44 protein-coding genes and 1 riboswitch (1 of these 45 running past the window's edge) are annotated in these 57,671 nt (G+C 35.1%); of the genes, 19 read left to right on the top strand and 25 right to left on the bottom strand.

Annotation, left to right across the window (positions count from 1 at the left end; all coding sequences use genetic code 11):
• The 12 genes in view from BUB89_RS16100 to BUB89_RS16045 are tightly spaced (at most 42 nt apart) and all read right to left on the bottom strand, a layout consistent with a single transcriptional unit that may run on beyond the window.
• Window positions 1-2,109, bottom strand: partial view of a GH92 family glycosyl hydrolase gene (locus tag BUB89_RS16100; RefSeq protein WP_073246926.1) — the 5' portion only. It extends 144 nt beyond the left edge of the window; 2,109 of the gene's 2,253 nt are visible here — the first part of the coding sequence; it begins with the start codon at window positions 2,107-2,109; its stop codon lies off the left edge, out of view.
• 15 nt (window positions 2,110-2,124) lie between these two features.
• Window positions 2,125-3,609 (bottom strand): alpha-L-fucosidase, encoded by a 1,485-nt coding sequence (locus tag BUB89_RS16095; protein ID WP_073246924.1) that lies wholly within the window; start codon window positions 3,607-3,609, stop codon window positions 2,125-2,127.
• Window positions 3,610-3,651: 42 nt separating this feature from the next.
• Window positions 3,652-5,973 (bottom strand): glycoside hydrolase family 20 protein, encoded by a 2,322-nt coding sequence (locus tag BUB89_RS16090; protein WP_073246922.1) that lies wholly within the window; start codon window positions 5,971-5,973, stop codon window positions 3,652-3,654.
• Window positions 5,974-9,246: a beta-galactosidase, LacZ type gene (locus BUB89_RS16085; protein WP_234982664.1), complete on the bottom strand. Its 3,273-nt coding sequence runs from the start codon at window positions 9,244-9,246 to the stop codon at window positions 5,974-5,976.
• Complete coding sequence (locus BUB89_RS16080; protein ID WP_083552881.1) at window positions 9,137-10,150, bottom strand: isoaspartyl peptidase/L-asparaginase family protein; 1,014 nt, start codon at window positions 10,148-10,150, stop codon at window positions 9,137-9,139. Before BUB89_RS16080 ends, BUB89_RS16085 begins: the two co-directional genes overlap by 110 nt.
• Before the next feature lie 5 nt (window positions 10,151-10,155).
• Window positions 10,156-12,399: a GH92 family glycosyl hydrolase gene (locus BUB89_RS16075; RefSeq protein ID WP_073246917.1), complete on the bottom strand. Its 2,244-nt coding sequence runs from the start codon at window positions 12,397-12,399 to the stop codon at window positions 10,156-10,158.
• A gap of 6 nt (window positions 12,400-12,405) precedes the next feature.
• On the bottom strand, window positions 12,406-13,518 hold the full coding sequence (locus BUB89_RS16070; RefSeq protein WP_073246915.1) for a family 10 glycosylhydrolase: 1,113 nt from the start codon (window positions 13,516-13,518) through the stop codon (window positions 12,406-12,408).
• Window positions 13,519-13,533: 15 nt separating this feature from the next.
• Window positions 13,534-14,694: a glycoside hydrolase family 18 protein gene (locus tag BUB89_RS16065; RefSeq protein WP_073246913.1), complete on the bottom strand. Its 1,161-nt coding sequence runs from the start codon at window positions 14,692-14,694 to the stop codon at window positions 13,534-13,536.
• Between the two features lie 31 nt (window positions 14,695-14,725).
• Window positions 14,726-15,799, bottom strand: a complete 1,074-nt coding sequence (locus BUB89_RS16060; protein ID WP_073246965.1) for a carbohydrate-binding family 9-like protein — start codon at window positions 15,797-15,799, stop codon at window positions 14,726-14,728.
• 6 nt (window positions 15,800-15,805) lie between these two features.
• A complete protein-coding gene (locus BUB89_RS16055; protein ID WP_073246911.1) occupies window positions 15,806-16,771 on the bottom strand; it encodes a glycoside hydrolase family 130 protein in 966 nt (321 codons plus the stop codon).
• A 41-nt stretch (window positions 16,772-16,812) separates the two neighbouring features.
• A complete protein-coding gene (locus tag BUB89_RS16050; protein WP_073246909.1) occupies window positions 16,813-18,690 on the bottom strand; it encodes a sodium:solute symporter family protein in 1,878 nt (625 codons plus the stop codon).
• A gap of 2 nt (window positions 18,691-18,692) precedes the next feature.
• Window positions 18,693-20,948 carry a GH92 family glycosyl hydrolase gene (locus BUB89_RS16045; RefSeq protein ID WP_073246907.1) on the bottom strand — a complete coding sequence of 752 codons (2,256 nt, stop codon included), beginning with the start codon at window positions 20,946-20,948 and terminating at the stop codon, window positions 18,693-18,695.
• 123 nt (window positions 20,949-21,071) lie between these two features.
• Between BUB89_RS16045 and BUB89_RS16040 the strand changes: the two genes are divergently transcribed.
• The gene (locus tag BUB89_RS16040; RefSeq protein ID WP_073246906.1) at window positions 21,072-22,139 is read left to right on the top strand and encodes a sensor histidine kinase; all 1,068 of its coding nucleotides are present in this window, start codon (window positions 21,072-21,074) and stop codon (window positions 22,137-22,139) included.
• Between the two features lie 56 nt (window positions 22,140-22,195).
• Window positions 22,196-22,909: a LytR/AlgR family response regulator transcription factor gene (locus tag BUB89_RS16035; RefSeq protein WP_073246904.1), complete on the top strand. Its 714-nt coding sequence runs from the start codon at window positions 22,196-22,198 to the stop codon at window positions 22,907-22,909.
• Between the two features lie 119 nt (window positions 22,910-23,028).
• Here the strand turns inward: BUB89_RS16035 and nagB are convergent, their stop codons facing one another.
• On the bottom strand, window positions 23,029-24,942 hold the full coding sequence (gene nagB / locus BUB89_RS16030; RefSeq protein WP_073246901.1) for a glucosamine-6-phosphate deaminase: 1,914 nt from the start codon (window positions 24,940-24,942) through the stop codon (window positions 23,029-23,031).
• 131 nt (window positions 24,943-25,073) lie between these two features.
• Window positions 25,074-27,170, bottom strand: a complete 2,097-nt coding sequence (locus BUB89_RS16025; RefSeq protein ID WP_073246899.1) for an alpha-L-fucosidase — start codon at window positions 27,168-27,170, stop codon at window positions 25,074-25,076.
• A 174-nt stretch (window positions 27,171-27,344) separates the two neighbouring features.
• Between BUB89_RS16025 and BUB89_RS16020 the strand changes: the two genes are divergently transcribed.
• Window positions 27,345-27,845, top strand: a complete 501-nt coding sequence (locus BUB89_RS16020; RefSeq protein ID WP_073246897.1) for a tetratricopeptide repeat protein — start codon at window positions 27,345-27,347, stop codon at window positions 27,843-27,845.
• 59 nt (window positions 27,846-27,904) lie between these two features.
• On the opposite strand, the gene BUB89_RS16015 is transcribed toward BUB89_RS16020, so the two are convergent.
• The gene (locus BUB89_RS16015) at window positions 27,905-28,426 is read right to left on the bottom strand and encodes a DUF4252 domain-containing protein (RefSeq protein WP_073246895.1); all 522 of its coding nucleotides are present in this window, start codon (window positions 28,424-28,426) and stop codon (window positions 27,905-27,907) included.
• Window positions 28,427-28,655: 229 nt separating this feature from the next.
• Here BUB89_RS16015 and BUB89_RS16010 point away from each other — a divergent pair, with 229 nt between their 5' ends.
• Window positions 28,656-30,083: a S41 family peptidase gene (locus tag BUB89_RS16010; protein ID WP_234982662.1), complete on the top strand. Its 1,428-nt coding sequence runs from the start codon at window positions 28,656-28,658 to the stop codon at window positions 30,081-30,083.
• A gap of 54 nt (window positions 30,084-30,137) precedes the next feature.
• The gene (locus BUB89_RS16005) at window positions 30,138-30,758 is read left to right on the top strand and encodes an N-acetylmuramoyl-L-alanine amidase (protein WP_083552874.1); all 621 of its coding nucleotides are present in this window, start codon (window positions 30,138-30,140) and stop codon (window positions 30,756-30,758) included.
• A gap of 77 nt (window positions 30,759-30,835) precedes the next feature.
• On the opposite strand, the gene BUB89_RS16000 is transcribed toward BUB89_RS16005, so the two are convergent.
• The 7 genes from BUB89_RS16000 to BUB89_RS15970 all read right to left on the bottom strand — a co-directional run bounded on the left by BUB89_RS16000 (window position 30,836) and on the right by BUB89_RS15970 (window position 38,280).
• Window positions 30,836-32,767: a TonB-dependent receptor plug domain-containing protein gene (locus BUB89_RS16000; RefSeq protein WP_073246889.1), complete on the bottom strand. Its 1,932-nt coding sequence runs from the start codon at window positions 32,765-32,767 to the stop codon at window positions 30,836-30,838.
• Window positions 32,768-32,867: 100 nt separating this feature from the next.
• Window positions 32,868-33,127: riboswitch (cobalamin riboswitch) on the bottom strand.
• A gap of 96 nt (window positions 33,128-33,223) precedes the next feature.
• A complete protein-coding gene (gene cobC, locus BUB89_RS15995; protein WP_073246887.1) occupies window positions 33,224-33,745 on the bottom strand; it encodes an alpha-ribazole phosphatase in 522 nt (173 codons plus the stop codon).
• On the bottom strand, window positions 33,730-34,521 hold the full coding sequence (locus BUB89_RS15990; protein ID WP_073246885.1) for an adenosylcobinamide-GDP ribazoletransferase: 792 nt from the start codon (window positions 34,519-34,521) through the stop codon (window positions 33,730-33,732). The genes cobC and BUB89_RS15990 overlap by 16 nt, the downstream gene beginning before the upstream one ends.
• 146 nt (window positions 34,522-34,667) lie before the next feature.
• The gene (gene cobT / locus BUB89_RS15985) at window positions 34,668-36,350 is read right to left on the bottom strand and encodes a nicotinate-nucleotide--dimethylbenzimidazole phosphoribosyltransferase (protein WP_073246883.1); all 1,683 of its coding nucleotides are present in this window, start codon (window positions 36,348-36,350) and stop codon (window positions 34,668-34,670) included.
• Window positions 36,351-36,458: 108 nt separating this feature from the next.
• A complete protein-coding gene (locus BUB89_RS15980) occupies window positions 36,459-37,106 on the bottom strand; it encodes a Dph6-related ATP pyrophosphatase (protein WP_073246881.1) in 648 nt (215 codons plus the stop codon).
• Window positions 37,103-37,618 carry a bifunctional adenosylcobinamide kinase/adenosylcobinamide-phosphate guanylyltransferase gene (locus BUB89_RS15975; RefSeq protein ID WP_073246879.1) on the bottom strand — a complete coding sequence of 172 codons (516 nt, stop codon included), beginning with the start codon at window positions 37,616-37,618 and terminating at the stop codon, window positions 37,103-37,105. Before BUB89_RS15975 ends, BUB89_RS15980 begins: the two co-directional genes overlap by 4 nt.
• A 272-nt stretch (window positions 37,619-37,890) precedes the next feature.
• Window positions 37,891-38,280 (bottom strand): C1orf53 family protein, encoded by a 390-nt coding sequence (locus BUB89_RS15970; RefSeq protein WP_307723328.1) that lies wholly within the window; start codon window positions 38,278-38,280, stop codon window positions 37,891-37,893.
• A gap of 71 nt (window positions 38,281-38,351) precedes the next feature.
• On the opposite strand from BUB89_RS15970, the gene BUB89_RS15965 reads away from it, so the two are divergent.
• The 7 genes from BUB89_RS15965 (at window position 38,352) to BUB89_RS15935 (ending at window position 44,773) form a co-directional block, all read left to right on the top strand.
• Window positions 38,352-39,494 carry an ABC transporter substrate-binding protein gene (locus BUB89_RS15965; RefSeq protein WP_073246874.1) on the top strand — a complete coding sequence of 381 codons (1,143 nt, stop codon included), beginning with the start codon at window positions 38,352-38,354 and terminating at the stop codon, window positions 39,492-39,494.
• 6 nt (window positions 39,495-39,500) lie between these two features.
• Window positions 39,501-40,532, top strand: coding sequence for an iron ABC transporter permease (locus BUB89_RS15960; protein ID WP_073246872.1), 1,032 nt, complete (start codon window positions 39,501-39,503; stop codon window positions 40,530-40,532).
• A 404-nt stretch (window positions 40,533-40,936) separates the two neighbouring features.
• A complete protein-coding gene (gene lpdA / locus BUB89_RS15955) occupies window positions 40,937-42,325 on the top strand; it encodes a dihydrolipoyl dehydrogenase (protein WP_073246869.1) in 1,389 nt (462 codons plus the stop codon).
• Window positions 42,326-42,559: 234 nt separating this feature from the next.
• Entirely contained in the window at window positions 42,560-43,204 is a 645-nt protein-coding gene (locus BUB89_RS15950; RefSeq protein ID WP_073246866.1) for an Imm26 family immunity protein, read from the top strand.
• A gap of 153 nt (window positions 43,205-43,357) precedes the next feature.
• A complete protein-coding gene (locus tag BUB89_RS15945; RefSeq protein ID WP_073246864.1) occupies window positions 43,358-43,687 on the top strand; it encodes a hypothetical protein in 330 nt (109 codons plus the stop codon).
• A gap of 161 nt (window positions 43,688-43,848) precedes the next feature.
• Window positions 43,849-44,382 carry a hypothetical protein gene (locus tag BUB89_RS15940; protein WP_073246862.1) on the top strand — a complete coding sequence of 178 codons (534 nt, stop codon included), beginning with the start codon at window positions 43,849-43,851 and terminating at the stop codon, window positions 44,380-44,382.
• The gene (locus BUB89_RS15935) at window positions 44,372-44,773 is read left to right on the top strand and encodes a ribosomal maturation YjgA family protein (protein ID WP_083552870.1); all 402 of its coding nucleotides are present in this window, start codon (window positions 44,372-44,374) and stop codon (window positions 44,771-44,773) included. Before BUB89_RS15940 ends, BUB89_RS15935 begins: the two co-directional genes overlap by 11 nt.
• Window positions 44,774-44,837: 64 nt before the next feature.
• Here the strand turns inward: BUB89_RS15935 and BUB89_RS15930 are convergent, their stop codons facing one another.
• Window positions 44,838-45,047, bottom strand: a complete 210-nt coding sequence (locus tag BUB89_RS15930; RefSeq protein ID WP_073246860.1) for a hypothetical protein — start codon at window positions 45,045-45,047, stop codon at window positions 44,838-44,840.
• Between the two features lie 218 nt (window positions 45,048-45,265).
• Here BUB89_RS15930 and BUB89_RS15925 point away from each other — a divergent pair, with 218 nt between their 5' ends.
• From BUB89_RS15925 to BUB89_RS15905, 5 genes are all read left to right on the top strand, one after another.
• Window positions 45,266-48,070, top strand: coding sequence for an MG2 domain-containing protein (locus tag BUB89_RS15925; RefSeq protein WP_073246858.1), 2,805 nt, complete (start codon window positions 45,266-45,268; stop codon window positions 48,068-48,070).
• A 32-nt stretch (window positions 48,071-48,102) separates the two neighbouring features.
• Entirely contained in the window at window positions 48,103-48,417 is a 315-nt protein-coding gene (locus BUB89_RS15920; protein WP_073246848.1) for a hypothetical protein, read from the top strand.
• Between the two features lie 97 nt (window positions 48,418-48,514).
• Window positions 48,515-49,324 (top strand): DUF1961 family protein, encoded by an 810-nt coding sequence (locus tag BUB89_RS15915; protein ID WP_073246846.1) that lies wholly within the window; start codon window positions 48,515-48,517, stop codon window positions 49,322-49,324.
• A gap of 491 nt (window positions 49,325-49,815) precedes the next feature.
• Window positions 49,816-51,900 carry a beta-galactosidase gene (locus BUB89_RS15910; RefSeq protein ID WP_073246844.1) on the top strand — a complete coding sequence of 695 codons (2,085 nt, stop codon included), beginning with the start codon at window positions 49,816-49,818 and terminating at the stop codon, window positions 51,898-51,900.
• Window positions 51,901-52,200: 300 nt separating this feature from the next.
• Window positions 52,201-52,638: a hypothetical protein gene (locus BUB89_RS15905; protein WP_073246842.1), complete on the top strand. Its 438-nt coding sequence runs from the start codon at window positions 52,201-52,203 to the stop codon at window positions 52,636-52,638.
• Between the two features lie 350 nt (window positions 52,639-52,988).
• Here BUB89_RS15905 and BUB89_RS15900 read toward each other — a convergent pair whose 3' ends face one another.
• Window positions 52,989-53,834: an NAD(P)H-hydrate dehydratase gene (locus BUB89_RS15900; protein ID WP_073246840.1), complete on the bottom strand. Its 846-nt coding sequence runs from the start codon at window positions 53,832-53,834 to the stop codon at window positions 52,989-52,991.
• 180 nt (window positions 53,835-54,014) lie between these two features.
• Here BUB89_RS15900 and gcvT point away from each other — a divergent pair, with 180 nt between their 5' ends.
• Together gcvT and BUB89_RS15890 are read left to right on the top strand one after the other, a co-directional pair.
• Window positions 54,015-55,097 (top strand): glycine cleavage system aminomethyltransferase GcvT, encoded by a 1,083-nt coding sequence (gene gcvT / locus BUB89_RS15895; protein ID WP_073246838.1) that lies wholly within the window; start codon window positions 54,015-54,017, stop codon window positions 55,095-55,097.
• A gap of 55 nt (window positions 55,098-55,152) precedes the next feature.
• Window positions 55,153-55,875: a YebC/PmpR family DNA-binding transcriptional regulator gene (locus BUB89_RS15890; protein WP_073246836.1), complete on the top strand. Its 723-nt coding sequence runs from the start codon at window positions 55,153-55,155 to the stop codon at window positions 55,873-55,875.
• A gap of 230 nt (window positions 55,876-56,105) precedes the next feature.
• On the opposite strand, the gene BUB89_RS15885 is transcribed toward BUB89_RS15890, so the two are convergent.
• Complete coding sequence (locus tag BUB89_RS15885; protein ID WP_073246834.1) at window positions 56,106-57,443, bottom strand: MATE family efflux transporter; 1,338 nt, start codon at window positions 57,441-57,443, stop codon at window positions 56,106-56,108.
• Window positions 57,444-57,671: the final 228 nt, after the last annotated feature.

Genomic DNA, 57,671 nt, shown 5'->3' with positions numbered 1-57,671 from the left:
TTTATAATACTCAGAGTCTAATTCGATAGTAATGCTATCAAAAACAGGCGTCGTTATGGCATATTTAGGTTCGCCCGGAGCCAGTGGATAAATTCCCATCATCGAGTAAACTAACCATGCCGACATAGTTCCTGTATCATCATTTCCGGGTAATCCATCGGGTTTATTCTGAAAATACTGTTTTATTAGTTTTTGCACTAACTCCTGACTTCTCCATTCCTCTCCTTTTACGTAATTAAACAAATAAGGATAGGCAATATCAGGCTCATTAGCCATATCAAATTGTTTGCTATCAAACACCTTTTGCAACTGATTAGTAAACCCTTTTTCGCCACCCATCAATTTCATCAGGCCTGTAATATCATGCGGAACCATAAATGCATATTGCCAGGCATTCCCTTCAATGAAACCGATATTTTCTTCGAAATTAGCTCCTGACAACGGATCAAAAGGCTCATAAAAACTACCATTTTCAGTTCTTGGTCGCAATAATTTTAAATCTTTGTCATACAATTTTCGGTAGGATAACGAACGGTTTTTAAAACGTTGATAATCCTTTTTATTTCCTAAGGCTTTCGCCAAAAGTGAAATAGCATAATCGGAAGCATTGTATTCCTGCGTAGTCGAAACAGAACCTTTATTTTTTGTTGTCACAAAACCTTTCTCTATATAGTCTTCCAGTCCGGGACGCAATGGATTATTTTCTAATTGGTCCGCACCTTTTAGCATGGCTTTATAGGCTTTTTGAACATCAAAATCCTGAATTCCTTTCAGGTAAGTATCCGCAATAACAATACTTGCAGGATCGCCTACCATGGTAAATGTTTCTGTCGAATTTAATTCCCATTTAGGTAACCAGCCGTTTTCATCGTACATTTCGAGCATACTTTTCACCATATCCGACTGCTGTTTTGGGTAAACCAAAGACATCAACTGATGCAAATTGCGATAGGTATCCCAAAGCGAAAAAACCGTATATCGGGTTCCTGTAGTTTTACCAATTTTACCCGTTTTGATTTCCGGAAATTCTCCGTTGTAATCATTCAGCGTACCGGGATGAATCAAAGTATGGTACAAAGCCGTATAAAAAACCGTTTTATCTGCTGCTGTACCGCCTTCTACTTTTATCTTAGAAAGCAATTCATTCCATTCGTTATAGGTTTCTTTATAAACCGCATCAAAGGATTTATTCCCAGTTTCTTTTTGAAGATTTTCTCTGGCATTTGCAATACTTACATACGAAACCCCAATTTTAACTTCTACTGTTTCTTCTTTGTCAAACTGATACGTAAAATAAGTCCCAATGCTGTCACCTACAACCATTTTAGTAGTGTTGTCCATCATTCGGGTTTTACCATTATAGCCCATCCATTGCGCTTCGACGCCATCATATTTTGCCGGCTTTTTCCAGATACCAAATTTAGTTGCCGGTTTAGAAAACTGAGCGACAAAATAAACCGGATAAGCATCTTCCGGGCTGTTGTAACAAAACGAACCTAAGTTTCGCATACCTTCAATCTCAGTTGCCGAAACTACTTGCAACATTCCGCCTTCTTCATTGGTTAAACCAACGCCAAGATTCAACAGAATATTAGATTGCCCTTTGGGAAAAGTAAAGCGACTGACTCCCACACGTTTTGAAGCGGTAAACTCAGCTTTGACATTGTATTTATCAATTTTAGAGCTATAATAGGCTGTTTTTGCAACTTCATTAGAATACACAGAACCATATTTTAAATGATTTGTCTCTACTTTTCCTGTTGTGGGCATTAACAATAAAACACCTAAATCAGGACAACCTACTCCGCTTAAATTCACCTGAGAAAAACCGGTTAAAAAAGTGTTTTCATGAACATAAGGAGTAGACAACCACTGACTGTCTTTTTCCAAAGGTTTGTTTTGAGGTCCGGCAACATTAAACGGACTAATACTTGCCATTCCTCTGGGTGCAATAGGTCCCGGATAGGTAGCTCCATAATTAGAAGTTCCAATAAATGGATTTACAAAATCTGCCGGCTGTTGCTGTGCATAAAAAACAGAACAGCACATCAATGCCACCGCTATAAATAGGAACTTTACTGATACTCCGGTTTTTTGTTTCAAAAGCATATCGATTGATTGTTACTATCTGTTTATTTTTTCAATTTTTAAAGTCCAAGCCTCTTTTGAAGGTAAATTATTTCTCAAATTTTCAGGAATAGTCACTTTAAAACCTTCGGTAACTTTTTCCCATTTTAATTTGGTTTTAGACCCAAGCATCGTGATTGCAGTTCCTTTTTTTGGACTAATTGATTTTACAATTACTTCAGCAGGAATTTTGTTTTCACCTTCTTTAGCCATATAAAACAAGAATACATTTCCGGCTTTATTTTGAGTCATACAAATATTATTTTCTTTAAAAGGAGCAATTGGTTTGGTGTTATAAATTCCGCTTCCGTTTACTTTTAACCAGGCACCATATTCTGCTAATAAATCATAAGCACCTTGTTGCCATTCTCCATCAGGTCCGGGAGCAACATTTAAAAGTAAATTTCCGCCTTTAGCCACAATATCAATCAGCATGTGAATTCCTTGTCTTCCTGTTAAATATTTAGCATCAGGAGTGTAAGACCATCCACCACCTGAAGTAATACAGGATTCCCATGGATAAGGTAAGGTTTTTTCAGGAACACGGTTTTCCGGAGTTAAATAATTTTGATTTTTACTGTGTACCGCTCTGTCTACAACAATTAAACCCGGTTGTTTTTCACGCGCTTTATCAACTAATTCATCCATTTTAATGTCTTGATCTACTACTCTGTGCTTAATAAATCCATTTCCTGATTCGTTCTCAGCAAATTTTGCCTCATATCCTTTTTTAATTTCCTCTTTAGCTAATTTCTGAACCCATCCGCCATCTAACCATAAAATATCTATTTTACCATAATCAGATAATAATTCTAAGATTTGATTGTGTGTGAAATCAGTATATTTTTTCCATTTTTCAGGATAAGCAGCCGGATCATAGTTTACATTTCTGTCGAATGGAGGAAAATAAGGATCCCAGTAATTCTCATTATGCCAATCCGGTTTAGAGAAATAAGCGCCAATCCACATATTTTCTTTTCTAAAAGCATCAAAAACTTCTTTAGCAATATTTGCTTTTGGATTAGTACTAAAAGGCACCTCTTTGTTAGTCACCTTATAATTCGAATATTTTGTATCAAACATATTAAATCCGTCATGGTGTTTTGTAGTGAATACCATGTATTTGATTCCGGCATTTTTAGCAGCTTTTGCCCATTTTTCAGGATTAAATTTTACCGGATTAAATGTTTTTCTCAAATCCTCATACTCTTTTACATAATCATTATAATTAGACGGATTGCTTCCTTTTTTACGTTCGCACCATCCATAATCTTCCGGACAAATAGACCAGGATTCCACAATTCCCCACTGAGAATAAGTTCCCCAGTGCATTAACAAACCAAATTTCTGATCCTGCCATTGTTCTATTTTTGCTAAAACCAAAGGATCTGTTTCGGGAATATAACGTTCGTCTTCATAAATGGCTTGTGAAAACAGCTGTACCGAAAATAACAGGGCTATTATTGCTATTCTTTTTTTCATTCTTTCTTTATTTTAATTTGTATCTATTAATCTTTTTCTTAATTAATTCAGCTGAATTTCATCTGCAAACAACCAGGAACTGCCTCCGGAAGCGGTCTTTTTTAAATTAGTCGCCACTACTTTTATAAAGCGGGTGGTTGTTTTATCAAAACCAACTTTAAAATCAAGCAACTCATCACTTACATTGGGAGCAAAAGCACGGCTTATTTTACCCACTTCTGTATAATTTTTTCCATCTTTAGAAACAGAAACTGTGACTGCTGTTGGGAAATAAATCCCCGATCCCTGACTTTCTAAACTTCCTAAAATCAGCTGCTGAATTTCTTTTTCTTTTCCTAAATCAATCTCTACTTCCATGTCATCTTCCAGCCAGGCCTGCCATTGACCGTCATGAAAGTTTTTAGTTCCCCTGATTATATTCACTAAACTTAAATCGCCATCCCCTTTATAATTTTTATTAAATGGCGTTTTAAAAGTCAGTTTACTGGCAACCGCTTTATGAAATTTAATTGTGTCTATATATGTTTTCCCAACCGGTTTATCATCTTTAAACAACGAAGCTTTTATCAAAGTTGTTTCTTTTATTTCTATTGGATTCGTATATGGGACTGGATTATCATTAATATCTTTATCTGCTGTTACGTAACGAATATCCGGATTAGGAAATTCGTTTTTCAGACTCAGAAATACTTTTTTAGTCGTCATGTCTACAGTGCTGCTTGTAGTAATCAAATAAGAACTTTTAGCATAATTAATTCCTAAAGCATCATAACGCTTGAACATTGTTCCTAATCTTGCTGAAAAATCTTCCCAGTTACGCGATTCTTTTGTACTCCATAAAACCTCAGATAAAGCAGCTAATCTCGGAAAAAGCATGTATTCTGAAAGTGCGTCCGAATCAATATATTCTGCCCATAAATTAGCATGTGCTCCTAAAATATGTTTCGCCACATCCGGACTCATGGCATCGGCAACAGGATCAAATTCATATACTTTACTCAAAGGTAAATAAGCATTAAAAGCTACCGGCTCCTCATTTTGTGGTCCCTGATAAAAGTTAAAATAGCAATGAGATTCAGGAGTCATAATAACATCATGTCCCTGTTCAGCCGCTTCGATTCCGCCTTTTGTCCCGCGCCAACTCATAACAGTCGCTTCGGGAGCTAAACCACCTTCGATTATTTCGTCCCAGCCAATCATTTTTTTCCCTTTCGAATTGATGTATTTCTCTATTCTTTTCACAAAATAACTCTGCAATTCGTTAACATCTTTTAAACCTTCTTCCTTAATTCTTTTTTGGCAATGAGGACATATTTTCCAATGATCTTTGGTTGCTTCATCCCCGCCAACATGAATGTATTGAGACGGAAAAACAGCAATCACCTCATCAATTACATTTTCCAGAAATTCGAAAGTAGTTTCTTTTCCTGCACAAAAAATATCGGTAATGGGCCAGACTCCGCCGGAAGGCACGCCAATAGGTGTTCCAAAACAAGATAATTCCGGATAAGCAGCAATGGCAGAACTCACATGTGCCGGCATTTCAATTTCCGGAATAATATCTACATTTTTATTTTTTGCATAAGCAACAATTTCTTTTAATTCTTCTTGGGTTAAAAAACCTCCGTAAGTCCCTTTTTCATTAGGATCATTAACCGCTCTGGCATTCCAGGCTTTATCTTCCTGATTGACTCTCCGGGCTCCAACATCAGTTAATTTTGGATATTTTTTAATCTCCATTCTCCAGCCCTGATCATCCACCATGTGCAAACGCAATACATTCATTTTATGCATTACCAGACGATCAATTGTTTTTAAAATATAATCCTTACCAAAAAAATGACGCGATAAATCCAGCATCAATCCGCGTTGCTGATAGCGTGGTTTGTCTTTTATAACTAACGCCGGAATTTCCCATTTTACAGCAGCAACAGGAGTTTTACTTTCTATCGCAACAGGCAATAATTGTCTGATTGTTACTAATCCGTATAAAAAACCGGCATCCCCTTGAGCGGTAATAATGATGTTATTTTTAGACACTTTTAACTCATAAGCTTCATTTTCTAAACCCGTATTTACTTTGAACTGAATAAAATTAGTCTTGGGAGCTTTTGCAACAATCACTATTTTATTTCCGGAAGCTTTTTCTAATTTATTAATAAATGTAGAAGCAATTTCTCTTTGAGAAGTGGTAGTTGCAACAAACTTTGTTTTAGCTGTAAATTCAAACATTCCTTCTGAAAGTACTAATTCAGTCGGTTTTGGGATAATCTGAATGTCTTTTTCTGTAAAAACTTTTTGAGCCATCGTCAGGTTACAAATGGCTAACAGAAGTACAACAATGCTTTTATTTTCTCTTTTCATTTACTTATTTTTTAAAGATGGTGTAATTTTAAATTGGTACTGATAGTTTTTTGCTTTAAGCAAATATTTCTCCATCGGCCAGGCTCCCCAGCTGTCAATACCGCCCACTCCCATTTGTTTACTATCAATTTTTAAACTTGTTAAATCTCTTTCTTTGATATCAGCTGCATTTCGCTGGTCTTTCTCTAATCCGTCATCTAGATCCGCTGTCAGAAAATGCAAAGCTGTCATACTGAATAATTCATCCGATTGAATGCGCAGTTTTGTAGTTGCATTAGATAATTCCAGCCATCTCAAATCGGTTTTATTGCCCGTTTCCTGAGGTCGGATATACGGATAATATTGCTCCGAAACCGTTTGATTGTACAAACCTACTTTAGTATTGTACTTTCTGTCCGCATAATTCTCCGATGGACCGCGACCATAATAGGCTATTGTTTCAAAACTTCCCGGCAAAATCATTTCCATTCCAAAACGTGGCAACATTGGAGTTTCCTTATCTTTATCAATAGTTAGCGATTGGTTTACCAGCAATTCTCCTTTACTGTTCCATTCATAAGTCAGTACTAAATCAGCATGTACAGGGATGAGTTTATAAATTGCTTTTGCAGTCATTTTATGATTTTTTGCAACAGCATAATCAAAGCTCACCAAATCCGGATTTTCCATAGCTTGTTTCCAGACTAATAGATTTTTTTGAAAATTAGCTCCCATATCATTATCAGTAGGTGCTCTCCAAAAATCAGGTCGCAACTGATAATTCTCTTCAATAATGGCTTCTTTATTAAAAGTATAACGGTTGATAAATCCTGTTTTTTTTTCGAATGTAATTTCGGACTGATCGCTTTTAAAAATAATAGATTCATTGTTTTTAGTCACCGTAATTTTTTCATCACCGACAACAGCAAGATTATTTTCCCAATTTCCTTTTAGATGCAATTGTTCAGAAGCAATTTCGAATCCTTCTGTTAAAAACGGCTCTTTTTCTTTTAGTGTGTAACTAATATTTACAAAAGCCTCTTTGTATTTTTTCCCTTGTAAATCAATCGGCAGTTGCACTGTAATTTCCTGTTGCGGGTTGATATCTAAAACAGCAATTGTTCCGCTTTGATTTTCGACTCCATCCAATACTAATTGCCAGTGCAGGCTGACATTACTTAAATTTTTAAAGAAAAACTCATTGAAAATTTTTATCGAAAAGCGGTCTTTATCTTCCCATGAAGTCAATATGTTTTGCAATACATTCTTAGCTTCAAAGGCATGCGGATTGGGTTTTCTTTCGGGATTAAAAACGCCGTTGTTTAAAAAATTATTAGCACTGGGTACTTCTTTAGGTCCAAAATCACCGCCATAAGCAAAAACTTTTGTTCCGTCTTCTCTGGTTTTATAAACGGACTGGTCAATCATGTCCCAGATAAATCCGCCCTGAAAGTTTTTTTGCATTCGAAACAAATCCCAATAATCTTTAAAATTCCCCATCGAATTTCCCATTGCATGAGCATATTCGCTTAAAATATAAGGCCTGTCGGGATTAGGGTTTGCAGCGATATATTCCTGCATTCCCTTAGGCGAACTGTATTGCGGATCAATAATATCCGAATTCCATTCGAATTTCATTGTCTTTCCTTCCCAGCCTGAAGTAGAGGCTCTTTCATACTGAACCGGTCTTGATGCATCTCTGTTTTTTAGCCATAAATAAGCCCGATAAAAATTATAACCGTTTCCGGCTTCATTGCCCATACTCCAGATAATTACTGATGGATGATTTTTATCTCTTTCGACCATCCTGCTGATACGCTGCCAGTGTGCGAGTTCCCAGTTGGGTTTATTCCCAAGGGTTTTAGTGATTTCATACCCCATTCCGTGGGATTCTAAATTGGCTTCATCCACCACATAAATCCCGTATTTATCACATAATTCATAAAAATATTCGTCATTAGGATAATGTGACATTCTCACCGCATTGATATTATATTGTTTTAAAACGCTAATATCCTGCTCCATTCTTTCTCTCGAAATGGTTTGCCCCGTAACAGGATCAGTTTCCTGACGGTTAACGCCTTTGATATAAATAGCTTCGCCGTTAACCAAAAGTTGTCCTTGTCTAATTTCTACTTTTCTAAAACCAACATGCTGTGGAATTACCTCAACACTATTTCCCTTTTTATCTTTTAAAATAAAAAAGAGCTGATATAAATGGGGGATTTCGGCACTCCATTTCTTTGGATTTTTTACATCAAAATTAAAAACGGATTTCTCAGTCGCTTCTTCGATTTTGATACTTTTAGAAGCAATTAGGGTTTCCTTGTCTTTTAGTTGAACTTCTAAAGTGTATTTGTCTTTTTTGTTTATTTCAGAAAAAGAAGTCGTTATTTTCAAACTTCCATCCGTATAAGATTCATCCAGTTCAGGAATAATTTCGAAATCAACCAGATGGGAATCATTTCTGGCATACAAATACGTGTCTCTGGTAATTCCGCTCATTCGCCAGAAATCCTGACATTCTAAATAAGAACCATCATTCCACTTCATTACTTTTAAAACAATACTATTCTCACCTTCTTTTAAAAAAGCATTGAGTTTAAATTCCTGAGGTAATTTTCCATCTTCTCCATAACCCACATATTGACCATTAACCCAAACGCTAAGGTTAGATTTTGCTGCACCTACATGCAGCAAAATCGCCTTTTTCAACCAATCACTCCCAATTATAAAAGTCTTTCGATAGATTCCAACAGGGTTATAGGTAGTAGGAACAAACGGTGGATTTATTTTAATTATAGCATCAAAATCGTAAGTTGTATTGGTATAAACCGGATAGCCATAACCATTCACATCCCAGTTTGCAGGGATTTTAAAATTATCCCAAGCGGAATCATCAAAATTTGTTTTTTCAAATCCTTCCGGCAAATCAGTTGGACTTTCGAGGTATTTAAACTTCCAGACACCATTTAAACTACTATAGTTCTTTGATTTTTTCCAGTCTCCTGCTTTGGCTACAGCCTCATTTTCATACACATAATAGGATGCATGCATGGGCAGCCGGTTGTCCTCATTGATCTTTTCGTTTAACCAGAAAGGAGTACTTTGCTGTGCAAAACAAGACAGAGAAATTAGGAATAATAGTATGGACTGACTGATTTTCATCAAATTGATTTTATAATTATTTCCAGGACATTTTAAACTGAGCATCTTCCATACGGTGTCCTTTTTCATCATCAGAAACGGCATAATTAAATCCGGAACGTAAACTGTAAGCTCCGTGTTCGCCATTTTTATTCAAGGCAATGAATCCCACCTGTAAATACTCCATATCCTTATGGTTTTTATGCTTGTTGTAAATACGCTCGGTGATTTCTTTACAGGCTTCAAAAGGTGATTTTCCCTGACGCATCAATTCGACCACCATAGCACTTCCTGCGGTTCTTATTACGGCTTCCCCTAATCCTGTTGCTGCTGCTGCACCTGCATCATTATCCAGAAAAAGTCCCGCTCCGATTATGGGCGAATCCCCTACACGACCGTGCATTTTCCAGGCTGCTCCACTTGTAGTACAGCCTCCTGAAAGATTTCCGTCGGCATCAATAAGCAGCATGCTTATGGTATCGTGATTTTCAATATTGATAACGGGTTTGTATTTAGACTCTTCCAGCCATTTTTTCCAGTCTTTTTCTGATTCCGGAGTTAGTAGATTTTCTTCTTTAAATCCTTCTGCTAAAGCAAATTGAAGCGCTCCCTGACCGGATAGCATCACATGAGGCGTATTTTGTAAAACTCTTTTGGCTACAGAAATAGGATGCATAATGCCTTCCAGAAAAGAAACAGAACCGCAATTACTGTTGTGATCCATGATACAGGCGTCCAGGGTAACTTTGCCTTCCCTGTCAGGATAACCGCCATACCCAACACTTCTGACATTGGGATCGGCTTCCGGAATTTTCATTCCTGATTCTATAGCATCCAGAGCATTTTTACCGTTTTTTAATTGTTTCCAGGTTTCCTGATTTGCCGGCAAACCATGATTCCAGGTAGAAATAACCACCGGTTTTTTAACTTTTTTAACCGCTTTCAATTCTGTGCTTTCGGTATTTTGAGCAACACCCTCTAAGCCAAATATAGCACTTACTGCTAGTGTTCCTAAAGTGGTCTTCTTTATAAAATCTCTTCTGTTTGACATGATTGCTATATTTTTGAATTATAAATTTTTGAAGATAAAGCCATGCTGTTCTGATTGGCTTTGGGTGAATCCCCCATTTTAAAAATTAATGTTCCACCTTGCATAATCTCATTATGAGTGATATAGTTTCTGGTTAGTTTTTTACCGTTTAATTCAATAGATTGTATGTACTTATTATTGTCACAGTTGTTCTTAGTTTCGATTATAAATTTTTTATTGTTTTCCAAATTAATAATAGCCGAGTCAAACATTGGAGAACCAAAAGCATAAGCACTTTGTGCCGGATTTACAGGATAAAAACCAAGAGAACTCAATACATACCAGGAAGACATTTGCCCGCAATCTTCATTACCACAATGACCATTTGGCTCATTTTTATATTGGGTTTCTAAAATTTCTCTAACTATTTTTTGGGTTTTCCAAGGCTTATTAATGTAATTATATAAATAGGCTACATGATGGCTTGGTTCATTTCCATGGGCATATTGACCTATCATTCCCGTACTAAATATGGGTAATTTATCTTCAGGTAATGGTTTTAAACTAAACATAGAATCCAACTTTCGTTCAAAAGCCTCATTACCACCTGTTTTTTGAATTAAGCCTTCTATATTTTGTGGAACAGACCAAAAGTATTGCCACGCGTTACTTTCGCAGAAATAGGCTGTATATTCTTTAGGAACAAACTCTTTTATAAACTGACCGTTTGTTAATTTAGGTCGCATAAAAGTACTTTTGGCATCATAAACATTTCTCCAGTTTTCAGAACGTTTCAGGAAATATTTATAATCGTCATATTTATTTAATGCTTTTGCAAATTGAGCCAGACACCAATCGTCATACGCATATTCTAAAGTTTTAGAAACGGACCAATTTTCGCCACTTTCATCTACCGGAAAATATCCTAATGTTTTATAACTATCTAATTGTCTCGAATCAACCATCGAACTTTCTTTACAGGCTTTATAAGCTAATGCTACATTAAAATTTTTAATTCCCTTGAAATAGGCATCCACAATAACAGGAATAGCATGATTAGCAATCATCATATTGGTCTCATTTCCCTGCAAAGACCAAACGGGTAATAAACCAGTTTCTTTATAATGAGCCAATAATGAATTAATCATATCTGAAACCCTATTAGGATGCAGAATAGTGTACAATGGATGTGCTGCACGATAGGTATCCCAAAGTGAAAACGTATCATATCTATCAAATCCAATGGCTTTTTCATTCTTTCCATTGGCTCCTTTGTAATCTCCATTGCAATCACTTAAAAGCGTAGGTGCTAACATTGACTGATACATCATCGTGTAAAAAATTTTCTTTTTTACTGTATCATTTGTAGTAACCTGGATTTTTTGTAATTCATTCTCCCATAAGCTTCTTGCTTTTTCTTTGTATTTTTCAAAATCAAAATGAGGTGCCTCAACAGCCAAAGATTGATATGCACCTTCAATACTTGCCGTAGAAAGTCCCGTTTTTAAAATTATTTCTTCGTTATCTGCCGTCTTATAATTTAAAATAATTTTAGTTTTTACGGCTTCAACCGGACTCGTTGTTAAGGAATCATTTTTATAAATTTGACAGGATTCAAATGGTTTGGAAAATTTAATAACAAAATATACCCTTTGATCTTTAGCCCATCCTGTAGACTTTCTAAAGCCTTCAATAGTAGTATTGTCAACTACTTTTATATGTGTTTTAGTGGGTGCATCCCAATTTAAAGCATACCCCAGATCAATATGAATTTGCGAAGCATTATCTTTAGGAAAAGTATACTTATGAATTCCTGTTCGTGCTGTTGTAGTGAGTTCAGCTTTTATTCCGAAATCTAATAAATCAACCGCATAATAACCCGGAGATGCTTTTTCATTTTTATGGGAAAAACTTGAAAAAGGTAAAAAGTTATTGTCTTTAATTCGTTGTGTAAATCTACTATTGGTGGGCATCACTAAAATATCATACAAATCCCCCGCTCCGGTACCTGTTAAATGCATATGAGAAAAGCCCGTAATGATAGAATCTTTATAAAAATAACCCGCTATTCTATCCCAGCCCGGAATTCCTATATCGGGACTTAACTGTACCATTCCATAAGGGACAGTTGCTCCGGGGTAAGTGTTTCCGGGGCCATCTGTGCCTACAAATGGATTTACATAATTGGTTAATTTAACAGTATCTGTTTCCTTAAAGCTACAATTATATAAAATGGTGGTTAGAAATATAAAAATTAGTCGAAATCTCATTCTTCTTTAGTTTAAACTTTCTTTAGTTTCTTTAATTACTTTCAAATAAGCATCAGATATGGCATTCCCGTCAAAAAAAGAAACTCCTTTTGCTCCATTCTCTTTAGCTAATAAAATGCTTTTTCTCAATTCCTCTTCCGATTCTACTCCCGGAATATAAATACCTGTGTTAAGCTTTGTTTTTGTTCCTTTTAAATCAGTAACTCCTTGTTTAGTAGCAAACCCTGTCCAGTCTATTTTTTCATTGTAAAAATTATGATAAATCATCGGATATACTTCGTCAATATTCCATTTATCCCAGCGTTGACGTACCATGTGATCTGCCATTTCCGGATAAGGAAAAACTGCTGCTGTTAATGTTTTCCCGTGCTTGTGAGCAATTTCATAAGCCTGATTGACTACATTTCTAATTTGGTTCAAACGAAACTGCTTCCATTCCATATCAATTTCAGGATGCTCCATTTTTCTTGGGTCTCTGCCAAATTCCTTCTTAAAAGCATTGACACTGGCATCCGAATAATCAAAATCATAATCCGGTAATTCGGTATTTTGAACCAAATTATATTTAGGTAATAATCCAACCGGCAAAAAGACATCCGGATATCGAATGTAATCCAAGTGTACACTTTCTATTCCTTTAACCTTAGCTAATGCTTCTAACAGATCATAAATATGCTGACGGGCTTCAGGGTGACTTGGAGACAACCACTGGTAATAATCCACATACGGACGGTCGTCAAAACAGGATTTTCCGCTTCGGCTCACCATGTACCAATCGGGGTGTTGTAAAGCAACGGCATCACCCGGGCGATTCATCGTCATTATCCACGCATGTACTTTTAAACCTGCTTTTTTGGCTATCGGAACTAATCTGCTCAATAAAACCGGATCCGTATTTGTATTGATTAACACCTCATCAATTCCGGCTTCTTTGTATTTTTTAAACTCTTGTGCATAGGATTCATCTGTTCTTTTGGGATCAGCACCAATCCAGACTCCAAATTCAAAATTTGTTTTGGTAGTTTCGGTTCTAACTTTTTGAATACTATTATTCCCTGTAACTTTTGTAATCAGGGCTATAAAAAAACATCCAATTAATAGTAGCTTGATATACTTCATAGCTTAAAATTTTATTTAATTTCTATTTATACTTTCAAAAAGTGTGTCTAACAATTCCTGATTATTGTCTAAGCTATATTCCCAAAACATAGCACCACCTAAGCCTTTTTCTTTAATAAATTTTGATTTTAATTCAATCTCTTTTGGGGTTTCGTAAGACATAAAAACCTTGTCCTGAGCATTCCATAAATAAGAGGCTTTTGCCGATTCATCATATAATTTCTGAAACTTTCCGGATTTTAATTCTTCGGCTATTTTCCAACTTGCAATAATTTCACTCCCTGAATGTGCCGACTGATACAAACCATTATTTTGTGGCTCGACTCCAGTCCATTTTCTTCCGTAAAACGGGATTCCTAATACTAATTTGTTAGCGGGAACAGCTGTTTTTAAAAGCATTGCAACAGATTGACTGATACTGTTTCCTCCAAATTTTTCATTCTTTGAAGGATATAAATTGGCGTGATGACCAGTTTGATACATCCATCCGTTATAGAAATCATAGCACATCACATTAATAAAATCAAGATACTGATGCGCTTTTCCCAAATCGGTGTGATTGATATATTCCTGATCTGCGGCTGCAGCAATAGTTAGCAAATAGTGTTTATTATCCAATTTAGTTTGAATTTCTAATTGGTTGCGTAATTCAGCTAATAACAAAGTGAAATTTTCTTTATCTGAAGGTCGGAATACGTTATCCTCTGCACGCTGTCCCGGAAATTCCCAATCAATATCAATTCCGTCAAAACCGTACGATTTCATTAGTTTCACCGCACTTTTAGCAAACTGGATTCTTGAATTTTGATAAGCCGCAATATTCGAAAACTGATCCGACCAAACCCAGCCACCAATAGAATATAAAATTTTCAGCTTCGGATTTTGTTTTTTCAGCTTCATCAGACTCCCAATTTTAGCTTTGTCTGTAGCCAACTCAAACTGAACATTCCCATCAACAATATTGGCAAAAGCATAATTAATATGCGTTACCTTAGTCGCATCCACTTTTGCCGGATCAAAATCCTCATAACCTGCCACGTAAGCTATTATTTTCAAACCTTCTTTTGCATTTTTTTGCGGTTTACTCACTGAGGAACAAGCCCAAAAACCACTCACAATTAGCATTAAAAAGCTGAGTTTTATAAAAGTTTTATACCGTTTAGAAATAGTCGTCATTTAGATTTATTTTTAAAAAATTGTATTCAGATTAATTGCTGTGTTCCAAAAACTGACCATCTTCTTTTATAATGAATGTCTTATTAGAAAATGGACTTTTTATCGAAATAGCATATCCGGAAGAATAGTTCTCTAAAATGGGTTTTAAAATTTTACCTTCAACAATGCTACTCTCTTTAGAAAGATCCACAATCGATTTAGCCCATGATTTATGAGTATTATGATAGGCTTTTTGTTTTCTGTAAAGGCTAAATAGTTCCCATTTTATTTTTTCATCTTTCGGAATGGTAAAGTTATCGCTATTCCCAATTTCTTTGGAAGAAAAATACACATAACCCCATTTTTCAGGTTCGTGCATATTGATTACTCCTTGTGGCGACCAAACCCAGTTATACTCCGGAAGAAATTTCCCTTTAGTATCTTTTTTACGTTCGTATTTTCCGTTAACAATGGCGTGTTGCCAGTTGACTCTTGAAAAATTCACTCGCCAGAAATTATCTTTGGGTACATTGTCTTCTCCATATGATTTTTGATATACAGCCCACGGAATTGCAATTTCTAAAACCCATCCTTTATCAGTATCCGAGGAATTATTGAGGGTTCCGTGTACTTTAACCGCTGATTTTAATCCGGTCATATTCCAGTCGTTCAATACCACATTTTTTTCTCGGTACGGTTTGTTTATGAATAAATCCCAAACTGTATTAAGTGCATTAATTTCCAGTTCGTAATAATTTTGAGCATCGCCATCGGGATCTATAAAAACTTCAAAATCATTATTATAAAAAATAATAGTATCGCGTTTTTTCAGATTTGCCCAAACATGCGGCTCTTCCATTTTTGCAAGAATATAGTAGTAATTGTCATCCCACAGCATTTTAACTTCGGTATTGTATTTGGGTTTTATAATCCCTTCAATATCAACAAACGGAGTTGTCCATTGTGCTTTTTCCCAGGCAGCATCGGTATCATCGCCATCAATAACAATAGCGTTGGGAGTTTTATAAGCGATATAATTTTTAGGTGTTATTTTATTTTGCTGAGCAAATCCCAACAAAGAAAAACAACTCAGTATCAAAGAGACTATTTTACTACTATTTTGCATCATTTTTTATAAACTATTATCTTTTGTAAATTGGATGACTTCACTTAGTTTACCAAAAGCCATTGCAACCACCGTATCAGCAGCACCGTAATAAACTGCTAATTTATCCGCTTCAGTATCGTGTAGAGCAGCACATGGAAAAACCACATTAGGCACATCTCCCGTTTGTTCATAATCTACCGCCGGTCCTAATAAATAAGGCTGAGTTCTGTATTTTACAGTATCCGGTTTTTCAGTATCTAAAATTGCCACTCCCATGGCATAACGAAAACCGTTACAGGTATTGATCACACCGTGGTACAACATCAGCCAGCCTTCATCGGTCAGAATAGGAATTGGGCCTGCGCCAATTTTTGTACATTGCCAGGCACTGTCTTCAAAAGGCGTTGGTTTCATGACTAATCGGTGTTCTCCCCAGTATTTCATATCCGGGCTGTAACTGATCCAGATATCTCCAAAAGGCGTATGTCCGTTATCGCTGGGACGACTTAACATGGCATATTTTCCGTTGATTTTTTGTGGAAACAAAACCCCGTTTCTGTTAAATGGCAAATAGGCATTTTCACATTGAAAAAATTCGACAAAATCAAAAGTATATCCAATACCAATTGTTGGTCCGTTATATCCATTGCACCAGGTAATCCAATATCTGTCTTCGATAAAAACCACACGAGGATCATACTTATAAGCGGATTCAATCATTTCGGTATTACCGGCTTTCATTTGGATAGGTTCATGATTAATGTCCCAATTGATTCCATCTTTGCTAAAACCAGCAAAAATATTCATTTGAACCGCTTTGTTATCGCATCTGAAAACACCGGCAAATCCATCTCCAAAAGGAACAACCGCACTATTAAAAATACTGTTAGATGACGGAATTGCATATCTGTCAATGATAGGATTATTTGAATATCTCCAGATTACATCGTTACAGTTTTCTGGTTTATCTTGCCAAGGAATAGTACTCATTTGTATTGTTTTATTTTTAATTATTTTGTTTTCGTTTTTTGTTAATTGGTTATTTTTCGAACCTTATCTAACCAGGTATATTTTAATATCACGGAGGTTACTAAAAAGATTAGTAAGGACACAAACATTTTAGGATAATCCCGGATTAATAAAAAGATAGGAAGCACAATCATGCTCGACTGCCAGACAATACCGATGACACAATTAACCATATCCATTGTAAACTCTGTATTTTTTTCGAAAGTCTGATCTTCTTTTTTCAAAACATTATAAACAGGTTTCCAGAAGCCCCAAGGTCTTACATTGGCATAAAAAGATTTTAAAACTTCGGTATCTGTGGGTTTTGAAAAGAAAGTCCCTACTAGACAACCAATTATTGAGAAACTAAAAATAAGAGGGAACATATAAATATCCTGCATCTCTGATAAATCATAAAGCCAGCTTCCCGGAGCAAAACTCCCTTTACTTTGTCCCAAAACAAACTGTAAAGAAGCAACAATCAGTCCGGCAAACATTCCCCAGAAATAACCCCAGCCGTTAAAACGCCACCAAACCCATTTTAAAAAATTGGCTGCGACATAACCGCCAAATAAAGCACTGGTGATCCATAAAGTCAAGGAGTTGATCGAATCAGCAAAAAATCCCATAAAAACACCCAGACCCACGATAACAAAAGAAGCAATATGACTTATTTTAATATAATGCTCGCTGGTCGCTTCCGGTTTAAAATATTTTTTATAAATATCGTTTACAATGTAAGCAGGTCCTGCATTTACAAAAGCAGAAAAAGTAGACATAAAAGCCGCTAATAATCCTGCTAATAACAATCCTTTAATTCCCACAGGCACATGCAAATTTATGACAGTGGGTAATAGTATTTCTAAATCGGCTCCGCTTAATGCCGGATTAGCAATCATTTGAGGAGCAAGAGTTACTAATGCAATTACAACAATTCCGCCAATCAATAAATAACGGGGAATAAACAGAATTAAATTAGTAAATCCGCTCATGTAAGCAGCTTCTTTTACTGATTTTGTAGAAAGAATACGTTGCAAATCATAACTTGGCGTAGGCCCGGCGATACTGGCAAAGAAACCTTTGAACAAAGACATTCCTACTAGTGCTCCAAACATTTTATAACCTTCAGTATTAATTAATTGATCAAAAGCTTCGTATTTACCGGACCAGTGACTCCCTAATTCCATGTCAAAGAAAACGTTTTTCCATTCCTCTGTAATAATCGAATTAATCTGCACATCCGTATAATTGATAAGCGTGTATCCGGCAACAAGTACACCAGACAGAATCATGATTCCGTATTGCAAAACTTCGGTGGCAACTACTGAAAACATTCCTCCTTTAATGGTATAAAGTGTGGTTAAAAATATGATTAATAATGCATAAGACTGTTCCGAACTTAATAAAACAGTACCATTAAAATCAAGCGCTAAATCCCATGGTAAAATAACAGTCATGAATTTTCCAATTCCTTCAAAAAAATAAGCAATAAAACCTATTGTAGAAATGATAGCAAAAATAGCCACAATAATATGCGAAGCTTTCCCGGCTCTGTCGTTTCCAAATCGGGTTAAAATCCATTCGGAACCGGTCATTATATTGGATCTTCTAATCCAGACGGCCAAAAACATCATTACAAAAATCTGGTTCCAAATGGGCCATAACCACATAAACATGAAACTTTTAGCGCCATATAAAAACAAAATCCCAACCATCCAGGCTGTACCGGAAACATCAAACATACCGGAACCATTACTCAGTCCCAGGTAATACCATTTGATGGAGTTTCCTCCAAGAAAATAATCGTCTAAACCTTTAGAGGCTTTTCTGGAAATCCAGATTCCTATCCCAATAGTGATCAGAATGTAAACAATAATTATACTTAAATCGATGCTGTCCATACTTACTTTTTGTTATTAATTGTTAAACCCCAATTTTCATTTGGCTTAGACCCCATAACAAAATGCAGTGTACCACCTTGTGTTATTTGTTTGTGCGAAATAGTTGTTTGGTTAAAGGATTCCCCGTTTAATGTTGCCGACTGGATATAAAAATTGTCCTTAGAAACATTTTCGGCTTCAATTACAAATGTTTTCCCTCCTTCAAGGGTAATAGTTGATTTTTCGAAAATAGGACTTCCTATTTCATATTCTCCCGAAGCAGGATTCATAGGATAAAATCCTAAAGAGCTAAAAATATACCAGGCCGACATTTGTCCGCAATCTTCATTTCCACTCAATCCGTTAGGAGTAGTATTGTATTGAGTGTCTAAAATATGACGTACCCAATATTGCGTTCTCCAGGGTTTTCCGGCTTTGTTAAACAAATATGCAATATGATGACTCGGTTCATTTCCATGAGCATACTGCCCTATCAATCCGGAAATATCTGCCGAAATATTGTTCCCTGTAATCTCTGAACTCTCTGTAAATAATTTTTCTAATCTATTGGTAAAAATTTCATTGCTTCCGTGTAACCCAATAAAATCTTTCACATCCTGTGGTACAAACCAGCTGTGCTGCCAGGCGTTTCCTTCGGTATAATCGGTATGTTCTCTGTGATTCGAATGTTTGGGATCAAAAGGTTCATTCCATGATTTTCCATCTTCTGATTTTCCTCTCATGAATCCTGTTTTCGAATTAAATAAAAACTGGTACGCTTTAGAACGTTTTAAAAAATAGTTATAATCATCCTGTTTGCCCAATGCTTTTGCCATTTGAGCCACACACCAGTCATCATAAGCATATTCTAAAGTGATGGTAACTGATTCATCCAGTAAATTATAGGGAATGTATCCAAATTGCTTGTAGAGATCCAAACCGCGTTCGTTTTGCATCATCGTAGTTTTCATAGCCTGATACGCTTTTTCGGCATCAAAACCTTTGATTCCTTTTAAATAGGCATCCACAATTACAGGAATAGAATGATATCCCGTCATGGTATTGGTTTCATTAGCAGCCAGCGTCCAGACCGGTAATATTTTCTTAGTCTCATAATAGGACAACATCGAGTTAATGATATCCGAAACTTTATCAGGAGCAATAAGAGTCAGCAAAGGATTTTCGGCTCTAAAAGTATCCCACAGTGATAATGTGGAATAAGCCGTATAGTTTTTAGCCGTAACAATACTGTCATTTTCTTTTCGATATTGCCCGTTTTTATCGCTATAAGTTACCGGTGCAACCTGAGCATGATACAGCGCGGTATAAAAAATAGTTTTGAGTGAATCTATCGGAGTTTCTACCTGTATTTTTTCTAAAGAAGCTTCCCAACTATCTGTTGCTGCTTTTTTTACAGCATCAAATTTAAAGGCTCCGGAATCTAAATTCTCTTTTGCATTAGCAACACTTACCGAAGACACTGCTACTTTTACCAGCAATTCAGGGTTGTCTTTGGTATCAAAAAACAATTGGGCAGAAGTTTTTTCTCCTTCGGCAGTTTTTGTTCCAATGACACGATGATTAGCAACCAGAACCTGTTTGCTTATAGGTTTAGAAAATTGAGCCACAAAAAATACTTTTTGATTTTTAGCCCAGCCCGTACTAAAACGATAGCCGCTTACCGTATACTCATCTTCCAGAGTCAGATTAGTTTTTACCGCTTTGTCCCAGTTAATGGCATATCCTAAATCAAGAATTACACTTTGCTCATCACCTTTTGCAAAAGTATATTTATGATAGGCGGTACGCTGTGAAGCTGTTAATTCGACATTGATTTTAGGATCTTCAAGAAAAACCTGGTAAGAACCCGGTACTGCTTTTTCGTTAACATGGCTATATTGGGATTTATAGGGTAAATCATTGCGAGAAGTAGACGTAATAGTTAAATCCACTTTTTTATTGACAGGCATTAACAAAATATCAGCTAAATCACCAATCCCTGTACCGCTTAAATGCAAATGAGAGAAACCTACAATTACGGAATCAGAATAATGGTAACCGGAACACCAGTCCCAGGCCGAAATTCCATTATCAGGACTTAACTGCACCATCCCAAAAGGAACTGTAACACCGGGATAGGTATGTCCGTGCCCGCCTGTACCTATAAAAGGATCAACATGATTTACAAAAACCGGTTCTTTATGCTTATTTTTGTCTTCATTCAGCTTGCAGCTGCTAACCAAAATCACAAACAAAACAACTATTTTTAAATCCCTCATATCTATTAATCTTAATTTAACTTTAAATTTAGATAAATTTGATTTCCATTCGAATAAATTTAGACGGATGACACATAAACTTAGTTAAACATCAAAAAAAACGAATAAATACTCCATTTCCTTATGCTTTTTAACAATAACAAACTCTATCGGTTGCCTCTGCGATACCATGTTCTTTTTTGGTCGGTTTATTTTATATTTAACACCTTTCGCTGGGGGAGTTATTTTAATGATTACCTCTACTCGTTAAAGACAAACCTGCTGGGGTTTCCTATTCATATGAGTTTATGTTATCTGAATATTTTGATTTTAATGCCTAATCTGGTTTATAAAAAGAAATACCTTTTATATATAATCTCCATATTAACGGCGATATTCCTTATGGTTACTGTCAAATTCAATCTGACTTATTTTTTGATTAATCATAATGTATGGCCTGAAGGACCACAATACATGGATACTTTTTCGCTTAATTATTGCATTGATATGATGCTGGGCGAACTGTACGTTATCACTTTTGTTACCGCTATTAAAATAACATTTGACTTTTTGAAAGAACAAAAAAGAGTAACCGATCTGGAAAAATCACAACTGGAAACCGAATTACTCTTTTTAAAATCACAGATATCACCTCATTTTTTCTTTAATACACTCAATAATATCTATTCCTTATCTGTAGAAAAATCAAATAAAACGCCTAAAGTGGTGATTAAACTGGCTGAATTAATGCGATACATGCTCTACGAAACAAAAAACAAGAGACAAACTCTTGAAAACGAAATCATGTGTATCCAAAATTATCTGGATTTAGAAAGAATTCGAAATGATGAGCGATTAGAAGTTGACATGTCCATATCCGGAGATATTCACGATAAAGAAATAGCTCCTATTTTATTGCTGACTTTTATCGAAAATGCCTTTAAACACGGCGTTAATAAAAACACCGGAAAAGTAAAAATTACAATTGATTTTAAAATAAAAGACAACATACTGGATTTTAAAGTCAGTAATCCGATGCCTGAAATTACAAAGCACAAAGAAAATTTTAAAATATCAAGCGGAATAGGGATTGAGAACGTAAAAAAAAGACTTGAACTTGGCTATAATAAAAACGATTATAAGCTTTCATTTAAAAATAAAAAGAATATTTTTGTTGTAAGGCTTGTAATTAAGGTATCTGAACCTAATTAAGTACTTTTATAAGGCTTTACCCCCCTAATTATTTCGTTTATAAAAAATAATAAAAAATGAAAGTAAATTGTTTAATCATAGATGATGAACCATTAGCTATTAATGTTATCAAAAATCATATCGAGCTTATTGAAAATTTTGAATTAATAAACACCTTCAGCAATTCGATAGAAGGTCTTAATTTTTTAAAAAACAATGCTATTGATGTGGTTTTTTTAGACATCAATATGCCGGTTTTGGACGGTATCAATTTCATAAAAAGTTTAGAAAACCCTCCGTTGCTTGTTATAACCAGTGCTTATGATCAATTTGCAATTGAAACTTATGAACTGGACGTATTAGATTATCTGGTAAAACCTATTGAGTTTCCAAGGCTAATGAAAGCCGTTAATAAAATCAATAAAAGACTCAGTAATACCAATAAAGTTCCGCTGGAAACAAACAAAGAAAATCCTTTTATTTTTGTCAAAATCGACAAAAAGAGAATGAAGAAGATTTTTTTAAATGAAATTTTAGTGATCGAAAGTTTAAAAGACTACCTGAAAATAAATACTTTAACCGGTAAATACATCATTCACAGCACCTTATCTGATTTTACCAGTTTATTACCTGAAAAAGATTTTTTAAGAATACACCGTTCTTACACCATTGCTATTGATAAAATTGATGCCGTGGAAGGAAACAGTATAGAAATTGAAGGTTTGCGATACGTAATAGGAAGATCCTATATTGATGAAGTAAAACAACGAATACTAAACGCTTCTATTTAGAAATTAAACAGCATTCTTTAAAATTCAAACAAAAAAAATGCAACCAATTAAGATTGCATTTTTAATGTAGTAACTCAACCAAAACAAAAGTTACCACCACTTATTTAGTTAAAAGAAAATTAAAAATGATAACGCTTGAATGCTTCAATAGCAGCATATTCAGCTAAACCTAAATCATTGTATTTTTTTGCTGTAGCTCTGTTTCTGTCTTCCGCTCTTACCCAGAATTCTCTGGAATCATCTCCCTGAAACATCACACCGTCTTTTTGTGACTGATGGTAAAAAATAGCATAACGTTTTTTAAGCACCTGATCAGGACTCATGGGTACAGCCATTTCAATTTCATAAGTTTCCCATTCATGCCAGGCTCCACGGTACAACCAAACCCAGCAATCATCCATAAAACTTTTACTTTTTAATCTTTTTAAAGCTTCAAACAAACTATCCAAACATACTTTGTGAGTACCATGCGGATCAGCTAAATCCCCTGCTGCATATATCTGATGTGGTTTTACTTCTTCAATAAGGTTACACATGATAGCAATATCAGCATCAGTAAGATTTCCTTTTTTCACAGTACCTGTTTCATAAAACGGAAGATCTAAAAAATGAACATTCTCATCCGGAACTCCCATATATCGGGTGGCGCCTAAAGATTCACTTCTTCTGATTAATCCTTTTAATTTTCTCACTGCAACAGAATCGATATCATTTTCCGATTTATTTTTCAGGAAATCAATAATACTGTCTGATTCTGTTGAAGCCGAATTTAAAACAGTAGAAACCTCAGCAAATTTTAAAGCTTCATCATTAGAGACGGCAATATTTCCCGAAGTCTGATAAGCAATATGCACCTCATGTCCCTGCTCTACCAGCCTGTCAAAAGTTCCTCCCATAGAAATCACATCATCATCAGGGTGCGGACTAAAAATAATCACCCTCTTTTTAGCAGGTGTTGAACGTTCCGGACGATAGGTATCATCCGCATTCGGTTTCCCTCCAGGCCATCCTGTAATTGTATGTTGTAAGGTATTAAACATTTTGATATTCAAATGGTAGGCTGTCCCTTCTTCGGCTAATAATCCGGACATTCCATTATCATTATAATCTTTATCTGTGAGCTTCAGGATCGGTTTATTAGTCAATCCGCTTAACCATACCACCGCTTTCAGTTTCAATTCATCAGTCCAGATACATGATTTTACTAACCATGGGGTTTTTACTCTCGTCAGTTCCGAAGAGGCTTCGGTATCCAGAACAAAAGTAGTGTTGCTGTGCTCTTGCAAATAAGTAGCCGGCACCTGAGAAGATATTTCTCCTTCGATAGTTTCCTTAACAATATCCGCTTTACTGATTCCCCATGCCAAAAGCACAATGCGTTTAGCATTTTTTACCGTACCAATTCCCATTGTTATGGCTTTGCGGGGCACATTGTCAACACCTAAAAAAGAAGGAGCTGCATCTACACGGGTAATGTGATCTAAAGTTATACTCCTTGTGGCTGAATTAACATGCGATCCCGGCTCATTAAAACCAATATGTCCGGTTCTCCCAATTCCCAGTAATTGAAAATCCAGTCCTCCATAAGAATTGATTTTCATATCATAATCAATACAATATTGACGAAGTTCCTCGGCACTGACTTTTCCGTCAGGAATATTAATATTTTCGGCTTTTATATCAACATGATTAAAAAGATGCTCGTGCATAAAATAAAAATAACTCTGAATGTTATCTTTATCCATTGGGTAATACTCATCTAAGTTAAAAGTAACCACATTTTTAAAACTTAAACCTTCCTCTTTATGCATTCTTACCAGCTCTTCGTATACTTTTATTGGCGAAGATCCTGTTGCTAATCCTAAAACACATGGTTCATTTAATTCTTCTTTTCTTTGAATCAAATTGGCTATTTCCTGTGCTACTAACAAAGAGGCTTCTTTAGACGAATCAAAAATTACATTATGAATTTTCTCAAAACGTGTTTCTTCAAACCTACCCGCTTCTTTAAAATTGATATCTTCTTTAATCATTTTATTGTTGAATTAAATTATTAAGATAAAATTACACATCTTCTGTTTTGCATAATTAATTATTCGACTAATAACCCGTATGCTTCGGCAAAAAACACAATTAAAAACGTAAAACTATTTTTAATATCCTCTTAGTCTTCTAACACATTTATTTCGCTTATTGAAACCGTTTGCCCGTTTCCTATAGCTGATAAAGCTACAAAACGCAAGTATCTTGCTTTGACGCTATCAAAAGTTTTAACTTGCTCAATTGGATTATTTTTAATGTTCGAAAACTCGCCCTGAGATTGTTTAGTCCAATTTTTAGCATCCGTACTGGTAAAAAATTCGTAGTTAGCGATCAAATTAAGATTGTTTCCTACTTGTTGCGGAAGGTAACTAAAGCCTTTTATACCTTTAAGCGTTCCCATATCAATTGTAATTTCCTGCGGCAATGGTTTATTTTCGTTTCCAAATGTCCAGACCGTTTCCGGATTTCCGTCTATTATTCTTCCGGCTGATTGTATGTCGCCACTGGAAATTGCAATTATTTTCCAATTTTCTTTCGAAGCACCATATTTTGCTGCTGCAACAGCACTATTGATTCCTTCAGCTTCATTTCGGGCAATTGCTTTAATGGTTACTGCTTTTTCATAATTAAAAACGCCCTGATATAATTGGCTTTTTTCCGAAGGCATGCTTCCGTCCAGTGTATAATATATTTTTTCTCCTTCTTCGGCTTTTAGGGTTACATTCCCTTTATTGTCTCTTTGTATAACAGGCATTTTTACAAAAGTTGGTGCATTATAAGCTTCTATATTGGAAAGCACCACACTGGCTTTAGCATCCAGAATATTTATTCTCACGGCAGAAGCAATGACTCTGTCTATTCTTAAAATTCGCTTGTAACCAATAGTCGTTTCATTAGCCACCGTTTTCCATTTTCCATTCACTTTAGCTTCAACAGAAAACGCTTTTACTCTTTGCCCCAACTTTATATACTCCTGAAGTACAATTCTGTTGATAGCTGCAGGTTTTTTAAATTGAAATTCGACACTGGCTTTTATAACCTCATCATCGGTTGCCCAATACGTATTTTTATGGCCATCAATCAGGTTTTTAGCACTAAACTGAGGATTTTTTGCTCTCACGTTATCTGCTTTGGGTTTTGTATGGGCTAATAATTCTGTTTTAAAATCTGATTGTATAACAGCCACTAATTCTTTTAATCTTGCCTGATCATTTTCATGAATTAAACCTCTCTTATCCACCGGTAAATTGAGTAAAAGAGTAGCATTCCGGCCTACTGAATTATAGTATATATCAACCAGCTCGTCTAACGACCGTACTTTATCATCTTCAACAGCATGGTAAAACCATCCGGGTCTAATGGAAACATCGGCCTCTCCCGGCACCCATTTTTCCCCGTCTTCATGACCAGACATATATTCTGAATAATGTACTTTTCCGGCCAAATCATCTTTTTGACGCAACAGACTCCAATTCGTTTTATTGGCATAACCTTCCTCATTCCCTATCCATCTTGCCTCAGAAGGTCCTATTCCCCAAACCAATGTTTTAGGAGCTATTTTATAAATTAGCTTATAGGTTTCTTCCCAATTGTAATATTCTAAAGTATTTATTTTTCTAATTTCATTGGCACCGCCATAATAGCCATCACCTCCATTAGCACCGTCAAACCACATTTCAAAAACAGCTCCATAATTAGTTAATAATTCTTTTAATTGATTTCTAAAATAAGTTACATATTCCGGCTTCCCATAATCGGCACGATTTCTATCCCAGGGCGAAAGATACAATCCCAATTTAAGATCATATTCTTTACAGGCTTCCGCCAATTCTTTTACCACATCGCCTTTACCTTTTTTCCAGGGGGAGTTTTTCACCGAACGTTCTGTATAAGCTGAAGGCCATAAACAAAAACCATCGTGATGCTTTGCTACTAAAATAATTCCTTTCATTCCTGCCTGCTTAACCGTACGTGCCCATTGTCGTGCATCAAGAGCGGTGGGATTAAAAAGTTGCGGAGATTCGTCTCCATAACCCCATTCTTTATTAGTAAATGTGTTTAGGGAAAAGTGAATAAAAGCGTAGAATTCCATTTCCTGCCAGTCAATTTGTTTTTGCGTAGGCAAAGGACCAAAAGGTTTGGGTTGATTTTTTAGTTCCTGAGAATTACTAGATTGGATACTCAAAAAAAAGCTTAACAGCAGAAAAATACTTCTCATCCGGTTGATTGTAATGGTTTATAAACAATTTAATTATAAATTTAGAGTTATTTAGTATAGCAGGAACTACTATTTCGACCAACAACTGTTGAAAAAGGTTTTTTGGCATTTTTTTTGAAAAAAAACGACTAAAAACCAATTTGAAATGATATTTTTATAAATAAAAAAAAGCCCATGAAAAATCTACTATTATGCTCATTCGTTCTTTTATCAGTATGCGGATGGAGTCAGACTGCCGAAAATTATTTTGATCAGGCAATGAAAAAATCAAATGTAGGAAATTCACAGGGAGCTGTGATGGACTATACTAAAGCCATTAATTTAAAACCGGAGTTTAGTCAGGCCTACTTAAACAGAAGTATGGAAAAACTTAAATTAAATGACCTTGACGGAGCCTTAGCTGATGCTAATAAAACGTTAGAATTACACGATGACAATACGTATGCTTATACTACAAGAGCCAATATTTATTACAAGCAGAAAAATTACAAAGCGGCTTTGCAGGACTGTAATACTGCCATTAAAAACAACACAGGCGATTACCTTACCTATAATTTAAGAGGGCTGGTTTACAACCATCTGAAAGATAAAAAAAGTGCCTGCGATGATTTTTCCAGAGCCATGGGATTAGGTAGTGAGAGTGCTGCCAAAAACTTTAAAACTTTTTGTCATTAAAACTAAAAAAGCTGCTTCATAAAAAATTGAAGCAGCTTTTTTCTTAAAATGTGTTACTATTATTTTTCAGTGAGTTTCTTCAACTCAGTACCACCGGGGATTTGCATTTTATCTGTTAAGATCGAAATATCATTCAAATTAAAAATCCCGGTTAAAGACATTAAAACCGAACGGTTAATTCCATTAGCATCATCATCAATAAACATTAAAAATTCTTTCAGTTGATTGCCGGAACGTTTTACATCTATAGTGATCTGTTTTCCGTTTTCGTTTACTTTCTTTAATTCTTCTAATCCAGCCGATTGAATATAACTATCAGCAGCATCTTTCATCTTTTGAGCTGCAGTGGTGTTAGTAGTTGAATAAACCTTTAAATTATCTAAATTTTGAATTAACTTCAAGTATTGCTGTGTTTCTTTATCAGAAGGATCTACTTTTACTTTACTCATTAATTCGAACATTTTCTTGTTTACAATTACCGAAACAATTTCTTCCTGTCCATCAAACTGATCAAAAACGGTTTGCCCATAAAAGGAACCGGAAGCAAAGGCAGCTACTAATACAATTAGTATTTTTCTCATTTTCATATCTTTATATTAAAATTTGGGTTTTACTTTAAACTATACTTACCATTTCTATGCCAAAAAATAATAGCACATTATAACATATAACGATAGAAGACTACGATTTATGCAAAAAAACTATTATTATTTTAGCTAAAAAAACAAATAATAAAACTAAAGATAGTATTTTTACGTTAATACCCATAATCATTAACAAAATATGAACACTTTGTACAAACACCTAATAATGCTGATTATCCCCTTTTTGTTTTTACAAAGTTGTCAGGATAATGATGATACGCTACCGGAACCAACCTCCATTGATGTCAATAATTTTATATGGAGAGGAATGAATTCCATGTATTTATGGCAATTTGAAGTTCCTGATTTAGCCGACGACAGATTTTCTTCTGATGCCGAATATGAAAGTTATTTACAAAGCTTTTCCTCCCCGGAAAATTTATTTGAAAGCCTGCTGTATTTTCCTTCCAATGAAAAAAATATTGCTGATAATACTGTTGTAGACCGATACAGCTGGATTGTTAGTGATTATCTTACGCTGGAGCAGGAACTACAGGGAACTTCTAAAAGTAATGGTGTAGAATTTGGTTTGAGTTTAGTTTCTTCAGGAAGTAATCAGGTTATTGGCTACGTACGTTATATAATTCCGGGTTCAGATGCTGCTACAAAAGATATTAAACGTGGTGAAATATTTTACGGAGTAAATGGAACCCGCCTCACGCTGACCAATTACCTTAGTTTGTTAAGAAGTTCGGCTCTGGATTACACCTTAAATTTTGCTAACCTTACTTATGACAACAACAGCAATCCTGTAATTACTCCTAATGGAAAAAGTTTAGCATTGACAAAAACAACATTAGCTGAAAATCCTGTTTTTATCAAAAAAGTCATTAACAATGGTACTCATAAAATAGGGTACCTGATGTACAATGGCTTTTATGACAATTATGATTTAGAGCTTAATGATGCCTTTGGGTATTTTAAAACCGAAGGAATAACTGATCTGGTATTGGATTTAAGATACAATGGCGGAGGTTCTGTACTGACCGCTACCCGATTAGCCAGTATGATTACGGGACAATTTACAGGACAGATTTTTAGCGAATTGGCATACAATAACAAAAAATCTTTTCTCAACAGAAAGTACAATTTTACAAGCACTATTGACAAAGCGGGTATAAATAGTTTAAATCTTAACAGGATTTATGTTTTAACGACCAGAAGTACCGCTTCGGCAAGTGAACTCATTATTAACGGGCTGGATCCCTATATCAATGTAATCCAGATAGGAGATAATACCGATGGAAAAAATGTTGCTTCGGTTACTCTTTATGATTCCCCTACTTTTTCAAGAACTAATGCAAATCCTTCCCATCGTTATGCCATGCAGCTCATTGTGGCCCGTTCAGTAAATGCAGCAGGTTTTGGCGATTATTTAGAAGGATTAGTTCCTGAATACCCCATATTTGAAAGAATTAGCACAATGGGAATTCTGGGAGAACCTAATGAACCTTTGCTGGCAACTGCCATTGGAAAAATTACCGGAACAGCTAAAAATATTCCCCAAAAAACAACAGCGGATTTTCCTTTTATTAGTGATTCTAAAACACTCCGAGGATTAAAAACGATGTATTTTAGCACAGATCAACAATAATTTCACAATAAAAGAGTTATATCCACATAACCAACCATTTAAAAAACCAAGTTTATGAAAAAGTTCTTTTATTTTTTACTGATTGTTACCGTAATGTTGTCCTTTGGATTTGAAAAATCAACTGATGCAGTTGCCAAACCAATTACTATTGTTATTGATGTCGCTCACGGTGGTAGTGATTCTGGTGCTGTTATAGAAGGTATAAGCGAGAAACAATTGGTGCAACAACTTTCTAAAAAGATAAAATCCACTAATGAGAATGTGCAGCTTCATTTTACTCGAAATGATGATAAAAATTTAAGCCTTCAGGAAAGAACCGCGTTCATTAATACTCTTAAACCTGATTTAGTATTATCCATTCATATCAATGCGAATAAAGACACCAATAAGTCAGGACTTGAAATTTTTACAGCGCAAGAAGAAAATGAATTTTCTCAAAAATCAACAGAAATCGCACAAAAACTAAGTTCAAAGCTATCTGAAAATGATTTTTTTAAAGGAAATAAACTTAGAAAAGCTCCTTTTTATATACTTAAAAAAGCGAATGCTCCGGCTATACTTATAGAACTAGGTTATTTATCGAATGAAAATGACTTTAAATATCTAACTGATACTAACACACAAGATAAAATTGCTAATTCTATTTCTGAATTCATTTCTGATTTAGGAAAATAATATCTAAGGTTTTTATAAAACAAAAATCCCATTTCTTTAAAAAAAAGAGATGGGATTTTTTGATTGTATCAGCGGTTTTACAAAGTAATATTCAATCCTAATTTAAAGTTTCTGCCTTTGGTGCTAAAACCTCTGGCTTCTACAAAGTCTTTATTTAAAATATTATCTGCTGCCGCAAAAAGGTTCAGTCTGTTTTTGATAACGGTATAACGGATATTGGCATTTACCAATTGATAATCTTTCAGTATTTCTGAGTTAACAATAGTTTCAAAATCCGGCGCTGGTCCATAAGTACTAAATTCATTATATCGATCGGATACAAATTGATAGGTAGCACCAAAAGCTAAACGCTCCGTTGCCTGAAAATCAATTGCTGAATTCACCTTATGTTTCGGATTTAAAACACGGGATTGCTTTTCCATCTCGGTAAAAGTATAATTAGCGCTCCATTTTAATTTGCTTGTCAATTGATATGAAAACATCGTTTCAAAACCTCTGGCCTTATTCACTCCGGCAAGACTATAATATTTGTAGGTACTCAAATCAAAACCTATTGCATCAATTTCATCTCTTAAAAACGCGATCGCGGTAAAATTCAGTTTTTTATTCAACAATTCTAATTCAAAACCAGCTTCTAATGTTTTATCTTTTTCAGGAGATAAATTCAAATCACCGTAAGAAGAATACAACTGATACAAACTAGGTGCAATAAAAGCGGAACTGTAAGAAGCTAACAGTTTTACCGGCGTATTCGGAATTGCATAAGAGGGATTTAAATTAAAAACCCAGTTATTCCCAAACATACTATGAATGGTATAACGTGCTCCGGCATTAAAATTGAATCCGAAATCAGAGTTATACACAGCGGTTACATAAGGATCAATCATATTAAAATGAGCTAATTCAGTGCGAATATCTACATAATCACTCTTATTAGACATTTCATGAAATTGAAACTGAGCTCCGGTTACCAGAAATAATTCCGGTAAAATGCTGTATTTATTAAATAAATCGGCATTTACACTTCTTGATTTATAGTATGAAAAACTACCATAATTAAAAAGAGCTCTGTCCATTACATTGGCACTCGCATTAAGTACAATTTCACCATTGGTATATTTATATTTTGGAGAAAAACCAACTCTGTATTGTTCTGAAGAGGCAAAATTATCGGCATTATCAGCAAAAGATCCGGAATCAAAATCATTTTTAATTTTATCATAACTGGCAAAGAAATCCAATGCTAATTTTTTATTTGGTGTAAAACCAAACTTTACAATAGAGTTGACTCTGGAAAAATGATCAGCTTCGAAGTTTTCAGTATCCAAAGCAGGTTTAGCCTCTGAAATTCCGGTGGTTTCGGTACTGTTTAAAGAAGCAAAATAATTGAACTTTTCCGATTTTCCGTTGAATGAAAATCCCTGATTGTAATCCTGAGCCGAATAATCCTTGTCTCTGGCTGTAGTTTGAGTTCCTACATTCATATACACATTTCCTGCAATAGCTTTTTTAGCTGCTTTTTTCAAAGTAATATTGATCACTCCGGTTGCTGCTCCTGAACCATAAAGGGTACTGGCTGCTCCTTTCATTACCTCAATACTTTCTACCTGATCTGCTGAAAGCAAACGTAAATCATAGGATAAACTGATTCCTGAAGCATCTGTAACCGGGACACCATCAATTAAAATTAAAACCTGATGACCTCTTCCTCCTCTGATAAAAAGACCTAAATCTTTACCGTTTCGGCTCTGGTTTCCATTTACTTCTACTCCCGCCACCGTACTCAAAACAGCAGCTACTGATTGTCCCGGTCTTTTTCTCAAATCATCAGCTGTAATTTTCACAATTACTTTCCCTGATTTTTCTTTAGGCAATGCAAATTTTGAATCGGAAATAACAACTTCCTTTAATTCATCAGCTACAGGAAGCACAATTCCCTTTTTTTGCGCTAATGCACAAGTACTTATTAATACGAATAACGCACTAATACGAACGATTTTTTTGTTCATTTTAATAAAACATTTAATAACAGTTTTTATTCTGTTACATGACTAAAAATGGGAGAAAAGCATAGAATGACCCATACCCAAACCTTTTTTCCCGAAAGTTTGATACTCGATGTAGTAGGCAGGTCTCCTGGCTTGCGTCTTGTTGTTCACCTTCCCATTTGAAGTTAGAGGTGAGAAGAAAGAAGTGAGAAGTATATACTTCTAATCTCTAATTTCTACTCTTACTTCGAAACAGTGGTTTTGTAGATAACAACAAGCTTGATAGCTTACAGTTGCGGGTACAGCTTAGGTTTTTAACCTAATTCCCTTTTAATGCTATTTTCTAACAGAAAACAGCAACCTCAATACGGCGGCAAAGATAAAACTTAATTCAGCTAAAAATCAAATTTAGAAGTATATTTGATTTAACTACTCTAAAACACTCAATAGTAATTACTTAAAAACAGAAAAACAAAATCAAATTGTTATTTTAATAACTGCCCCAAAATCAACTTTATTAGAAAAAGCATCTTTTAAAGGCAAATTTGAAACTGTACATAAAATACTTCTTATTACTCCGGCATGAGTAACCAGTACTATTTTTTTTGATTTTTTTTCCAATGTTAGTGTTGCTAAAAAATCGGTTACACGATGATGTAAAGCAACAAAAGATTCGCCATTAGGCACGCTGACATTTACAAAATCGGTCATCCATGGTGTATAATCAGCTTCAGGAATAGTATTCCAATTTTTTAATTCCCAATCTCCAAAATGCATTTCCATCAATCGGGAATCAATACTAACAGCGTCCGATAAATAGTTTGCTAATTGGGTACAACGCAACAACGGACTGGAATAAACAATTGCATCAGCAGGGATTTGCTGTTTGATTTGGTCAAATTGTAGCTCAAAAGGTGTTTTTAATTCCACATCACTTTGTCCGTAGCAAATGCCTTTTTCACAAGCTGTCTCCGTATGTCGAACTAAATAAATTTCCATAATGCAATTGCTGATAAATAAAAAACCACTTCACAAACTTGCTGTGTTGCCCCAAGACAATCACCTGTGTAACCACCTATCCATTTCTGGAAATAACGCGCCAGAAAATAACGGAATACAAAAACAGGAATTACTGCTAAGAGTATTTGCCAGCAAGAGATGGAAAGTACAAAAAGAGGTAACAGACCAAAAAAGAAAGCGCCAACTACCTCTTTCCACGTAAAATTCTGAGCAATGGGTTTGCTTTTACTCGTAGCATCTTCTCTTGAATATTCGTGAGTAAAAACAATGGAAACTGCCGCTAATCGGCTCAAAGCATGAGCAGTTATAAAAAGAAGTAAAATTCCAAAACCCGAATCCGGTATTTGAGCTTTATCTGTTAACTGAACTAAACTCTGAAACTTCAACAAAAAAAGTAAAACTACACCAATAGCTCCATAAGCACCGATGGCACTGTCTTTCATAATTAAAAGAATCTTTTCCTTGGTCCATCCGCCACCAAAACCATCGCATACATCAGCAAAACCATCTTCATGAAAAGCTCCTGTAACCAGAATACCGGCAATCATTGAAAGTACAACGGCTATTTCATTCGAAAAAAGAAAAGAAGACAGGTAGAAAACAATAAAACTGATTCCGCCTACAATCCATCCAATGAGCGGAAAATATCGGGAAGCTTTGTTTAAATAATCTGGGTGATGGGTAATGTTTTTAGGGCAGGGAATCCGGGTGTAAAACATTAATGCAGTAAAAAATATATGGAGTTCTTTTTTCATTATTTTATAAATCTTTTTAATCTAATTCTAACTTCCCACTTCTAACTTCTAACTTCTAACCTCTAACCTCTAACTTCTAACCTCTAACCTCTAACTTCTAACTTCTAACCTCTAACTTCTAACCTCTAACCTCTAACTTCTAACTTCTAACTCCTATTCTCACTAATTCCAGCACTTTCAAAACTAGCCATTTCATTTAAAAAAGCAACAGCTGATTCTATTATTGGAAAAACTAATGCACAACCTGTTCCTTCACCCAAACGCAAATCAAGCTGAAGTACCGCCGAAACTCCTATATAATCCAATAATTTTTTATGTGCTTTTTCTGCTGATTGATGGCTAAAAAAAGCATTGTTGAGTATAGCAGAATTTTTTTTGAAAGCAATTAAAAAAGCAACACTACAAATAAAACCATCCACCAGCACAATCATATTCTGACGATAAGCCTCCAGCATACCGCCCGCCATTTGTAAAATTTCGAATCCGCCAAAATAAGTCAGATAACTTTCCAAATCTTTTTCTCCTTCATAATTCGCAATGGCTTTTCTTAGAATATCAATTTTAAATTGCAGCTTTTCATCATTCACTCCTGTCCCTCTGCCCACACAATCTTCAATAGAAAAATTACACAGCACACTCATTAAAACCGAAGCTGTAGCGGTGTTACCAATCCCCATTTCGCCAAAACCAATGCAATTACTGCCTTGTTTTGCAATGCCTGCTACAATTTCGCTTCCTTTTGTAAAACACAATTCCATTTGCATTTCAGTCATCGCCGGACCGTTTAAAAACGAATGCGTGCCTTTGTCTATTTTAGCCGAAATCAAGTTTGTATTAGACGGAAAATCATAATTCACACCCGCATCAACCACAGACAAGGCTATTTTATTCTGTTTACAAAACACATTAATCGCCGCACCGCCATCCAGAAAATTAGTCAGCATTTGGCGCGTTACATCTTGTGGATAAGCACTTACACCGTGATCGGCAATTCCGTGATCGGCAGCAAAAACAACAATGTGAGGCTGCATTATTTTAGGTTTCAAGGTTTGGAAAACCGTGGCTATTTGTTGGGCTATTTTTTCAAGAACCCCTAAAGATCCTGTAGGTTTGGTTTTTTGATCTATTTTTTGCTGCAAACTTTTTAGGAAAGAATCAGTTGCAACAGGATGAATATTATGGGTTTCAATTTGTCTTTCTTTTGCTGAATGCAATTCGGTTATTTCGGAAACACAAGGTGTCTCTGATTTTTGTTTCCAATGCAACTGTTGCAGCATCGGTTGGTTGTCATAATTGGTTGCGGGTTTGCCTACGCAAAAATACCCCAGCGGTTCTATATGATCCGGTAATCCGAGTATTTTTTTGAATTCGTAATAATTCAAAATCGAAACCCAGCCCATCGAATAGCCTTGTTCCGTAAGCGAAAGCCAAATATTTTGAGCCGCACAAACTGCACTAAACTTTATAGCTTCATTGCTTCCTACGGTTCCAATAGTGAAATTATTCAGCACCGAACGATCGTAACAAATGACCAATCCCAGAGGTGCCTCTTCAATAGCTTCGAGTTTTAAATTTTGATATTGTTTTTTTTGAGATTCATCATCCGTACTTTTTGCTGCTTTTTTATCATATTCCAAAAACAATTCCTTAATCGCTTTTTTAACCTCAGCCGATTTGATGAGATAATACCGGGTTGCTTCGGTCAAACCAACAGAAGGCGCCCAATGTCCTGCCTGTAATGCCTTTTCAATTACGGCATCAGGAACTTCATCATTCGTAAAATGACGGGTATCGCGGCGGGATTTTATTATTTCGTCTAAATTAGTCATGTTAAAAAAATTTCAATTTTAAAAAATCAATAGTAATTCGATGGCAATATCAATGGCAATCATAAGAATCAATTTCAAAGTAATATTTAATTGATTATTGCCAGATGTTTAATTCTCTTCCCAAACCACAAAGCAGTAATCATTATACACTTTAGTGGTAAATGGTGGCAAACTTATCTTTTCTGAAAACAAAGGACAGTTGATTACCATGGTATGAAATTCTCCGTTTTCACCACAAGGATCGATTCCTTTTGCTGCTAATTCAAGCGCTAATTCTTTAGTTAAAATCTGTGCTAAATAATTTTCGCCCATTGTTGTATTACAGGAAACAATCATGGTTTCGATACCGTTTTCAATCATTTCGTTGACTAATGCAATACGGTCTTGTTGCCACAAAGGCAAAATAGCTTCCAGATCAGCCGCCTGACACACTTTCTCTTCCCAATCTCTGTGAGGCTGCAAATCGATATCACCAAAAACCGCCGCATCCAAATCATATTTTGCTTTAAGCGATTTTAAAACAGCTATAAATTTTTGCTCATAATCGCCCCAGGTAGCCGGAACAGTTTCGATAGGCAATTGCATTTTTTGAGCCTGCTGATTCAAAATAGACAACGGCAAACCATGCGAACGCGAAATCTTTCCATTTTCATTCATCATGTTCAGTAAAACCCTTGGCGTAAAGCCTGATTTTACTGCCTGCATCATCGCATAACAGCTGTCTTTTCCGCCAGACCATGAAGTTACAAAATTCATAATCCTCCCTTTATTGTTACCGGAATTCCGGAAACCATTAGTACTACTTTATCTGCTTTTTGAGCTAAATACTGATTCATCCAGCCTTGTAATTCGGTGAACTTTCTGCCAATATGTGTATCGGCATGAACCCCCATTCCTATTTCGTTAGAAATAATAATGATAGTTACATTAGGCTGTTGAATGACCTTTTCAAATTCGGCTTTGGCCTGAATCAAACTCAGTTCAACATCATTTTTCGTATCTACAAAAAAATTGGTCAGCCACAACGTCACACAATCAATTACAGCCACCTGTCCTGTAAAATCAATTTCGCTTATAAATTTTTCTTTTTCGATGTTAATCCATCGCTCGTCACGATCTTTTTGATGGCGGTCAATTCGTTTTTGGAAATCATCGTCCCATTTTCGAGCTGTAGCCACATACATCGGTCTTGATGATAATTCTTTGGCGATATTTTCGGCATAACTGCTCTTTCCTGAGCGTTCTCCTCCTGTTATGAAATAAATCATTTTTTTAATTGTTTTTATGACTATTAGTTTCTTATACTAATTAATTGAGAATGGTACACAGATGAAACTGATTTTAACGAATTATCACAGATTGTGATTTACAAAGTGCTTAAAAAATCCGTTTTTATCTGTTCAATCCGTGTCATCTGTGGCCTGTTTTTTTATTATAAATCTTAACTTCTAACTGTATCCTTTATTTAAACCCTCTTCTTCACTCCTAATTTCTAACTTCTAACTCCTAACTTCTAACTTCTAACTTCTAACTTCTAACTTTATAAGTACGGACAATGTCTACAACCATTTCCACAGCAGTTTCCTCTTTTTAAATGAAACCAGGCTTTGAAAACATAATTCCCGTTTTCCAGATAGTAATCAATTCCTTCTATTAAATGAGTCGTTTTGGGCAAATCCTTGGCTCTGTTATCTAATGCATTTTCCGGAGAAACTGTAGTTACATATTCATCAATTTTTAACGCGCAACTCTCTTTAAAACAATCAGGACAAAGACAATCACCAGCTTCCGAAAAATTAAAAATCGGTGGAAAATCATTACACCAACATTTCTTCTGTTCCGAAATATCGCCGCAATCAAAGGAAGTTCCACAACCGGAACACCTTTTTATCTTTATAGTATTCATGAGGTAAAGATACCATTTGTTCATTTTTTTATCCTAAAAAATAAACAGTAATTTTTACAATTTCATATACCTTTGCTTGCAAATAAATTTTGATGATGAATTCTTTCCATACGAAAATCCTGTTTTTACTGCTCCTTTTAAGTTTTACAGCTTGCAAAAAGAATGAAAAAACAACTACCGTTTCAGCAGCAACTGAAAAAAACGAAATTGAATATTCCACGAATCTTTCCATCTATAAATACGATGGTTATTCGGTAGTTACCGTATTAAATCCCTGGCCGGACGCCAATAAAGATTTTGTTTACATCCTAAAAGAAAAAAACACAGCCGTTCCTGACAGTTTGCAAAAATATACCCAAATCACAGTGCCTTTACAATCCATTGTAGTGACTTCAACTACTAATATTCCCTTTTTAGAAATGCTGGGAGTTGAAAAATCATTAGTAGGATTTCCTCATACCGATTATGTTTCTTCTGAGAAAACCCGTAAATTAATTGAAGCCGGAATTGTTAAAAATGTGGGGCAAAACGAACGCTTAAACATGGAAAAGCTAATTGATTTAGCTCCCGAAGCCATTGTAACTTTTGGTATTGACAATAACAATCCGATGATTGCCAACTTAGAAAAAAATGGTTTAAAAGTACTTATTCAGGCTGATTGGATGGAGCAATCGCCATTGGGAAAAGCCGAATGGATTAAACTTTATGCTGCTTTATTTGGTAAAGAAAAAGAAGGTAAAATCCTTTTTGACAACATTGTAAAAAGCTACAATAATGCCCTGCAATCAGTAGCTGGTCAAAAAGCAGAAAAAACAGTTTTATATGGTTCTATGTATCAAAATCAATGGTATGTGGCCAAAGGAAACAGCTGGGTTGCCCAATTTATGAAGGATGCCAAATCGAATTATTTATGGGCAGCTACAGAAGGGAGCGGAAGTCTGGGATTATCATTTGAAAATATCTTAGATAAGGCAAAAAATGCTGATATATGGATTGCCACAGGTTCTTTTAAAAGTGCCGAAGAATTAGGAAACAGCAACCCGCATTACCAGCAATTTGATGCTTTTAAAACTAAAAATGTATATACTTTTGAAAGTAAATTAGGAGCAACAGGCGGAACTATTTACTACGAACTGGCTCCCAGCCGTCCCGATTTAGTTTTGAAAGATTATATTAAAATTTTTCATCCTGACCTGCTTCCGGAATACAATTTTACATTTGTACAAAAATTAAATTAGCCTGAATTGAAAAACCCAAAACGAAATACCATCCTATTCTTCTACCTTGTCGCAGGACTGCTTTTTTTGTTTTTTGCAAATATTAGTCTGGGTTCCGTAACAATTCCGTTTAAAGAAATTTTTCAGAGTTTAAGTGGCGGGCAAGCCAGTAAATCCACCTGGGAATATATTATTATTAATTATCGGTTACCCAAAGCCATAACGGTAGTTTTAGTAGGAACCGGACTTTCAATAAGTGGTTTATTGATGCAAACCTTATTTAGAAATCCATTGGCTGGACCTTATGTTTTAGGATTGAGTTCAGGAGCCAGTTTAGGGGTTGCTTTTGTGATTTTGGGGGCAGGTTTACTCCCGGTTTTTTTACAGCAAATAGTGCTCTCATCATACGGAATTGTTTTAGCTTCAACCCTTGGGAGTTCTTGTGTATTATTAGCGGTTTTACTGGTTTCGGTTCGTTTGCGGGACACCATGAGCATTCTGATAGTAGGCTTAATGTTTGGCAGTTTAAGCACCGCTATTGTAGGAACGCTGAGTTATTTTAGCACTGCCGAACAATTACAGAAATTCACTTTTTGGTCTCTGGGTAATTTGGGGAATCTTTCCTGGACTTCCATTAGTATTTTAGCCATTAGTGTATCCGCTGGTTTGTTGTTGAGTTTATCCAGTATTAAATCTCTGAATGCCTTGCTTCTGGGCGAAAATTATGCCCGAAGTCTGGGTATGAACTACAATAAAGCCCGTTTTATTATTATTCTGGCTACGAGTATTCTGGCGGGAAGTATTACGGCTTTTGCCGGCCCTATCGCTTTCATTGGGCTTGCAGTTCCTCATATTGCCAAATTAGTTTTCCAAACCAGTAATCACAGCATTTTATTCTGGAGTACCTTACTTTTTGGCGCTATCATCATGCTGATTTGCGATACGATTTCTCAGGTTCCGGGTGGTGAAATCACCTTGCCTATTAATGCCGTTACTTCTATTTTTGGTGCACCAATAGTGATTTGGTTATTGCTGAGAAAGCAAAAAATGATTGGTTAGTTATAAATTTTAACCGCAAATTCGCAAATTAAAAAAACTTTTTCAAATAACTAATTTGCGAATTTGCGGTTAAAAAACAGTAAAAACAGCTGCTATAAACGGACAGAAACAATAACATTAACGGATTCCTAAAATTATATAAGAAAACCAAGGTATTTTGTTAGATTTTGAAAATTCAGGCTTTATAAACCACATTCTGTTAATATTTTGTACTTTTATAAGTTTCAAAAAGAGAATAAATCCATAAATTTGCAATCTTAAATTAAGATTACAAAATTCATATAAAATGAAAAGGGCATTTAGTAGCAAATTTCATTTTTACCAATAAAAACAAATAAAATACATAGAAATGACATGAGCTTGCTCATCGCATCTCACCAATAAAAACAAATAAATATATAGAAATGAAATACGACGTTATTGTTTTAGGAAGTGGTCCCGGCGGATATGTAACTGCCATCAGAGCATCACAATTAGGCTTTAAAGTAGCCGTAATTGAAAAAGAAAATTTAGGTGGAGTTTGTTTAAACTGGGGTTGTATCCCAACAAAAGCTTTACTTAAATCGGCTCAGGTTTTTGATTATCTAAAACACGCTTCCGATTACGGATTGACGGTTTCTGAGTTTGACAAAGATTTCCCTGCTGTAGTACAACGTAGCCGTTCAGTTGCCGATGGAATGAGCAAAGGAGTTACTTTCCTGATGAAGAAAAACAAAATTGACGTTATTAATGGTTTTGGAAAACTAAAACCAGGTAAAAAAGTAGCTGTTACTGATAAAGACGAAAAAGTTACTGAATATTCAGCTGACCACATTATTATTGCTACTGGTGCTCGTTCCCGTGAGTTGCCTAACTTGCCACAAGATGGTGTAAAAGTTATTGGTTACCGTCAGGCAATGACGTTACCTGAGCAACCTAAAAAGATGATCATTGTAGGTTCCGGAGCTATCGGAGTGGAGTTTGCACATTTCTATAATTCAATGGGAACGGAAGTTACCATCGTAGAATTTATGCCAAACGTTGTTCCTGTTGAAGACGAAGATATCTCAAAACAATTTGAAAAATCTTTGAAAAAAGCCGGAATCACTGTTATGACAAACTCTTCAGTAGAAAGAATTGATACTTCAGGAAATGGTGTAAAAGCATTTGTAAAAACAGCAAAAGGAGAAGAAGTTCTGGAAGCTGATATTTTACTTTCTGCTGTTGGAATCAAAACAAATATTGAAAACATTGGTTTAGAAGAAGTAGGAATCGCTACTGACAGAGATAAAATCTTAGTAAACGCTTACAACGCAACTAATATTCCTGGTTACTACGCTATTGGTGATGTAACGCCAGGTCAGGCTTTGGCTCACGTAGCTTCAGCTGAAGGAATCAACTGTGTGGAGAAAATTAAAGGATTGCACGTAGAACCAATTGATTACGGAAACGTACCGGGTTGTACGTATGCTACTCCTGAAATTGCTTCGGTAGGTTTAACTGAAAAAGCAGCTAAAGAAAAAGGATACGAATTAAAAATTGGTAAATTCCCATTCTCAGCTTCAGGAAAAGCAAAAGCAGCCGGAACTCCGGACGGATTTGTAAAAGTAATTTTTGATGCTAAATATGGTGAATGGTTAGGATGTCATATGATTGGTGCTGGTGTTACGGATATGATTGCTGAGGCAGTTGTAGCACGTAAACTAGAAACTACAGGTCACGAAATCTTAAAATCTATCCACCCACACCCAACAATGAGTGAGGCAGTTATGGAAGCTGTTGCTGATGCTTATGGTGAAGTAATTCACTTGTAGTCATTACGAGGAACGAAGCAATCTCAACCCTATAATTATAGAATCCGATTGGTACAAACCAGTCGGATTTTTTTATGCTGTTTTGTTTTCAAATAGATTTTTATGTAAGAATATTTAGTATATTCGAAAAAATAAATAATGCGAAACAAACCTTCGCCAATCTACCCGAATTTGGGTGTATACACGAAAGTTTGTTTCGCCTATATGCAAGTTATGCACCATTATTAAACACGTATGCCTAAAATCGACAACTTATCAAGTGGACAAATCGTTGGAATTCCATTAAATCATAATCTAGGATATATTTTTTGTAAAATTGTAAACCTAATGGATTACGCAGAAATAGATTTGTCAAAGACCTTTCATTTTCTAATTTATCCATTTGGATATATCGAAAATGACATAAAATTGTTTTCCTTGCCAAAATTTTTAAATTCAGAACCACTCACTGGAGGGATTTTTATAATTGACATATTGCCTATTATAAATAAAAATAAATGGAAAATAGTTGGCCAAACAGAGTTGCTAGATTATGAAAAAAGAGTTCCCGATTTTAGAGGATTCAATCCAATAGTAGCCAAATATGAGACAGAAGCGACTTCATGGCGTTATTATGAGAAAGGTTTAGCCACAAAATGGATTTTAGCAGAATATGATGCTGTTAAACATTTGGAAGATAACACTGCCTACTCACACGATTTAATTGAGAAACGACTTTCAATGGAAATATTAAGAAAGTCAAATATTGAGATTCAGAAGTTTTACGAATTAAAAGAATGGCAAGATTTAGCTGTATATTACAATATGCTATACACACAACCTTTTTGCGAAATTCCAAATGCGATGAAAGGAAAAGTTAAAAGCAATAACGGCGCATAACAACCGTTTGGCGCAATGGCTGGTTTTGTTTTTCTTAGCCTGAAATTACTAAGTTGAAATTTTGATTATATTTAGAACAAATTATAGAAAAAGCCGCCACTGACGCCAAGCGGTGGAACGTTAGCAAAAATTAAGTGAAATACAACAAATTTAATGATAGAAAACGAAGAAGATTTTCGAGAAAAAAAAATCAGGAAAAAGCAAGACAAAAAGTTGTCTAAACATTTTGATATTTTTATAAACGACGAAAAATTCAAAGTACTAAATTATATGTTCAAAGTTGAAAATCACGGTGACAGAAAAGGCGATTATATTCAGTTCATTTCAAAGTTTGACATTCAAACTTCTCAAAGAGAAAATGTCAAAATTATAATCAATGAAGATGAAAGTAAAATTGAAATTGATGGGGATTGGGCTTTTGCTTCTTGGAGCATTGGAAATTATTGTGTTGGATATTGGGTAAATAATATGATCAAAAAATAAAACACTATTGCTAACAGCCACTACAACGGATTTGGGCATTTGGCTTAATGGAAAGTGGTCTTGTATTTGGAATGATTAGGCTATTCAAAAACAATTCTTAATCTAATTATAAACTCACTAATATGAACATTTACTAACAAATCATTAAAATAAACCAAAAAATGAACAAAACATTTAAAGGAGAATACATTCCATTTTACATCAGACTTTTTAAAAGATTAGCTCCTTTAATATTATTAGTGATTTTTGCTTATTTTAAAATTTACTACGGCCGAACTTTTGCTGGAAGTCTTGCTGATTATAAAATTCATTTTTCGATACTTTTAATTATTTGTTTTCTATACGGTATATACTTTCACACTAATAGAATTAGAACTGTTGTAAATGTAATATCATTTTCAAATGATACCCTACAAATTATCGGTCATGACTTTAATTCAAAATTGGAGGATAGTTTGAATCTCAATAAACTAATTATTGAAATTCAAGAGGAAGAATTAGGTAAAAATAAAGTTCGTTATTGTTTAGAAATTTATTTTGACGATAAGTATTATTATTTGAACAAATTTGATGATTGGAAATATTCAACGCTAGCAGAAATAGTTGATGAATATAAATCGAGAACGGGAAAATCTGTTGCAGGAGACCAATATTATTCTAAATTAGTTAAGAATAAACAAGTTAATGCGGCATAAACGACTAACCCAATTGCTACAATTCAACAAAACTTATTTAAGCCTTGCTATCGTATTATTTTTGGTCGAAATTCTAATTGCTTTGTTTGTAAACGATCAATGGATAAGACCTTATGCAGGTGATTTTTTAGTCGTGATTTTGATCTATTGCTTTATCAAATCATTTTTCAATTTGTCGTTTTGGTCTACTGCCATAATTGTATTATGTTTTTCTTTTTTCGTTGAATTCACACAACATTTAAATCTTATTGGCAAACTGGGTCTGGAACATTCGGATATTGCTAAAGCTATTCTGGGAAATTCATTTGCCTGGCTTGATTTGTTTGCTTACGTAACGGGAATTCTCAGTGTGATTATTCTCGAAAAAATATATTTTAAAAATCCGCATTAAATTAAAACGGCAGCTTTTATACTCCAGGTACAAAAACTGCCGCTAAAAAATTCTTCCGCTATTTTTAGGATGCTAGTGGCATTTTATAAAGCAATTCCACAAGCGGCTCCTGAATATCTGAATTGGTATGCTTGTACATCTCAATTTTTAAATTGGATACAATACTATTTCTTTTTTTCTCGTCCAGATTTTTCAATCTGTTTCTAAGAACATCAACTGTTGGATATTTAAAAAGTGTTGATTTAAGTCGGTTGATAATGTAATTTGAATCCATAGCTTTTATTTTTAAATAGTAATACTGTTGTTATTTTATAATGACCAAATTAGAAACGGAGCACTGAATTGTTGTTACATGATTATCGTATTAATTTATATAATTTTATAATTCTTTTTTTTTTACTTTTTTTACTTTTTAAAAGATTATTTCAAATCAGCATCAGTTATAGAAATACGAAAAATCGTATTTTAAAAAAATATATTTATATTTAGCATTTGAATCGAAAAACTATCCAACTGGTAAGCAATCAATTAAAAGAATTTCTGAAACAATATATGGAAAGACCATCCCATAAAACTGATCTAAAAATCATCACCATCCTGATTTGGTTTTTGCTGCTATTACCAATCCCTAATTGGGCACAGCGAAATGATTTGGTTGTTTCCACCGCTTCCTTTGCTGAAAAAATTTACCTGCAATTAGATCGAAAAATATATACTAATGGAGATACGGTGTGGTTTAAATGCATTGTTTCGAATGCTTCTGAACATATTCCTTCGCATCTAAGTGGCGTATTATATGTAGAATTAATTGGTGCCGATGAAGTGATATTCGAAAAAAAGTTAATCAAAATAGAAAACGGAATTGGTCATGGAAATTTTGATTTAGATAAAAAAATACCAAAAGGCAATTACCTTATTCGAGCCTACACACAATGGAACCAGAATTTTGAGGATGATTTTTTCTTTGAAGAATACATTCAGGTATTTCCAACAGAAACCGAAAATACAGAACCCATCCAGAATATTAAACTCATCAAAGAAGAAGCCGGCAGCGAGCATCTGGAAGTGATTTTTAATCCGAAACTGATTGATTCCCTGCAAAAAAACAAACTAAATGTATATATCAGCGTTGATGATAAAAAAGACAGCTTACAAATTAAAAAAGGAAAAAATGACCAATACATTCTGGATTATCCTATTGACAAAGAAAGCCAGTTTGCGACTTTAAAAATAGAAACGGAAAACCAAAAAACAGCTGCCAAAACATTTGTTTTAAACAAAGAATATATGGACTTGCAGTTTTTCCCGGAAAGTGGCGAACTGGTTCATGGACTAAGCAGCAAAGTAGGTTTTAAAGCTATCGATGCTATCGGAAAAGGAAAAATAATTGAAGGTGCTATTGTTGACGAAAAAGAAAACAGCATCACGACATTTAAAAGCAATAGCCTGGGAATGGGAAGTTTTATTCTTATTAACGCCGACAGTTCTAAGAAGTATTATGCAAGATTAAAATCACCTTCTTTAAACAATAAATCTTTATATCCATTGCCTGATGTAGCTGCTGCCGGAAATACCTTATCCGTTTACAGGCAAAGGGACAAAGTAGTGCTTAAAGTAGTATCAAACTACATGAAAAATGACAGTATCTTTGTTCGAATTTCTTTCAGAGGTGTTGATTTATATGAAAAAAAAGTAAGTCTAAATCAAGGGTTTTATCAGTCCTTAATCTCTACTGCTGAAATTCCCGAAGGTATTATTTCGTTTACAATTTTAGATCATTCGAAAAAAACCATTGCAGAACGGCTTTATTTTAATGAAAAACCGGAAAGCAGAATAAAGATCAATCTTGCTACTGATAAACCAAATTACAACAAGCGGGAATTGACAAATCTAAATATTCAAACCACGAATTTTAACGGAGAAGCTGTAAAAGCAAACACTTCTGTATTGGTAATAAATAAAAAAGAATTAGGAACTATGCAAAACCTGCGTCAAAATATCCTTTCCTATTTTTTAATTGACTCCGAATTAAAAGGCAATATCGAAAATCCCGGTTATTACTTTAAAAATGACAGCAGTATGCATGATGATTTAGACGTTTTAATGCTTACACAAGGATGGAGTAAATACAATTATTCCAAACCTAATAAATCTTCGCTAAATATCAATCCTGAAAAAACACTAACGTTATCGGGCAGAGTGAATAATTTATTTTCAGAAAAAAAGGGTAAAAAAGATGTCGAAGTAACCCTGATGACTTCGGGTACTTTTAAATCATTTTATAAGCAAAAAACAGATAGTTTGGGGAAATTTAAATTTGATTTAAATGATGAATACGGTAAGGAAATAGAAATACTGATTCAAACTGCTAATAAATCAGATAAAAAAATAAACAATTCGGTTGTTTTAGACCAAAAAAAATCACCTCACGTTTCTTTTGAATCCACACAGGCTATTGAACAAATAGACAGTATTGTAAACAAATTCATTGAGAAAAGCAGAAAACAAAAAGAAATCGATGAGAAGTTCGATGTGCAGTTTGGCGGCATTCTGTTAGATCAGGTAAAAGTGAATGCTAAAATGGGACCTAACAAAGAAAAAGTTACCGAGAAATATGGCAAACCAGAAACCATTATTAGCGGTAAAGAGATTCTTTCTAAAGAAAAAAAATGGTCTTACGGATTGTACAGTGTGTTATTATTTAATTATCCGGATAAAGTGAGAATAGAAAGAATGCCAGATCAAAATTTATATGCCACGGTCAACAACATGCCTACCCTAGTTATTATTGATGGGATTCCTGTGCAGTTTCGTGATTATGGACTTATTCCTAATATATCTCCAAGCGAAGTGAGTAGTTTTGAAATTATTGAATATGCAAATGGTTTTGGAGAACTCTATTGTGAAGTCCATAGCGAGCTTCAACCTTGTATTCCTCCTCTTCCATCCTGGGGTCATGTTATAGCAATATATACCCATGCAGGAATCGGCCTTTTTGGTGCACAAAAACCAAAAGGACTAACCAAAACAACTGTTCCTGTTTTTGCTACAGCAAAAGAATTTTACGCTCCTAAATATGACAACATTCAAGCTGATGATTGGCAACATTCCGATATTCGAACATTAATACACTGGCAACCCATACTACAAACAGATGATTCAGGGAAAGCATTTACTTCTTTTTACAATACAGATAATAAAGAGCAAATGATGATAATTGTAGAAGCCATTTCTGACGAAGGAGAAATTGGTTATCAGGAACTTAATTATGAAATAATAGATACCATCAATAAATGAAATATAAATAATCTAACTCAAAAAAGAACAAAATGATATCAGTAATTGTAACCTACCAAATCAAAACGGAATTTGTTGAGCAAAATAAAATCAATATCCATAATTTCTTTAGTGATTTTAAAAAACTGGATGCCTCCCAATTTGAATACAAAGTGTTTATCAAAGCAGATGGTGTAACATTTGTCCATCATTCTTTATACAAAAATGAAGAAATACAAAAAGAACTTTTAAATATTCCTTCTTTTCTGGAATTTCAAAAACAAAGAGACGAAATAGGACTGAATGGAAAACCACAAATCGAAATCCTCAATCTATTTGCCTCTTCGGATGAAAAATGGAAAAAATAAATTTTCTTTGCCCCGTCCCTAAAAAGTGGAAAATTATTAAAAAAACATCAAAATTAGGGCTATCATAAACGAGACAGAACAAACAAAAACATCAAAAATGAATTTACAGCAACTTCTTATACTGTTTTTCTGCATTTCGATAAACGCTCAAAAGTCCGATAAAAAAGAATTTGATATTCTTAATAAATCCAAGCAATGGAAATTAGAATTTCAGGATGATGGTACTAAAAACTGGCAATCCAAATGGTTTCTGGACGGACTTCAGGCTTCTGTTAAAAATACAAAAGCCGGAATGCTTTTTAATGCCGGAACTCAACCCGCTGCCGATACTGACCATGCCGTATTATGGACACAAAAATCTTTTAAAGGAAATATAAAAATAGAATACAACTTTACCAGAAAAGATTCGGCTACTAAATGGGCAGTTATCTTATACCTTCAGGCAACCGGCACCGGCAAAATACCTTATGTTGAAGATATTTCAAAATGGAATTATTTAAGAGAAATTCCGGCTATGAAAACCTATTTTAACAACATGAAAGCGCTGCATATCAGTTATGCTTCTTTTGACAATAACAATACCGATAAAACCAAAGATTACATCAGAGTACGCCAATATCCTGTTATTCCCGGACAAAATTTTAATACCACAACCGAAATTCCGAATCCTTTTTTCGAAACCGGACTTTTTAAAACGGGAGAAAATTATAAAATTACCGTGATTAAAACAGATGAAAAACTCTATTTTGAAGTGACTGGACAAAACGGTGCTACACTTTTTAATTGGAATCTTAAAAATCAGCCTTTGCTTCATGAAGGTCGAATTGGTTTAAGACAAATGGCTACGCGTTCGGCACTTTATAAAGATTTTTCAATTTACACAATGAAGCACGACATTCGCTTTTAAAAAAGTTATAGCCACGACCCGAGCGATAGCGAATAGGCGAAGCAATTACACCCATTATCACTAATTTTTATAAAAAAATCGAATTTCACTAATTCTATCAATTTTAATGATTCATGTAATTAAACCACTAAGAACTAAAGTCTATAGATTGGTTTGAAAGACTGAAAGTCTGCGAAGTTGAAAACAAAGTTTACCGCAAATTCGCAAATTTGAAAGACTTGAAAAGAAAAAAAATAATTTGCGAATTTGCGGTGAATATTTTTAGAATCTAAAAGGAAAATACACTAAGTACATAGTTTTAACTATTTTTGAGACCAATAAAAAACAAGTAATAATTTGTGTTTTTTGTGCAATTGCTTCGCCTATTCGCTATCGCTCGGGTCGTGGCTAAAAAATTTTAAATGTGAGTACCCTGACAATTAAGTGAGAAAATTACACTTTATAACTAAAAAAACTTAGATTTGTAATTACTATTTCCTAACCATTTCATTATGAATCAAAAAATCACCCAATACTTCCTGGCATTCCTACTATTGATTAGCACAGCTACTTTTGCTCAAACAATAGAGCAATTTTTTCCAAAAAAAGATTTAACCACCGTGGGAGTCTATTATTATCCTGAACATTGGGATCCTGCACAATGGGAACGTGATTTTCAGAATATGGAAAAAATGGGATTTGAATTCACCCATTTTGGTGAATTTGCCTGGGCTCAACTCGAACCCGAAGAAGGAAAATATGATTTTAAATGGCTGGATAAATCCTTAGAACTGGCTAAAAAATACCATCTTAAAGTGATTATGTGTACTTCTACCGCTACGCCTCCGGTTTGGTTAGTTCGCAAGCATCCTGATGTTTTAGCCACTATAGAAGACGGTTCTAAAATGGATCACGGAACACGCCAGCATGCAACATTTTCAAGCAATTATTACCGTTCCTATTCTATGAAAATGATTGCTGAATTAGCTAAAAGATATGGAAATGATCCTAACATAATTGGCTGGCAATTGGATAATGAACCGCGTCGTGCTCTGGATTATGGAAAAGATGCGCCACAACGTTTTCGCGACTGGTTGAAAAATAAATACAAGACTATCGAAACGCTTAATGAAGCCTGGGGGAATAGTTTCTGGAGCGGAACTTACAGTACTTTTGACGAAATTAATCTTCCGTTGCATTCGTTATGGGGGATGAATTTGCATGCCCAACTGGATCATTACCGTTTTGGAGATCATGAAACAGCATCATTTTTAGACGAACAGGCTAAAGTCATTCGCCAATATGCAACTCCCAAGCAATGGATTACTTCTAATTATATTCCGATGTATGATGTGGGTTATGTAGGCGCCAGCAAAGAACTTGACTTTGTTTCTTATACCCGCTACATGGTTTATGGAAGTGATTTAGGTATAGGTCCAAAGGGATACCGAGTAGGAGAATATTCGAGAATTGCAATGTCTAATGACTTTTTCCGTCCTTTAAAAGGTGCTTATGGTGTGATGGAATTACAGCCCGGACAGGTAAACTGGGGAAGCATTAATCCGCAACCTTTACCGGGAGCCATGCGCCTTTGGTTGTGGCATGTTTTTGCCGGTGGAAGTAAATTTACCTGTACCTATCGCTACCGTGCGCCATTGTACGGTTACGAACAATTTCATTACGGAATTGTAGGTACCGATGGAGTGACTCCTACAACTGGCGGACAAGAATTTGCTCAATTTATCAAAGACATTAATACGTTGCGAAAAAAGCAGAATCCTAAAGCCGAATTGCCGAAGGAATATTTGCAACGCAAAACAGGAATTTTGTTCAATGCCGATAACGTAATGGGAATTGACTTGAATAAACAAACCAATCAATGGAACACGGAAAATCATTTCTTGAAGTATTACAAAGCGACAAAATCCTTTGGAGCTCCTGTAGATTTTGTTCGTGATACGACTGATTTTTCTAAATATCCGGTGCTGATTGTCCCTGCTTACCAAATGATTGATCAACTAATGATTGATAAACTGACTGCCTACGCCCAAAAAGGAGGAAACCTAGTATTGAGCTGTCGTTCCGGAATTCAAAATAGAAAAGGACATCTTTGGGAAGCTAAATTCTACGAACCCATGTGGCAATTAATTGGTTCCGAAATTGAATCCTATGATTTATTGATGCCACAATCACCGGACAAAATTAAATTCAATAATCAGGATTTTGAATGGGTTTCCTGGGGTGATTTAATAAAACCAAACAAAGGAACTGAAACCTGGGGAACATATCAGGGCGATTTCTATGCCGGAACTGCTGCGGTAACTTCCCGTAAATTAGGCAAAGGAACGGTAACGTATATTGGTGTTGACTCGAAAAAAGGAGATTTGGAAAAACAGGTTTTAACCAAATTATACCAACAGCAAAATATCCCGATTGAAAATTATCCGGCAGGAATTATGGTTGAATACCGTGATGGTTTTGGGATTGCAGTAAACTATTCAGATAAAATATACGAAATGAAATTGCCAGCCAATGCTGAGATTATCATTGGAACAAAAGCCATGAAAACAGCTGATGTGTTGGTGTGGAAACAGTAAAAGTTATAGACCACGGATTTTTACTGATTAAACGGATACTGACAGATTTTTTTATTAATAACAATTTTAAAGGATGAATTGGGTCGGGCTTTAGCCCGATTACAAGTTAAAGTTTTCAAAAGGCTTTAGCCAAAATCTAAATCAAGGTTAGGCTAAAGCTTTTTTAATAAAATGTATCGAAAACTCAACCTACAGAAAGCATATAACAGGGCATTCTTTTAGCTTCGGACGCTTTATTTACCCAAACTGCTTGCAGTACCAGAACGCTGTCTAAGCAAACTTAACAACAAAGAAAAACAAATGGAAGAAAAAAAGAAAAAAAGCTTGATTGGAACAGCTATTACTGTCACAATAGTTGTAATTGCCACTAATTTTGGTTCGAAGCTATTTAACTCAAAAAAGGAACTGACTTTGAGTAATGAAAATACTATCGCAGAAAGAGCAAAAATCATGAATAAAGATTGTCCATTTACTATTGATTCGAATACAAGACTGGATAGTGTTAGTTCACCTGAAAAGAATATTTTGAGACAAAATTATACTTTATTGAATGATAGTAAATCAGATATCGACACTGAAGCTTTTCAAAATATATTTAAACCTGAACTCAAGAAAAATTTAAATAGTCAAAACCAAGCTGAATATTTTAAAAAAAACAATGCAAAATTAGTTTATAGATTTTACGATAAAGACAAGAATTTAGTGACTGACATTATTCTGAACCCGAATGAATATTAGCCCCAGATTGCTCGGATATACGCAACGCTAGCGCAGAATTGTATTCTGTGCCCATAACAGTGAGGAAATAATCAATAAAACACTCTACAAAATAATACATGCTTTGTAGAGTTTCTTGCTAAGATCCTTCCTTCGTCAGCATGACAAGTTTGCGGTAAAGCTCCCCGAGAACTAAGTCCTCAATCTGGTGCTCGGTTGCAACGAGTATCTACTTTCTTTGTACAACAAAACAAAGCGTTTTTAACGCGGCTCATTAAGCAACCTAAGAACTATATAAATAAGCTTAATTCGGTTATTCTTTTGTAAAAGCATTAATCAGTCAAAATCCGTTTAATCTGTGTGCCAATTTTTCATTCCAAACTCAAAAAAGCTGCTCCCAAATTACTAATACTATCCGAAGCAATAAAGGATTGAAAACCAGTTTTAGGTGCAGCCAAATCAGCTGTTAATCCATGCAAATAAACACCTAAAATCGCAGCCTGAACTGATTCATAGCCCTGTGCCAGAAAACTGCTGATGATTCCGGTCAGAACATCGCCACTTCCGGCAGTGGCTAAAGCCTGATTACCTGTTGTATTTTTATAAAGGGTTTCTCCGTCAATAATATAAGTTGGAGCACCTTTCATTACTACAATCACATTGTATTGCAGTGAAAAAGAAATCGTTTTCTCAAATTTTTCTTCTTCAGATATCCATTTTCCTATCAGGCGTTCTAATTCTTTAGGATGAGGCGTCAGAATAGTTCCGGGTTGTAAAAGTAAAAACCAGGCTTTGTTTTGAGATAAAATATTCAATCCATCGGCATCAATAACGAGAGGAATTTCGTTTGTTTTTAGAAATTTCAAAAAAGCTTTCCGGGTCACTTCGTCCTGGCCTATTCCGGGACCAATCCCAATAGCATCAGGCTGAAGATCAAAACTAATATTCGAAATACATTTTTTATTCCTATCAGTCAAAACCATCACTTCGGGAATGGCAATCTGCACAATTTGGTAACCACATTTGGGGATATAAGCAGTTACTAATCCGCAGCCCGCTTTCAATGCCGCTTTCGAAGACAGGCAAACAGCACCAATTTTCCCATAACTGCCTCCAATAATCAAAGCATGTCCCTGAATACCTTTATGAGTATCCACAGCTATTGGCTTATAATACTTTAGAATTTCATTCTTATCGATAGAAACAGGAGTCATCATAAATTCTGCTTTTGAATAGTTTCCTCTAATTTAATGCTATTTAAGCGAATAGAAAATGAGTTTTATTATTTTTTTATTAAAAACAGCTGCTTTTATTCGCAGTAAACTTTGACTCTCACGCCTTTGCTACTCAAAATAAAAGCAATAAATTAGCGCCATCAAAATTTACACAAAATCATAATGAAAAATACTGCGCTAACGCACATACACGAAGCTTTGGGAGCAAAAATGCTACCGTTTGCAGGATACAATATGCCTATAACTTATGAAGGAATAAACGCTGAACACGAAACTGTTCGTACTGCTGTAGGTGTTTTTGATGTTTCTCACATGGGGGAATTTTTACTTTCGGGACCAAATGCTTTAGCGTTGATTCAAAAAGTTACTTCAAATGATGCTGCTACATTGACCGACGGAAGAGTGCAATATTCCTGTTTACCAAACAATGATGGCGGAATCGTAGATGATTTATTGGTTTACAAAATCAAAGACGAGCAGTATTTGTTAGTCGTTAATGCATCAAATATTGATAAAGACTGGGAGTGGATTTCGGCTCAAAATGATTTGGGAGTAGAAATGAAAAACCTTTCTGATGACTATTCTTTGTTGGCTATTCAGGGTCCAAAAGCAGTTGAAGCTTTACAATCACTGACATCAGTAGATTTATCAGCCATAAAATACTATCATTTTGAAGTAGGTGATTTTGCCGGAATCGAACATGTAATCATTTCGGCTACGGGATATACGGGTGCCGGAGGTTTCGAAATTTATTGTAAAAATGATCAGGCAGAACAAATTTGGAATAAAGTTTTTGAAGTTGGAGCCGCTTTTGGAATTAAACCCATTGGCTTAGCCGCCCGTGATACTTTGCGCCTTGAAATGGGATTTTGCCTTTATGGAAACGACATCAACGATACCACTTCGCCAATAGAAGCCGGATTAGGCTGGATTACTAAATTCAACAAAGAGTTTACCAATTCAGATCATTTGAAAAAACAAAAAGAAGCCGGAGTAACTAAAAAACTAATTGGTTTTGAAATGCAGGAACGCGCCATCCCAAGACATGATTACGAAATTGTTGATGCTAACGGAAATAACATCGGAATTGTAACTTCCGGAACTATGGCTCCTTCTTTGAACAAAGGAATCGGAATGGGTTATGTAACCATCGAAAATAGTGCTGTTGACAGCGAGATTTTTATTCGAATCAGAAAAAAAGATGTCCCTGCCAAAGTGGTAAAAATGCCATTTTATAAAAACTAAAACTTTAAAAAAAACAAAATAATTGTAATTTTGCATCGTCAAAAAATAATCAGAAATGGGAAGAGCATTCGAATTTAGAAAAGGAAGAAAAATGAAACGTTGGGCTGCAATGGCAAAAACGTTTACAAGAATAGGTAAGGATATTGTAATGGCCGTAAAAGAAGGCGGACCAAACCCTGAAGCCAACTCCAGATTGAGAGCTGTTATTCAAAATGCTAAAGCAGCAAATATGCCTAAAGATAACGTGGAACGCGCTATCAAAAATGCAACAAACAAAGACACTGCCAACTATAAAGAGATTTTATTCGAAGGATATGCACCTCACGGAATTGCTGTTTTGATCGAAACTGCTTCTGACAACAACAACAGAACCGTAGCAAATATCCGTAGTTATTTCAACAAATGCAACGGAACTATGGGAACACAAGGTTCGGTAGAATTCATGTTCGACCACACTTGTAATTTCCGAATCCCAAAAGATGGTTTGGATCCTGAAGAATTAGAATTAGAATTGATTGATTTTGGTGCAGAAGAAGTTTTTGAAGACGAAGATGGAATTCTAATCTATGCACCTTTCAACAGTTTTGGTACCATTCAGAAAGAATTGGAGAATAGAAATATCGAAATTTTATCTTCCGGATTTGAAAGAATTCCGCAAATCACAAAACAGCTGACTCCTGTTCAGGCAGCTGATGTTGAAAAACTGATCGAAAAAATCGAAGAAGATGATGACGTGATGAACGTTTATCACACTATGGAAGAACAAGAAGAGGCATAATCTTCATCAAAATATCCAAATAATCAAAGAGTTTAGCATGCTGTTAAGCTCTTTTTTTATGGCGTTACCTTGTTGCGGAACTTTTTTGTAAACTATAAAATTTTGTTCAGCAACAAGGTCGGGCTGTACGCTGTATCTTTTGTTCGGGTAATAGTAGTTTAAACCTGAAAATTACTGCTCTCACAAAAGGATGCCGCTTCCATCCCTAACGCAAACCGTGATAAACACAACTATTTATTTTGTGTCCACGACTTGAAAAACAATGGAGTTTCATAAGACAACATACAAATCCATCCCACTAAACAAGCCAGAGCAATCCCTTCAATCCCAAAGTGCGGAGCTAAAAAATAAGCTGACACGACTCTACCCAACATTTGTGTAAAAGTAGCATTCAAAGTGACTTTCATCTTCCCTAAGCCTCTAAAATAACCCTGAATCAAATTCGTAATTCCCGGTAACAGATACAGTAAAATCATTATTTTTAAATACTGTTCACCGGCATCAATCACTTTCAATTCTTCTTTGCCCATAAATAAGGAAATTAGCTCCCGCGAGAAGAACAACACAATGACAGAAACCAGTACCGTATAAATTACTTCCATCTTTAATCCTGTTAAAAATCCTTTTCGAATTCGACTAAAATTTTCTTTTCCATTATTCTGAGCTATGAAGCCTGTAGTTCCATGAGCAATATTCTGTTGAACAATCATCACAAAATCATCGATTCTGCTTACAGCGTTAAAAGCAGCTATAGCAACCACTCCCAAAGGATTGATAGCGCCCTGAATTAGAAACTTACCTAAATGCAACGTAATTTGCTGCATCGCTGTAACCGAGCTGTAACTAAAAATAATTCGGAACAAACTACGGTCAAATACAAACTCTTTACTGCTAAATCTTAAAACGGGAATATAAAACCGAACATATAAAATACATAACAAAGCCGCTACAGCTTCGGCAACTACGGTTGCCCAGGCTGCGCCGTCAATACCTTTTTCCCAGACCACAACAAACAGAATATCCAAAATAATATTAAGTATTGCAGAAGCAATTAAAAAATAAAGAGATGCTTTAGAATTTCCCATACTTCTTAAAGTAGAAGCATAAATATGGTAGATAAAGGTAAAAACAAGACCTGCAAAGATAATCTGAAGATAAGAAGTGGCATCATCCAGAATTTCGAGTGGCGTATTTAAAAATGAAAGTATAGTTCGGGAAAAGAAAAAACCAAAAATTATTAGCACTATAGTAAACAAACCTCCGGAAATTACAGAAGTGGAAATGACACGCTTTAGTTTATCAAAATTTTGTTCACCAAAATACTGTCCCATCAACACTGACATTCCCAGACAAATCCCGATAATCAAAAAAAGTAAAACATTCATCACCGGACTCGCAGCACCAAGTGCGGCTAAAGCATCGGCTCCGATAAAACGTCCCACAATAACAGAATCGGCCGCATTATAAGTCAGTACAAAAAAGTTACCAATAATCAAGGGTAATGTAAAATGAATAATTTGCGGGACAATAGGCCCACGAGTCATATCCACTAGTTTTTGTTTTCCCATGATAAGATAATATTTTTCACAAAAATAGTATAAAAACAAAAAATCCCGTTTCGTTAGAAACAGGGTTTTCATAAAGAAAGGCGACGAACCGAGCCATTAGGCGAACACGTCGTACCTATAAAAAAAAGAGCCACAACCTTTTCAGGTTGGGGCTCAATAAAGAAAGGCGACGACATACTCTCCCACAAAACTGCAGTACCATCTGCGCAGGCGGGCTTAACTACTCTG

The sequence above is a fragment of the Flavobacterium flevense genome (assembly GCF_900142775.1).
Lineage (GTDB): Bacteria > Bacteroidota > Bacteroidia > Flavobacteriales > Flavobacteriaceae > Flavobacterium > Flavobacterium flevense.
The sequence above is the reverse complement of the archived record's forward strand: the minus strand, read 5'-3'. Positions and strand labels throughout refer to the sequence as shown.

What these genes read in the sequence shown, in the direction of transcription:
- BUB89_RS15945 (WP_073246864.1), top strand. Translation starts at nt 43,358, where the DNA reads ATGATAGAAAACGAAGAAGATTTTCGAGAAAAAAAAATCAGGAAAAAG.
- BUB89_RS15950 (WP_073246866.1), top strand. Translation starts at nt 42,560, where the DNA reads ATGCCTAAAATCGACAACTTATCAAGTGGACAAATCGTTGGAATTCCA.
- BUB89_RS16010 (WP_234982662.1), top strand. Translation starts at nt 28,656, where the DNA reads ATGCTGATTATCCCCTTTTTGTTTTTACAAAGTTGTCAGGATAATGAT.
- BUB89_RS15915 (WP_073246846.1), top strand. Translation starts at nt 48,515, where the DNA reads ATGAATTTACAGCAACTTCTTATACTGTTTTTCTGCATTTCGATAAAC.
- BUB89_RS15935 (WP_083552870.1), top strand. Translation starts at nt 44,372, where the DNA reads ATGCGGCATAAACGACTAACCCAATTGCTACAATTCAACAAAACTTAT.
- BUB89_RS15990 (WP_073246885.1), bottom strand. Translation starts at nt 34,521, where the DNA reads ATGAAAAAAGAACTCCATATATTTTTTACTGCATTAATGTTTTACACC.
- BUB89_RS15920 (WP_073246848.1), top strand. Translation starts at nt 48,103, where the DNA reads ATGATATCAGTAATTGTAACCTACCAAATCAAAACGGAATTTGTTGAG.
- BUB89_RS16070 (WP_073246915.1), bottom strand. Translation starts at nt 13,518, where the DNA reads ATGAAGTATATCAAGCTACTATTAATTGGATGTTTTTTTATAGCCCTG.
- BUB89_RS15910 (WP_073246844.1), top strand. Translation starts at nt 49,816, where the DNA reads ATGAATCAAAAAATCACCCAATACTTCCTGGCATTCCTACTATTGATT.
- lpdA (WP_073246869.1), top strand. Translation starts at nt 40,937, where the DNA reads ATGAAATACGACGTTATTGTTTTAGGAAGTGGTCCCGGCGGATATGTA.
- BUB89_RS15885 (WP_073246834.1), bottom strand. Translation starts at nt 57,443, where the DNA reads ATGGGAAAACAAAAACTAGTGGATATGACTCGTGGGCCTATTGTCCCG.
- BUB89_RS16035 (WP_073246904.1), top strand. Translation starts at nt 22,196, where the DNA reads ATGAAAGTAAATTGTTTAATCATAGATGATGAACCATTAGCTATTAAT.
- BUB89_RS16085 (WP_234982664.1), bottom strand. Translation starts at nt 9,246, where the DNA reads ATGGCGAACACGGAGCTTACAGTTTACGTTCCGGATTTAATTATGCCG.
- BUB89_RS16060 (WP_073246965.1), bottom strand. Translation starts at nt 15,799, where the DNA reads ATGCAAAATAGTAGTAAAATAGTCTCTTTGATACTGAGTTGTTTTTCT.
- gcvT (WP_073246838.1), top strand. Translation starts at nt 54,015, where the DNA reads ATGAAAAATACTGCGCTAACGCACATACACGAAGCTTTGGGAGCAAAA.
- BUB89_RS16080 (WP_083552881.1), bottom strand. Translation starts at nt 10,150, where the DNA reads ATGTCAAACAGAAGAGATTTTATAAAGAAGACCACTTTAGGAACACTA.
- BUB89_RS16025 (WP_073246899.1), bottom strand. Translation starts at nt 27,170, where the DNA reads ATGAGAAGTATTTTTCTGCTGTTAAGCTTTTTTTTGAGTATCCAATCT.
- BUB89_RS15965 (WP_073246874.1), top strand. Translation starts at nt 38,352, where the DNA reads ATGAATTCTTTCCATACGAAAATCCTGTTTTTACTGCTCCTTTTAAGT.
- BUB89_RS16065 (WP_073246913.1), bottom strand. Translation starts at nt 14,694, where the DNA reads ATGACGACTATTTCTAAACGGTATAAAACTTTTATAAAACTCAGCTTT.
- BUB89_RS15970 (WP_307723328.1), bottom strand. Translation starts at nt 38,280, where the DNA reads ATGAACAAATGGTATCTTTACCTCATGAATACTATAAAGATAAAAAGG.
- BUB89_RS16015 (WP_073246895.1), bottom strand. Translation starts at nt 28,426, where the DNA reads ATGAGAAAAATACTAATTGTATTAGTAGCTGCCTTTGCTTCCGGTTCC.
- BUB89_RS16000 (WP_073246889.1), bottom strand. Translation starts at nt 32,767, where the DNA reads ATGAACAAAAAAATCGTTCGTATTAGTGCGTTATTCGTATTAATAAGT.
- BUB89_RS16045 (WP_073246907.1), bottom strand. Translation starts at nt 20,948, where the DNA reads ATGAGGGATTTAAAAATAGTTGTTTTGTTTGTGATTTTGGTTAGCAGC.
- cobC (WP_073246887.1), bottom strand. Translation starts at nt 33,745, where the DNA reads ATGGAAATTTATTTAGTTCGACATACGGAGACAGCTTGTGAAAAAGGC.
- BUB89_RS15975 (WP_073246879.1), bottom strand. Translation starts at nt 37,618, where the DNA reads ATGATTTATTTCATAACAGGAGGAGAACGCTCAGGAAAGAGCAGTTAT.
- BUB89_RS15940 (WP_073246862.1), top strand. Translation starts at nt 43,849, where the DNA reads ATGAACAAAACATTTAAAGGAGAATACATTCCATTTTACATCAGACTT.
- BUB89_RS16090 (WP_073246922.1), bottom strand. Translation starts at nt 5,973, where the DNA reads ATGAAAAGAGAAAATAAAAGCATTGTTGTACTTCTGTTAGCCATTTGT.
- BUB89_RS15930 (WP_073246860.1), bottom strand. Translation starts at nt 45,047, where the DNA reads ATGGATTCAAATTACATTATCAACCGACTTAAATCAACACTTTTTAAA.
- BUB89_RS16005 (WP_083552874.1), top strand. Translation starts at nt 30,138, where the DNA reads ATGAAAAAGTTCTTTTATTTTTTACTGATTGTTACCGTAATGTTGTCC.
- cobT (WP_073246883.1), bottom strand. Translation starts at nt 36,350, where the DNA reads ATGACTAATTTAGACGAAATAATAAAATCCCGCCGCGATACCCGTCAT.
- nagB (WP_073246901.1), bottom strand. Translation starts at nt 24,942, where the DNA reads ATGATTAAAGAAGATATCAATTTTAAAGAAGCGGGTAGGTTTGAAGAA.
- BUB89_RS16040 (WP_073246906.1), top strand. Translation starts at nt 21,072, where the DNA reads ATGCTTTTTAACAATAACAAACTCTATCGGTTGCCTCTGCGATACCAT.
- BUB89_RS16075 (WP_073246917.1), bottom strand. Translation starts at nt 12,399, where the DNA reads ATGAGATTTCGACTAATTTTTATATTTCTAACCACCATTTTATATAAT.
- BUB89_RS15980 (WP_073246881.1), bottom strand. Translation starts at nt 37,106, where the DNA reads ATGAATTTTGTAACTTCATGGTCTGGCGGAAAAGACAGCTGTTATGCG.
- BUB89_RS15900 (WP_073246840.1), bottom strand. Translation starts at nt 53,834, where the DNA reads ATGATGACTCCTGTTTCTATCGATAAGAATGAAATTCTAAAGTATTAT.
- BUB89_RS16050 (WP_073246909.1), bottom strand. Translation starts at nt 18,690, where the DNA reads ATGGACAGCATCGATTTAAGTATAATTATTGTTTACATTCTGATCACT.
- BUB89_RS16020 (WP_073246897.1), top strand. Translation starts at nt 27,345, where the DNA reads ATGAAAAATCTACTATTATGCTCATTCGTTCTTTTATCAGTATGCGGA.
- BUB89_RS15890 (WP_073246836.1), top strand. Translation starts at nt 55,153, where the DNA reads ATGGGAAGAGCATTCGAATTTAGAAAAGGAAGAAAAATGAAACGTTGG.
- BUB89_RS15905 (WP_073246842.1), top strand. Translation starts at nt 52,201, where the DNA reads ATGGAAGAAAAAAAGAAAAAAAGCTTGATTGGAACAGCTATTACTGTC.
- BUB89_RS16095 (WP_073246924.1), bottom strand. Translation starts at nt 3,609, where the DNA reads ATGAAAAAAAGAATAGCAATAATAGCCCTGTTATTTTCGGTACAGCTG.
- BUB89_RS16055 (WP_073246911.1), bottom strand. Translation starts at nt 16,771, where the DNA reads ATGAGTACTATTCCTTGGCAAGATAAACCAGAAAACTGTAACGATGTA.